The sequence below is a fragment of the Bacillus sp. YBsi01 genome (assembly GCF_038406745.1).
Lineage (GTDB): Bacteria > Bacillota > Bacilli > Bacillales > Bacillaceae > Bacillus > Bacillus siamensis.
The window spans coordinates 3145001-3202671 of the sequence record NZ_CP151679.1; the positions used below are offsets into that span (position 1 = coordinate 3145001).

Sequence of the window (57671 nt, forward strand, 5' to 3'; positions counted from 1 at the left end):
CGGAGCAACGCCGCGTGAGTGATGAAGGTTTTCGGATCGTAAAGCTCTGTTGTTAGGGAAGAACAAGTGCCGTTCAAATAGGGCGGCACCTTGACGGTACCTAACCAGAAAGCCACGGCTAACTACGTGCCAGCAGCCGCGGTAATACGTAGGTGGCAAGCGTTGTCCGGAATTATTGGGCGTAAAGGGCTCGCAGGCGGTTTCTTAAGTCTGATGTGAAAGCCCCCGGCTCAACCGGGGAGGGTCATTGGAAACTGGGGAACTTGAGTGCAGAAGAGGAGAGTGGAATTCCACGTGTAGCGGTGAAATGCGTAGAGATGTGGAGGAACACCAGTGGCGAAGGCGACTCTCTGGTCTGTAACTGACGCTGAGGAGCGAAAGCGTGGGGAGCGAACAGGATTAGATACCCTGGTAGTCCACGCCGTAAACGATGAGTGCTAAGTGTTAGGGGGTTTCCGCCCCTTAGTGCTGCAGCTAACGCATTAAGCACTCCGCCTGGGGAGTACGGTCGCAAGACTGAAACTCAAAGGAATTGACGGGGGCCCGCACAAGCGGTGGAGCATGTGGTTTAATTCGAAGCAACGCGAAGAACCTTACCAGGTCTTGACATCCTCTGACAATCCTAGAGATAGGACGTCCCCTTCGGGGGCAGAGTGACAGGTGGTGCATGGTTGTCGTCAGCTCGTGTCGTGAGATGTTGGGTTAAGTCCCGCAACGAGCGCAACCCTTGATCTTAGTTGCCAGCATTCAGTTGGGCACTCTAAGGTGACTGCCGGTGACAAACCGGAGGAAGGTGGGGATGACGTCAAATCATCATGCCCCTTATGACCTGGGCTACACACGTGCTACAATGGGCAGAACAAAGGGCAGCGAAACCGCGAGGTTAAGCCAATCCCACAAATCTGTTCTCAGTTCGGATCGCAGTCTGCAACTCGACTGCGTGAAGCTGGAATCGCTAGTAATCGCGGATCAGCATGCCGCGGTGAATACGTTCCCGGGCCTTGTACACACCGCCCGTCACACCACGAGAGTTTGTAACACCCGAAGTCGGTGAGGTAACCTTTATGGAGCCAGCCGCCGAAGGTGGGACAGATGATTGGGGTGAAGTCGTAACAAGGTAGCCGTATCGGAAGGTGCGGCTGGATCACCTCCTTTCTAAGGATTTTAACGGAATATAAGACCTTGGGTCTTATAAACAGAACGTTCCCTGTCTTGTTTAGTTTTGAAGGATCATTCGATTCTTCGAGATAATGTTCTTTGAAAACTAGATAACAGAAGTAATTCACATTCAATTGTAATGCAAGAAATCACGTAGTGATTCTTTTTAACGGTTAAGTTAGAAAGGGCGCACGGTGGATGCCTTGGCACTAGGAGCCGATGAAGGACGGGACGAACACCGATATGCTTCGGGGAGCTGTAAGCAAGCTTTGATCCGGAGATTTCCGAATGGGGAAACCCACCACTCGTAATGGAGTGGTATCCATATCTGAATACATAGGATATGAGAAGGCAGACCCGGGGAACTGAAACATCTAAGTACCCGGAGGAAGAGAAAGCAAATGCGATTCCCTGAGTAGCGGCGAGCGAAACGGGATCAGCCCAAACCAAGAGGCTTGCCTCTTGGGGTTGTAGGACACTCTGTACGGAGTTACAAAGGAACGAGGTAGATGAAGAGGTCTGGAAAGGCCCGCCATAGGAGGTAACAGCCCTGTAGTCAAAACTTCGTTCTCTCCAGAGTGGATCCTGAGTACGGCGGAACACGTGAAATTCCGTCGGAATCCGGGAGGACCATCTCCCAAGGCTAAATACTCCCTAGTGACCGATAGTGAACCAGTACCGTGAGGGAAAGGTGAAAAGCACCCCGGAAGGGGAGTGAAAGAGATCCTGAAACCGTGTGCCTACAAGTAGTCAGAGCCCGTTAACGGGTGATGGCGTGCCTTTTGTAGAATGAACCGGCGAGTTACGATCCCGTGCAAGGTTAAGCAGAAGATGCGGAGCCGCAGCGAAAGCGAGTCTGAATAGGGCGCATGAGTACGTGGTCGTAGACCCGAAACCAGGTGATCTACCCATGTCCAGGGTGAAGTTCAGGTAACACTGAATGGAGGCCCGAACCCACGCACGTTGAAAAGTGCGGGGATGAGGTGTGGGTAGGGGTGAAATGCCAATCGAACCTGGAGATAGCTGGTTCTCTCCGAAATAGCTTTAGGGCTAGCCTCAAGGTAAGAGTCTCGGAGGTAGAGCACTGATTGGACTAGGGGCCCCTACCGGGTTACCGAATTCAGTCAAACTCCGAATGCCGATGACTTATCCTTGGGAGTCAGACTGCGAGTGATAAGATCCGTAGTCGAAAGGGAAACAGCCCAGACCGCCAGCTAAGGTCCCAAAGTATACGTTAAGTGGAAAAGGATGTGGAGTTGCTTAGACAACCAGGATGTTGGCTTAGAAGCAGCCACCATTTAAAGAGTGCGTAATAGCTCACTGGTCGAGTGACTCTGCGCCGAAAATGTACCGGGGCTAAACGTATCACCGAAGCTGCGGACTGTTCTTCGAACAGTGGTAGGAGAGCGTTCTAAGGGCTGTGAAGCAAGACCGGAAGGACTTGTGGAGCGCTTAGAAGTGAGAATGCCGGTATGAGTAGCGAAAGAGGGGTGAGAATCCCCTCCACCGAATGCCTAAGGTTTCCTGAGGAAGGCTCGTCCGCTCAGGGTTAGTCGGGACCTAAGCCGAGGCCGAAAGGCGTAGGCGATGGATAACAGGTTGATATTCCTGTACCACCTCCTCACCATTTGAGCAATGGGGGGACGCAGGAGGATAGGGTAAGCGCGGTATTGGATATCCGCGTCCAAGCAGTTAGGCTGGGAAATAGGCAAATCCGTTTCCCGTGAAGGCTGAGCTGTGATGGCGAGCGAATTATAGTAGCGAAGTTCCTGATTCCACACTGCCAAGAAAAGCCTCTAGCGAGGTGAGAGGTGCCCGTACCGCAAACCGACACAGGTAGGCGAGGAGAGAATCCTAAGGTGATCGAGAGAACTCTCGTTAAGGAACTCGGCAAAATGACCCCGTAACTTCGGGAGAAGGGGTGCTCTGTTAGGGTGCAAGCCCGAGAGAGCCGCAGTGAATAGGCCCAGGCGACTGTTTAGCAAAAACACAGGTCTCTGCGAAGCCGTAAGGCGAAGTATAGGGGCTGACGCCTGCCCGGTGCTGGAAGGTTAAGAGGAGCGCTTAGCGTAAGCGAAGGTGCGAATTGAAGCCCCAGTAAACGGCGGCCGTAACTATAACGGTCCTAAGGTAGCGAAATTCCTTGTCGGGTAAGTTCCGACCCGCACGAAAGGCGCAACGATCTGGGCACTGTCTCAACGAGAGACTCGGTGAAATTATAGTACCTGTGAAGATGCAGGTTACCCGCGACAGGACGGAAAGACCCCGTGGAGCTTTACTGCAGCCTGATATTGAATGTTGGTACAGCTTGTACAGGATAGGTAGGAGCCTTGGAAACCGGAGCGCCAGCTTCGGTGGAGGCATCGGTGGGATACTACCCTGGCTGTATTGACCTTCTAACCCGCCGCCCTTATCGGGCGGGGAGACAGTGTCAGGTGGGCAGTTTGACTGGGGCGGTCGCCTCCTAAAAGGTAACGGAGGCGCCCAAAGGTTCCCTCAGAATGGTTGGAAATCATTCGTAGAGTGTAAAGGCACAAGGGAGCTTGACTGCGAGACCTACAAGTCGAGCAGGGACGAAAGTCGGGCTTAGTGATCCGGTGGTTCCGCATGGAAGGGCCATCGCTCAACGGATAAAAGCTACCCCGGGGATAACAGGCTTATCTCCCCCAAGAGTCCACATCGACGGGGAGGTTTGGCACCTCGATGTCGGCTCATCGCATCCTGGGGCTGTAGTCGGTCCCAAGGGTTGGGCTGTTCGCCCATTAAAGCGGTACGCGAGCTGGGTTCAGAACGTCGTGAGACAGTTCGGTCCCTATCCGTCGCGGGCGCAGGAAATTTGAGAGGAGCTGTCCTTAGTACGAGAGGACCGGGATGGACGCACCGCTGGTGTACCAGTTGTTCTGCCAAGGGCATCGCTGGGTAGCTATGTGCGGACGGGATAAGTGCTGAAAGCATCTAAGCATGAAGCCCCCCTCAAGATGAGATTTCCCATTCCGCAAGGAAGTAAGATCCCTGAAAGATGATCAGGTTGATAGGTCTGAGGTGGAAGTGTGGCGACACATGGAGCTGACAGATACTAATCGATCGAGGGCTTAACCATTTTTGAATGTATGCTTACTGTTATCTAGTTTTGAGAGAACACTCTCAATGGTTTGGTGGCGATAGCGAAGAGGTCACACCCGTTCCCATGCCGAACACGGAAGTTAAGCTCTTCAGCGCCGATGGTAGTCGGGGGTTTCCCCCTGTGAGAGTAGGACGCCGCCAAGCGATCTTGACCCAGTTCATCATGAACTGGGTTTTTTATATGAAAGATGTATATATATAAAGCTAATGCCTTTCCAAGGCATTAGCTTTTTTGTTTATATTGATTTTGTTTTACTGGTGTGATTTTGAAGACTGTTTGATTTTATTGTCTCGAGTATTCTTAAACTGAACACAATCAGCAGCATAAGAAGCATCAGTGCAGTAAACAGCCAGAACGCGGTTTGGGCGGGATATTCATCTAAGCTCCAGCCGACGGCGATCGGAAGGAGTGAACCTCCTAATCCATTTGAAGCGAGCAGAATACTGGTGGTCGTTTCTGTCTTTCCGGGATAAAAATGATTGGTGATGATCAGGGCAATTGCAAACATGCCGGCCATGAACAATCCTAAGAAGAAACAAAGGGCAAAACCAAACCATACGTCTTTACTTAAAGCTAGTACAGCAAGTGCAGCCAGACCGCCAATACTTATGATCCGGAGATAACGGTGATAGGTCAGCTTTTCAGATACCGGGCCTGTTAATAACCTGCCGATAATCATCCCGGTCCAATACACTGTTACTGTTATCGTTGCTAAAGAGCTGGGGATATCCCATTTTTCAGCGAAAATGGAGGGGATAAAATGCACGATTGAAACTTCACTGCCGCCGTAAAAGAAGAAATAAGCAGCCGCCAGCGCGATAAACAGCACTCCGTGTGACCGATACCCGGAGCTTTTCTTTTTAGTATCATCAGAAGAGACCTCTTTGCGTATGAGAAGCTCATCAATACTGCCGAAACTCATTTGCTTCCATGCGATTAAAAGTGCAAAACTGGATAACCCTAATACTAAGAAAGCAATTGTCCACATGTGGCTGTTGATAAGAAAGCCTGAGAGCAGAGGCATGAACAGCGCCCCTAATCCGTAAGCCACTTCCATCTTGCTCATGGCCACGGCTTGTCTTTCTTTTATAGCTGTGAGGATGATTGTGCCTACACAGGATTCAACCAATCCCGCGCCAAGTCCTGCGAGGCTGACGAGAAGAAAGAGCAGCGGCCAGGGCGGCAGGAAGGTGATGAAAATTTCACAGCTGATGAGCGCCAGGCCAAGGATAACGGCGTTTTTGCGTCCGAGTTTTTTCACCATGTAAGGCATTCCGATGACACCTATGAGGAAGCCCATGAACTGAGAAAATACTAATACTCCGCCATTACTGTAGCTTTGTGAATAATGTGTGAGTAACTCAGGCAGTACGGCTCCAAGAATGACAAGTGTAAAAGCAATCGATCCATAAGAGAAACAGCTTATCCACAGCAGACGAGTTTTCATCATTTTATCTCCTTATTGGTAAAATAATTTTTCTCTCTACTTGCACGACATGTTGATTTTACAAAAAATCCAAGTATTGTTACTATATCACATAACCTTTTCACGTACATCCCTTATGGTAACGTTAACAAATTGTTAACATTTTTTACAAGAAAGATCGTTGACATTATTTTCAATAATTAATACGATAAAAAGCGAATTTCTAATAATTTCATAGGGGTGGTATTTGTGGGAACGAAGGAAATCACGAATCCAGACAGCTTGTATTACAGTGTTGACGATGTAGTCATGGAGCGCGGAGAAGGGATTTACCTGTACGACCAAGAGGGAAATGAGTATATTGATTGCGCCTCTGCCACATTTAACTTGAATTTAGGATACGGTAACAAAGAGGTCATTGATACGGTTAAAGATCAAGCCGACAAGCTGATCCATGTGACATCGTCCTTTCAAACAGATGCCGTAAATAAACTAGCAGAAAAACTAGTAGAAATCGCCCCCGATAATCTCACAAAAGTACACCCTAAAGTCAGCAGCGGTTCCGGTGCAAATGAAGGAGCTATTAAAATGGCTCAGTATTACTCCGGAAAAACCGATGTCATCTCCTTATTTCGAAGCCACCTCGGACAAACGTATATGACTTCCGCTTTGTCCGGCAACTCATTCAGAAAAGAACCTTTCCCGCCGCAAATTTCTTTTGGCTTACAAGTTCCAGATCCCTATTGCAGCCGCTGTTTTTATAATCAGAAACCGGATTCGTGCGGTATGCTGTGCGTAGAAAGAATTAACGATTTTATTGAGTATGCAAGCAATGGAAAAATTGCCGCCATGATTATTGAGCCGATATCCGGAAATGGCGGAAACGTCGTCCCGCCTAAAGAGTATTTTAAACAGCTGAGAAAGCTTTGTGATGAACATGAAATCGCCCTGATCTTTGATGAAATTCAGACCGGGTTCGGACGGACGGGCAAAATGTTTGCCGCAGACCATTTCGATGTGAAACCTAATATGATGACGGTAGCAAAAGGGCTGGGAGGCACAGGCTTCCAAGTCGCCGCCACTCTGACGGAGGACAAGTACACCGGGCTTCCGGGGTATACGCATTCCTTCACGTACGGGTCAAATGTGATGGCCGCCGCTGCCGCTTGTAAAACCATAGATATCATGCAACGTCCGGGATTTTTGGAGAACGTAACGACTGTCGGTCATTATATTATGGATTGCTTAGAAACGATGAAAGAGGATTTTGCTTTTATTTCTGAAGTAAGAGGCGTCGGTCTGATGATCGGTGTGGAAATTGTCAAAGAGAACAATGAACCGGATGTGGAATTGACCAATTATATTGCCAAACGGGCGATGGATTACGGGCTGATTCTCCGGACATCCCGTTACGGATTCGGAAATGTATTTAAAATCCGTCCGCCTTTAACCATTACACTTAGTGAAGCTGAGGTGCTCTGCTACAGACTTCGCAAGCTATTGGAGGAAATCAAGTGAGAAACTATATCATTGAGCTTGGACAATTTGTTTATCAAAAGGTGAAAAATCAAAAAGGCACACTGAAAAACCGGCTTGTTAACGGATATTCACCTGGAGGCGACGCGCAATTTAATATAGACGCCGCTGCTGAGGAGGCGGTGCTGGATTATATTCAAGAAAAGGGCCATCCGGTTGCCTTTTACACGGAGGATGGCGGGCTGAAGCTGATTGGAGAAGATCCGCAATATATTTTAATTGTAGATCCGATAGACGGAACGCGTCCGGCCGCCGCGGGGCTTGAAATGTCATGTATTTCGATTGCGCTTGCTTCATATAAGCCAAACGCAAAGATTAAGGATATCGAATTTGCTTTTTTGCTTGAATTGAAATCGGGTGCTTATATGTACGGTGATATTTACAGTGATGCCATTCAGTTTGAGGGGTATCAGGGAGAATTGCCGAATTTGAGCGGAGTGCAGGATATTAAGAATATGTTTTGGAGCCTTGAGTTTAACGGGCATCCGGCGCAGCTGATGACGGACGCATACGGTCATCTGATTGACCGGTCGGCCAATAACGGAGGAGTCTTTGTTTTCAACAGCGCTTCTTATTCGATTTCACGAATTATTACGGGGCAGATGGATGCTTATGTGGATATCGGTAATCGTCTGCTGAAAGATGATCCGAAACTGCTTTCAGATTTTCAGCAGGTCGGGAACGGACTGGTGCTGCACTTATTTCCTTATGACATTGCCGCAAGCGTCTTTTTGGCGAAGAAAGCGGGAGTCGTCATTACAGATGCGTACGGCCGGTCTTTGGACGAAACGCTTCTGACAGATTTAAGTTATCAGAATCAGCAATCGTGTATTGCAGCATCAACGAAGGAGCTTCATCAAACATTATTAGACCAAATCCGCTGGGGCAGAAAGGAAGAGAGATATGAAAGCGTTGGTCTGGACTCCTAATGATAAGCTTGAATATCAAGAGGTGGACGAGCCTCAAATTCGAAAATCCAATGATGTGAAGGTGAAAATTTTCGGCACCGGAATCTGCGGCACGGACTTAAATGTGCTGAAGGGAAAAATGAATGCGACCCATCATATGATTATGGGGCATGAATCCGTGGGAGCGGTCACGGAAGTCGGGCCGGACGTGACAAATGTAAAAGTCGGAGACCGCGTCGTGATAGATCCTACGCAGTTTTGCGGGAAATGCCATTATTGCCGGAGAGGGCTGACGTGTTATTGCGAAACCTTCGAGGAGTGGCAGCTCGGAATCGGGGCGCACGGGACGTTTGCGGAATATTACGTGGGGGAAGACAGGTTCATGTACAAAATTCCGGATTCAATGGAATGGGAGCGGGCCACATTGGTTGAACCTCTCTCCTGTGTGCTGAATGTTGTGGATAAGGCTTCGATTCAGCCGGAGGACTCGGTTTTGGTATTGGGATCCGGACCGATCGGACTGCTTGTGCAAATGATGGTAAAAAAACTGGCGCGATTGACGGTTGCGACTGAAATAGGCAGTTTCCGGAGCGAGGCGGCAAGCCGGATATCGGACTATGTCTACCATCCTGAAGCATTAACTGTAGATGAAGTGAAACGGATTAATCAAGGAAGAAAATTTGATGTGATATTTGACGCGATCGGCAACCAGCTTGATTGGGCTTATCCTTTTATTGAAAAGGGAGGCAGAATTGTGCCGATGGGCTTTGATGATACGTATGAGATGACGGTCAGGCCGTACCAGCTGCTGTCAAACGGCGTGACGATTGTGGGCACAGGTGAAGCCCGGCAGATTATGGAGGCCGCGTTAGCATGCGCATCCGATCTCCCCCAGCTCTATGATTTCATTACTGAGAAGACAGAACTGAAGAATTATGAAGAAGCCATTGATCATCTTATGGGCATCGACCCGGTGACAAAAGAAAGAAAGGATATCAGTGCAATCAAAACCATTCTTGTGTCTGATCCGGAACTTTTATAAAAGCGGAAGCGGCTCCAGTGAGAGCCGTTTTCTTTTCTTATTTATACGGTCTTGCACATTTCTTTAAAGTTTAATATGATACTCTTTGTTAACCATTCCTTTCCTCAACGACATTATACTCTGAGCGTGTCCCCTTTTTCCCCGTAAGCTTGCCTCATATTCCCCAGATGAAAATCAATGTTTCCAACTGATAGGGTGCGGATTTTTATAGTAAAAAGGAGTCGTTATCATTTGAAAGATTATACGTTACAGCAGCAGTGGTTCGGGAATGTCCGGAAAGACATTCTGGCGGGTATCCTTGTTGCTCTTGCTCTGATCCCTGAGGCGATCGGGTTTTCAATTATTGCAGGTGTCGATCCGATGGTCGGCCTTTATGCATCATTTTGTATCGCGATTATTATTTCTATATTCGGCGGCAGACCGGGAATGATTTCAGCCGCTACTGGTTCAATGGCGGTTGTCATGGTGACATTGGTGGCCGATTACGGACTGCAGTATTTGTTTGCGGCAACCATTTTGACAGGTATTATTCAATTTATTCTTGGTGTCATTAAGATAGCGAGATTGATGAAATTTATTCCGCGTTCGGTCATGATCGGATTTGTGAACGCCTTGGCGATCTTGATTTTTTCTGCGCAGCTCCCGCAGTTCAAAGGGGCTTCATGGGTCATGTATGCCATGCTTGCCGGATCACTGGCTATCATATATCTTTTGCCGAAGGTTACGACTGCCGTGCCGTCTCCGCTGGTGGCGATTATTGTCATGACGATCATTGCGGTGGTCTTCCATGCGGATGTCCGCACGGTCGGTGATATGGGCGGGATTACAAGTTCACTTCCGCATTTTTTGATACCGGATGTTCCGTGGACGTTTGAGACATTGCGGATTATTTTCCCGTATTCACTGGCGCTTGCATTCGTCGGATTGCTTGAGTCATTGCTGACGGCCCAGATCATTGATGAAATGACGGATACGGATAGTGATAAGAACAAAGAAAGCCGCGGACAAGGCATCGCCAATATTGTGAACGGCTTTTTCGGAGGCATGGCCGGATGCGCCATGATCGGCCAGTCTGTCATTAATACGAAAGCCGGAGGTCGCGGCCGGTTATCGGCTTTTACGGCCGGAGCGTTTTTAATGTTTTTAATTGCCGTATTAAGCGGCATCGTCGTGAAAATTCCGATGGCTGCGCTGGTGGCGGTGATGGTTATGGTGTCCATCGGCACGTTTGACTGGTCGTCGATTAAAGGTTTGCGGAAAGCGCCCCTTACTGATTCGATCGTTATGGTTATTACCGTCGTGACGGTCGTTTTGACAAATGATTTATCAAAGGGTGTTTTCGCGGGTGTGCTGCTAAGCGCGATCTTTTTCACGGCTAAAATTTCTAAGTTGAAGATTGTGTCACATTCCGAACAGAATGATGTCAGAACATATAAGGTAACGGGACAGATCTTTTTTGCTTCCGTGTCTGAGCTGATGAATGCGATCGTTTATGATGAAGGTGTGAAGCGGATTGTCATTGATTTGACCGATGCCCATGTCTGGGATGATTCTGGAGCGGCGGCTCTTGAGAAAATTGTCGGCAAATGTAAAGAATACGGGATTGAAGCTGAATTAAAGGGATTAAATCAGAAAAGCCGAGATTTAATGAAACAAATGGCATAGAATTTGTGAAGTCCGGATGAATATATCCGGGCTTTTTTTCGGTTAAATTCGCCGGTGTGCATTGTTATAATGAATGAGACTTGAAAACCGTATATAGGGGACTTGCATATGATGTGGCTTCAGAAGTTGAACCAAGTGTTGGGGAGAATCATGCCGCTGTTGACTCCGTCAAGTGTAGCGGCGGGTGTGCTGTTATCTCAGCATATCAGCTGGATGGCCGGCGCTGTGCCGTGGGTTTTTGCATTTATTACATTTACGGGCAGTCTGAGTGCCAATTTTCAATCGCTGAAGCGCAGTATTGAGCAGCCGCTCCCGATGATTATGGCATTGTTTGTTCTGCATATTTTCATGCCTGTTTTTGCATGGGGAAGCGGCCATCTGATATTCAGCGGTGACCCTTTAACCGTGACGGGGCTGATTATGGGTGTGGTAATCCCGACCGGAATTACGAGTTTGATTTGGGCTGCGATGTATAAGGGAAATGTCGGATTGACGCTGTCTATTATCCTTGTTGATACCGTGCTGTCTCCTTTTATCGTACCGTTAAGCCTTTCTGTCCTGGCCGGGGCGAATGTTCAGATGGATGTATGGGGAATGATGAAAGGGCTGGCGGAAATGGTGGTGATCCCGTCTATCGCAGGGATGATGGTCAACCAGTTCTCTCCGCCGGTAAGGACTCAGGCGATAAGCCGGTCACTGTCTCCATTTTCAAAAATCTGTCTGATGATTGTCATCGCCATTAACAGTTCGGAAATCGCGCCGTATGTCACGCACGTGGATATCAAGTTTGCGGGCATCGCGGCTATGGTATTTTTTATTGCCATGACGGGTTATGCCGTGGCTTGGCTGATCGGAAGGCTGATGAAGCGGAGCCGGGATGAAATTGTGTCTCTGATTTATACGGGAGGCATGCGTAATATCAGTGCGGGAGCTGTTCTTGCCGTTTCTTTTTTTCCGTCCCAAGTGGCGGTTCCGGTCGTCATCGGGATGCTTTTTCAGCAAATCCTTGCCGCTTTGTTCGGCTATTTGCTGAGACGTTTTGAACTTAAACCGGTCGTGATGAAGTATGAAAAAAACCGCTCAGCCACGTGAGCGGTTTTTTCCGTATAGCCAGCTTAGAGCTGAATTGAATTGTCTTTTGAACGCTTCTTGATGGTGCACGGCGCCCTCTTCGATCGTGAATGAGAGCTGAGCTTGAGAAAAGCCTTTTTGCCTCAGGCTTTTGTACACGTCTTTATTTTGTCGGATCATGGTGTTTTGGATGTTACATTTTTGCTCTGCTTCACGGCTTCCGACAGACATGTAGATACGCTGCCGTGCCGGCTGCAAAGACGCGGAGCGGACAAAGTCAGCCGATTTTTCATACCAAAAGGACCCGGAAATACAGCCGATTCTGCCGAATGTTTCAGGCTTCAGTAACATCGCATATATCGAGAACAGTCCTCCTAATGATGCGCCGATCAGTCCTCTTGTATCCGGATGGGCAGACATGGGATTCATACTTTCAATCGTTGGGATGATGACATTTGTCAGCTCCTCAAGAAAGAGGCTCCCTTTGCCGCCGAAATCAGGAAACGCAGGACTCAGAGAAGGCACAGGCCATGGCGTGTACTCATCGAGCCTGGTATCCGGTTTGATGCCGGCGAGAATCAATTCAGGGAGTTTTCCGTTTGCGAATTGGAGTTCAAGCTTATCCATCTGCTCTAAAAACAAATCGCCCCCATCAAGCACGTAGACACAGGGTAAAGCCCTCGTTTGAACCGGAGCGGATGGAGGAAGGTATACCGTGCATTCCTTTCCGTTTATCCGGTGTTTTGTAAGTGTGCCTCTCAAGCATCCAACCCCTTTTTTTGCTTAAACAGAAGAAAAAAGAAATAAGGAACGCCGAGAATCGCAAGAATAATGCCCGCCGGCACCTCTGAAGGCTGAAAGAATAATTTGCCCGCAAAATCGGCGGAGATGACGAGCAGCATGCCGACCAGTCCGCTGACAGGTAATGAATATCTGTGTTCAATGCTGGCAAGCCTGCGGGAAATATGAGGCGCGATCAGTCCGACAAATGCCATGCTGCCCGCTGCGGTTACACATGCGCTGATCAAAGCGATGCAGGCAACGAGTAAAATGGTTTTTTCTTTATTGGTTGAGACTCCGAGGCTTTTCACCGTGTCCTCATCGAAACGAATGGTATCCAGCAATGACGTTTTCGCCATCAGCAGAGGAATGAACACGATCAGCCACGGCAGTATTGCGGTAATGGTCATCCAGTTTGCCGACCAGATGCTGCCGTTCTTCCAGACCATCGCCATCTCATAATCCTGCGGGTCCATTTTTAATGAAAGAAATAAAGACAGCGCGCTGAATCCGGAATTCATGGCGATTCCCACAAGAATAATTCTTCCGGATTCTAAATGCCCCCGGTGCCAGGCGAAAATATAAATCAGCACGGCAGCCATTAATCCGCCGATGAGCCCAAAGACAGGCATGCCCATTGCGGAGGCAAGCGCCGTCGCTTCAGATTGACCCTGAAACAGAAGCATAAACGTGACGATTCCCGCACCGGCTCCGGCATTGATGCCCAGAATGCCGGGATCGGCAAGCCCGTTCTTGGTAACGGCCTGAATAACGGCTCCGGCTATCCCCAATCCGAGTCCGACGGCAGCCGCCATGACAATACGCGGCAGCCTTAGCTGAAACAGCAAAATGTCATATTGAGGATTCGGATGGATGCGGAAAAGCGCACTGAGCAGTTCACCCGGTTTTGCTGAAAAAGGCCCGCTGGTCATGCTGAAATAACTTACGAGCAGGATGAGAGCAATCAGAATGATATAGATTCCGGCCATTTTACGCACCACGCTGATCCCCTCCTTTTCTTTTAATCAAATAAAGAAAGAAAGGAACACCGATGATAGAAGTGACAACTTCAATAGGCGTCTCAAACGGATAATTAATCAATCGGCTGGCAAGGTCGCAAAGGGTCAGGAAGACGCCGCCGATGATGCACGCGCAGGGAATCAGCCGGCTGTAGTCCGATCCGACGAGAAAACGGGTGATGTGCGGAACGACCAAACCGACAAAGGCAATTTTTCCGGCGAGCGCCACCGAGCTTCCGGTCAATATGACAACGGCCGCCATTGCCATGAGTTTGATGGTTCTTTTCTGCTGTCCCAGACTTTTTGAAATGTCGTCTCCTAATGATACGGCTGTGACCTTTTTGCTGAGAATCATGGCTGTGATGATTCCGAGTGCAAAAAACGGGACGGCCAGTTTCAAAAAATCAGGGTTCATTTGATGCAGTCTCGCACTGTACCAAAAACTGAGATCCTGCGAGATTTGAAAATAAATCGAAAGCGCAGCCGACAGACTGCTGAGAAGCATACTGGTCACCGTTCCGATAATGGCAAGCTGCACCGGGGTAAATCCGCCGGGAAGAATGGAGGCCAGCCCGAAAACAAGGGCAGCGCCGAATGCGGAACCGATAAACGAGTATATGATCATTTCAATGGATGTTGATTGAGGGAGCAATACCATGCAAAGAGTAATGATAAAAGCGGAGCCGTCCGACACACCCATGATCGAAGGCGAGGCCAGATAGTTCCGTGTGATTCCCTGCATGAGCGCCCCGGAAACAGCAAGGGCGGCGCCGATAAACATCGCGCCAACCGCCCTCGGGATTCTTGAATGCCATATGATCTGATGGTCGGTATTCTCCGGATTAAAGTGCAGCAATGCGGAGAACACGGTATGGAAGTCAAGCTGCTTTGCACCGTATAAAACGGAAAGCAGCAGTGACAGAACAATGGCAATCGGTGAAGCGATGATAATAATGTGTGTCCGCCGTTTTGCATACATGTGAAAAACCTACTCTTTATTAGTCTTGAGTCAATTTGTCAGCCGCAACCTGTAAGAAGCGGATTTTACTCCAAGCGGTACCGCCTTGGGCTAATGGATCGATCGTATTGACGTATACATGGTCTTTTTTGACTGCCGTCAGGCTCTTCCAAATCGGATTTTTCTCTAAGTCCTTCAAAGCGTCCGGCTTATCTGCGTTTTCATCATCAGAAAATTGTACGAATATATGGTCGGGGTTCATTTCGCTTAATTTTTCAAGAGAAATCAGCTCCTGCGCTTTCGCCGCTTTCACTTCGTCCGGCGCCTTCAGGCCTAAATCACCGTAAAGCGTAGAGTTGAAATAAACTTGTTCAGGGTAAATGTAAATATTGCCTTGTCTGATTCTGATGACCAGTGCGTTTGCCTGTTTTGCTTTGCTGTTCATCTTTGTTTTCGTCTTTTTCAGGTCCTGATCGTAATCAGCAATGATTTTTTTTGCTTTTTCCTCTTTGCCTGTAAGCTGGGCAAGCAGCATCATGTTCTCTTTCCAGTTTGATGAGATATGAGAGACAGGAATGGTCTCAGCCGTGCCGCTCAATTTTTTTATCGTTTTTTCAGGGAACTTGGTTGATGCCAGAATGACGTCCGGCTGCAGTTCAAGAATTTTCTCCATATTCGGCTGCATTTTTTCACCTGTTGATACGGATTTATCTGTAATATCTTTAAACAGTTCCGGGAATTTGCCGGAGAATGATATCGCTCCTGCCGGATGGACGTCGAGCAATTTGGCGTCTTCCATTGATTCTACGCTGCCCGTAATGGCGATTTTGTCAGTCGGCGCTTTGACTTCATATGTTTTTCCGAGATATTCGATTTTCTTTTTATTTGAAGAAGCGTCCTTACCTTTACTTGCTGTATCAGATGTTTCTGAGCTTCCGCAAGCCGCGGCCGTGAAAGCCAAAAGCAAAATCATGAAAGCGAATGCCAATTTCTTCATCTATTGTTCCTCCTGTTCAATTGATAACTATTATCAATTGGAATTATAGAGAATGAACAAAGATAAGACCATGGACAATTTCCGGTATTACCATGGACGATCTTCGGAAAAAAAGGAAATGCTTTGTTCAATCATCCGCTGATGCCCGCTTGGAGAATATTCAATCCACGGGTCAGATGAAACGGGAAACACTCGTTTATTGCTGACGGCTCTAAGGTTCTGCCATATTTCAGACTGCTGGATGCGCTGAAAATAGCGAAGCGTTTCTGGTTCTTTGCAAGTGAAAAGCATGATGCAGTCAGCCTGGCAATCCGCCAGCATTTCCAATGAAATCTTTTCGTCGGGAGCAAAAGATTCCGGTTTTGCGGAGGCAAAGCCCAGATCACCGAAGAAAACATCCTCAATGCTGTTGTTATGGGCGATATACATATTTTCTTTATATACACGGACAAATAAGAAACGCTGATGCCGCACGTGTTCAAGAGCGTCTTTTGCTGAGTGTGCGAGATTTTGATAGGCTTCAAGCCAGTGCCGGGCTTCCTGTTCTTCATTCAAGTATGCAGCTGCGTAAAGAAACTGGTCTTTCCAATTGTCTTGAGTCGGAATGTAGAAAACTTCGGTGATGTCATTCAGACGCTGTTTTTCTTCTTCACTGACAGAATCCAGACTGAAAATGATGTCCGGCGCAGCTTGAGACAGCGTATGCAGGTTCTCTTCCCAATTTGCGTTATAGCGGTAAGCGCTGAGGTGCACGGGAATGTCTGAAGAGAATTGTTTATAGTAATAGGCCGTCCATTTCGGATGAAGCGTTGCAGCGTAAGGCACGTGATGCAGAGGAATCAAATGTCCCATCATTTCTTTCCCGTACGCGGCCATTTTTGTGCGCCTTTTTTTCATATAGCTTGTAGGTGAGCTGCCCGTACGTTTTTTAAAGATGCGGCTGAAATAAAATTCGTCTTGGTAGCCGATTTGATGAGCGATTTCCCGCAGTTTGCAGCTGGCCTTGGCCATCAGTTTTTTCGCATTGGTTATGCGGATGTCTGTGATATATTCTGTTACGCTTTGTCCATATAGTTTTTTAAAGGTTTCACTGTAATGCTTAGGACTGATTCCCGCCATTTGAGCAAGCTGGGTGAGTGTGATTTTTGTGTCGGATTGGGCATGTATGAATTGTTTTGTCTGTTCGATCGCCGCTTTCGTATTGTTTTGATGGCACACTTTTGCGGCATAAAGGTCGTACATCAGCTGCTGAAAGTCGGCTGTTGACTTCATTTTCTGCAATTCATCCGCCGATCGCGCGTTTTCGGAAAGTGACTGAAGCCGGCTTGTCAGGTGTTCAACCGTTTGCAAATTCATTTGCTGAAGTCCGCGGAAGATGTCTCCTCCGTTATCCGGAAGCATCGCTTTATCATCTGATGAATATGAGAAAATACGGAGTCTGACGATATACAAATGGATGCCGTCTGACGGTGCAGGGTCAATATTGAATGTCTCATCACAAGGACAGATGTAGAGCGTTTCCTTCTGCAGCGGGAAGCTGTCTGTTCCGATATCAATTTGTCCCTCGCCTGTCACATGAAAGATCAGTACCGGGGAATCAGTGAGCTGATGCTCTGACAAAAGGTCTGCTGTTTTTTTTACGGAGATGATATCAATTGGGTGAAAGAATAATGTGTTTTTCATGAGAAACCACCTTTTAGGAAACATTCATTTAAATGATAACTGTTATCATTTGAATTGTACCAAATAAATGAATGTTTTCCTATAAAAAGCGGAAATGTGAAATGCGTCAAAATGTTACACGTGTAACACGAACGTTGTCAGTATATGAGGTATTGCTTTCTTACAAGTTTGAATTGGTCAAGCCGGCGTTGATAAGTGCTGGTGATGTCTTGAATGGAAGCGCCTTGTTCTATTTTTTTGCGTACCCAGCCGTTGCCGATCAGCTTGTCAAAAGCTCCTGTCGGCAGAAATGAGAAGTCATTCGGATATAAGTCATGCATGGTTTTCAGAATGGAGAGCCCTGTTTTTGCCGCTTCAAAGGTGTTTCTGTTCGTTACGTAGACTTGTACGCCGTGGCATAGCTTGCCCTGGTGCTTGGAGAAGCTGGGGATAAATGAAGCGGCTCTGAAGGTGACGCCCGGAAGCTTGAGACTGTTAAGGCGTTCTTCGAGCTCGGTGCTTTTCATATAAGGTGCGCCGATAAGTTCAAACGGCTTTGTCGTGCCCCTTCCTTCAGATACGTTCGTGCCTTCGATTAGTCCTGTCGCCGAATAAGCGAATATGCTGTCCGGGGTCGGGATGTTAGGCGAAGGGAGGACGAACGGCAGACCGGTATCTTCAATGGTCATCGTCCGCTTCCAACGCTTCATCTTTACGACGGTGAGATCGGCGCCAATATGAAACTCTTTATTGAATAGGAGAGCAAGCTCGCCGATGGTCATGCCGTGTTTCAGCGGGATTGGATACAGTCCGACAAATGAAGCGTAGTCAGGCTCAAGAACCGGGCCGTCCGGATGTCGTCCGCCTTGCGGATTCGGCCGGTCCAAGACATAAAAAGGAATGCCTTTTTCTTTGGCCGCCTCCATGGCATAGGCCATTGTATAAATGTAGGTGTAGTATCGCATTCCGACATCCTGGATATCGAAAATCAGCACATCGGTATCTTTCAGCATGTCAGGCGTCGGTTTTCTCGTTTCTCCGTACAGGCTGTAGACGGGAAGCCCTGTTTTTTCATCTATATAGGATGTGACTTTGTCTCCGGCCTGAGCGTCGCCGCGAACACCGTGCTCGGGTCCGAATAATGCCGTCAAATGCATGTCTTGTGCCTCATAAAGCACGTCAACGCTGCTTTTTAATGTTGAGTTCACACCGGTCGGATTAGTGATCAGTCCGATTCTTTTTCCCTTCAGTTCTTGTTTATAATCTTTCAGCAGGCGGTCAATGCCTGTCTGGATGGTTGGTTTTTTGGCAGTGTGTGTGTTACTGTCAGAAGCCGCCGAGACTGCCGTCATAGCACTGATGACGACAAGTCCGGCGAGAAGTGCAGCCGTATGTGTTTTCATGATCAGCCCTCCTGTTTAAAGCGGTTTTCCGGTCTTCAGATTGATCCCGAAACCATATGGATACAGTGTCGTCCCCGGATGGGTGACGGAAGGAATAGCAGCGGGCAGCCTGCCTTTCGGTTTTGTCTGCCCGAATATCGCTTCAATGCCTGCCGGAATGTTTGGCTGGAGAAATTGTCCGTCTGCATATCCTTTAAACCCGTAGACTGCGATAAGGGCATCAGCTTCTTCAAAATTCGCGGCGTCGTAAGGATTCCGAAGACTCATCAGCACAAAGGGTTTTTGGTTCGACTGCGCAGCCTTCATGACGGCCCGCGGAAACGCGGTCGTCCATTTGCCGGGATCTGTGACGGAATCGTCAATGACACCGTCGTTTACGACAGGATCATTTTTTACGACATATGAGCCTGTAATGACGTAATCAGCGTCTGATACCAGCTTTTTGTGCTCATCATGAAAAGTGCGCTCGGCGAAGTTCATTTTACTGATGGTTACCGGCCGGATTTTTTTCTTCTTGATGAGCTGCCGAATGGTTTGTTCCATTGACGCTGTTTGATCTTCATAAGGAGCGGCAAGGAGAACGCGGCTGTTCTTTTTCGGTTTGAATGGGAGCGTGCTGTTTTTGTTTTGTAAGACGGTGACGGATCTTTCCGCGATTTGTTTTTCAGCCTTCAGATGGTTTTTGCTGCCGACGGTTTTATGCGCTTTTGCAATCTTCTTTTTCAGACTTGTTTCTTTCGGAGCGGGATATATCCCTCGTTTTATTTTCAAGGAAATGATGCGCTCCACCGATTTGTTGATTTGCTGAAGAGGAATATCCCCTTTTTGAACCGCCTTTTTTAAAGCGGAATGAACTTGGGCAAAGCGGTTTTCTGTTTGCAGCGATGTCACTTGGGCCGGCATCAGGGCGATGTCGACTCCTGCTTTTATTGCCATGACGACCGCCTCTTCCTGGCCGAAATGATCGGCAATGGCTTTCATGTTTAATGCATCCGTCACAATGACGCCGTTAAACCCCATTTCCTCACGGAGAAGATGAGTCATCACTTTTTTCGAGAGTGTGGCAGGTACAAGAATGTCTGAACCGTCCAGCTTGCTTTTATAGGTTGTATCATCAAAAGCGGGAAATTGCACATGGGCTGTCATGATCATATCGGCCCCGGCCTGAATGGCCTGACGGAACGGATACAGTTCGATCTGCCTCAGCCTTTCTTGACCGTGGGTGACAAGCGGAAGGCCGTAGTGGCTGTCGACATCCGTGTCGCCGTGTCCCGGGAAATGTTTGACGGCGGAAGCGACATCCTGTTTTTGCTGAGCCTTCATTGAGGCAAGGCCGAGTGCTGCTGTCAGATTCCGGTCTGAACTGAATGACCTGACGCCGATGACCGGATTTCCGGGATTATTATTGATATCGAGAACTGGAGCGAAATTCGTATTAATGCCGAGTGCTTTCAATTCTTTCCCGATAATAGCGCCGGTTTGGGACGCGTAGGCTGTTTTTCTTGCGGCCCCGAGTGCCATATTGCCTGGGAAATGAGTGCCCTCACCAAGTCTTGTGACGATGCCGCCCTCTTGATCAATGCTTAATAATAGCGGAATGTCAGGGCTTGCTTTTTGAAAGGCATCTGTCAGGCGCACCGTTTGTTCAGTGCTTTTTACATTTTCTGCAAATAAGATAACGCCGCCGAACCGGTACTTTTGAATAAGCCCTGCGACTTCGTCATTCATTTGAGTAAGAGCCTCAGGTGATGACTGCCCCTTTTTTTGCCAATTGCGGAAGTCTGGCATGAGCATCTGCCCTAATTTCTCATCTAATGTCATGCGGGATACCGTTTGTTCCGCCTGTGACGGAATATCCGGTTTTGTCGATGCATGATGCGTGCCGAAAACAATAAACAACAGTAATACAGCTGAGATGACAAGTTTCATAATGGCGCCCTCCTGCCGTCATAGTTTGGACAAAAGACATAGGTTGTCATTCAATGGCTTCGTAAATCGCTTTTACGACGCTGCCGTAGCTTCCGGTCGGGAAAAGATCCCCTTCAAAAACATTCGGATTTTCACCGGGGCTGACGACGGGGGAATGCTTTTTGTTGGTCAAAAGCGCGATCCCGAGATGATAAGCGGGGTCAATGATCGTGACGGTACCGGTCCATCCGGTATGGCCGTAAGCCTGCCTGCTTGCATAAGGGCCGAACATCCACTCCATATCAGGGCTGCCGTTTTTCCGCCAGCCGAGAGCGAAAGTCGGGTCAGAGGATGACGCCGTTGTGAACAGATCGGCCGTTTGCTGAGTGAAGAGAGAAACATGTTTGTAACTGCCGCCGTTCAGCATGACTTGAAGAAGAACGGCCATGTCATCAGCTCTTGAAAACAGTCCTGCATGGCCGGACACCCCTCCCATTGAGTAAAATGCTTTTTCGTCATGAACCTCCCCTTGCAGCGTATACGTCCTGATATGAGGAAAATGGATAACCCCGTCACGCGTGTTTCCTAAACGTTCAGTAGCTGCGAATGCTTTTTCTTTGAAGCCTTTTTGCAGCGGGTTAAACAGTGTGTGCGTCAGTTTCAGCGGTTTATACAGTTCTTGTTCCGCATAGGCATCAAGGGTTTTTCCAGTTATGTTTTCAATAATGCAGCCGAGCAGCATGTAACCGATATCGCTGTATACGTGTTTTGTGCCCGGTTTGTATTCAAGCGGGATCTGGGTGAGAAAACGGATCGTTTTGTCCCGTTCTTGTGAATAAAAAGGGCCTGCGGTGTCCGGCTTATAAAAATAAAAGCTTGCCGGCAGACCGGATTGATGCTGCAGCACATCAATGACGCGTATGCGGTCTTTTCCTTGGATCGGATCGCTTTTCCTGTCTTTGAAATCGGGAAGGTAAGCCGAGACTTTTTGATACACATCCAGCTTTCCCTGGCTGACGAGGCGCTGTAATGCAAAATTCGCCGCATACATTTTTGTGTTGGAAGCTAAATCAAACATAGTTGACGTTTTCATTTTTTTCGGACGGGATAAAAGACTGTTTCCATCATATTTTTTGCTGTAGCCGTATGCTTTCTTTTTGATCACCCGTCCGTCCTTTACGACAACGAGGACGGCTCCCGGGAATCCTGCTGCGATGTCTTTTTCAATCATTTGATCAACCTTTCTGAGCTTTGCTGTGTCGTATAATTTGGATTGGGCTCCGGCTTTGTGCTGCGGCAGAAAAGAGAGGCTGATGACCATGGTGAGTACGGCGGCTGCCAGTGTTTTCATATTCTGTTCCCTCCCGGCTTATTCAAATTCAGCAGCCATGTCATCCTTAAACCCGAAAGCATAGGTGAAGACAAAGCCCGCCGCGTAAGAGATGAAGAGACCGATGATATATAAAACGATTTGAGCCGGCTGTACGAGAAATGAGAGCGGAAGGCCGGAGACACCGATTGAAAAAGTCGCAACTTGAAAATGGGCTTGAAAGGCGCCGCCGATACCCGCCCCTAAACACGCTGTTAAAAACGGCCGGCCGAGCGGGAGTGTGACGCCAAAGATGAGCGGCTCCCCGATTCCGAGCAGACCGGATGGAAGTCCGCCGCCAATCGCTCTTTTCAATGAGGCTTTTTTTGTTTTCATAAAGATGGCGAAGGCCGCGCCTACTTGACCTGCGCCTCCCATTGCGAGAATCGGCAGAAGCGGGTCATCCCCGATGGATCGGATGAGTTCCAAATGCACGGGAGTCAAGCCTTGATGCAGGCCGGTGATGACAAGCGGCAGGAAGGCGGCTCCTAATACAAATCCCGACAGCACTCCCCCGATATTCAGCAGCGACAATAAACCTGATGTAATCAAATCAGAAATAAAACCGCCTGCAGGGATAAAGATGACATATGTCACCAGTCCTGTGATGAGCAAAGACAAAGTAGGCGTGACGATAATGTCGATGGATTGATGGACGTACTTTCTGATAAACCGTTCGGTATAAGCGATAAAAATCGCAGCGAAAAGAACGCCGATTAAACCTCCCCTGCCCGGGAGCAGATTCTCTCCGAACAAACTGATATTGGCGATCTCCGGGTTTAAGATCAATATGCCTGCAAGGCCGCCCATCGCGGGTGTTCCGCCGAATTCCTTCGCCGCATTGATGCCGACAAGGACGCCGAGGTAAGCGAATAAGCCTGAACCGATAACCGTTAAAATAAGTGCGATTTGAGATTCTTTCGGGAGCCAGCCGGCCTGAATGACGGCTTTCGTCATGCCGGTGATTAAACCTGATGCAATGAGTGCGGGAATAAGAGGAATGAAGATGCTTGATATTTTTCTCAAAAGCAGTGTGATGGGTGTTGTATTTTTTCTGTTAAGATCGGCTTTTTTCCGTGAGGCGGCTTCTTTTAAATCAATGTTTTTTCCGGGTGACACCAGTTTTGCGAAAGCGTCGGCGACATGATTGACGACACCCGTGCCGAGGATGATCTGCAGTGTTTCGGCTTCGACGACGCCTATTACCCCGTCAAGACGTTTCAGCGCTTCAATATCCGTTTTGTTCTGATCTAAAGGCGTAATTCTCAGGCGTGTCATACAGTGGGTAAAGCCCGAAATATTCGATGAACCGCCGCAGTTGTCCAGAATATCTTTGGCCAGCGACTGATAAAATGCCTCTTTGCTCATGAAGACCCTCCTCTTTCCGTACCATTTTTCCCGCGGAGCTGTGCCTGAAACGCATCCTGAAAGCGCCTGCGCCGATCATGAAAACGGCGCGGGCTGGTAAAAGGCACATTATGCGGAGCCAAAAGAATGATCAGCGATTTTTTTCGCTTGAAACATGCTGTTCTATGGCTTTGTCAATGAAGCCTTCCGATTCTTCGAGCAGTGCTTTCGCGTGTGTTTTGTCCGAATTCGTCTTCAGCATAACAATTGCCGTTTTGACATGGCTGTCTGCGGCCTCAAGGGTTTCTTTTGCTTTATCGTACGGAACGCCCGTAATGCTTTGGATAATGCCGATTGCCCGTTCTTTCAATTTTTCGTTGCTGACATGAACGTCCACCATTAAATTTTCGTACACTTTGCCGCTTTTGATCATCACGGCCGTGGAAATCATGTTCAGAATCATTTTATGTGCTGTCGCGGCTTTCATTCGTGTTGACCCTGTAATCACTTCGGGGCCGACGACGACTTCAATGCTGTGATCGGCAAAGGTGCTGATCAATGAGTGCTTATTGCATGTGAGCGCGACTGTTTTGGCGCCGATTGTTTTTGCGTATTTCAGCGCACCGGCCGCATACGGTGTGCGCCCGCTTGCGGCGATGGCGATCACGGTGTCTTCAGCGGTAAGGCCGATCGTTTTGAGATCGAGAGCGCCGGTTTCCTCGCTGTCTTCTATACCTTCAGCCGCTTGCAAAAAGGCGTCTGCCCCTCCGGCCATCAGACCGATGACGGTGCCGGGACTTACGCTGTATGTAGGCGGGCATTCAACCGCATCAAGTACACCAAGCCTGCCGCTTGTGCCCGCTCCCGCATAAATCAGCCTGCCGTTTCGCCGCAAAGACTGATGGGCAAATTGAACGGCAATTTCAATATCAGGCAGCACCTGCTGAACGGCGTCCGCCACTTTGAAGTCCTCTTGGTTAATGATGCGGAGGATTTCCAACGTGTCTGCTTGATGGATTGAAGCGGTCTGCGGGTTTCTTGTTTCTGTGGTCAATCTGTGAATGTTAAGCCGGTCTGTCATGAATGTACCCTCCCAAGTCGTTATTACTTGAAGTATATGGGCTTCTGAATATATGTTTCAAGAAAAAAATCAAACGCTTTCACAAAAAAAGATGCAGAATGTGCTGTTCGCCTATGGGGCCGATCCTACGACGCCCTTTATCAATAAAACCGGAAGACAGGTACAGGTTCTTTGCGCGATGATTGCGATGGTTCACTGCAAGCACGATCTCGTCACACCAAGGAAAATAACTTGCGGCAAAAGCGGGGAGCTGCAGCATCGCTTGTTTGGCATAACCTTTTCCTTGCTGCCGCGCATCTATGGACAGTGCGCTCAGTAAAATGGCAGACACGCTGTTCGAATATGGAGCTATGGTTTCCTTTGAGGTATGTAAAATGAAAAAACCGACGGGGGTGTCTTCTTTTAAAACGACTGTAGGATAGCGCTCCCGGATGACAAGAGCCTGCGGCAGTACATCCTTCGGGAGCGCTGTGAACATTTTATCTTCTTCACTGAGTACAAACCCGTTCAGGCCGTCTGCATGCTCCGGTTTATAAAAGGATAGGGCTGCAACCATGATATCTACTCTCCTTTTTATAGTTGATACAGTTCATTTTCTGATAACACGCGGCAGCCTGCCCGTTTTAATAGAGCGGAAGTGATGCCGTCCCCGATTATCTTTTTCCCGGAGAAAGTGCCGTCATAGATGAAGCTGCTGCCGCAGGACGGACTGTTTTCTTTAAGGATGACCATTGCGGCGCCTATTTCTTTTGCGTATGCTAACGTTTTTTCCGCGCCGTCTATATATAAAGATGTAACGTCTTCACCTGATGCTGTTACGATTCTTGCTGTTCCGTTCAGCACGTCTTCGCCCGTGCCGCCGAGGATTTCCGCCGGTTCGCGGGGAGTGGTGAAGCCGCCCAAAAGTTCGGGGCAGACCATAACAGCTTTCTTTTCCTCTACGAGTCTGCGGATTTTTTCCGAAGCGGCGTGAGAGCCGTTATACCTGCATTCGATACCGCCGAGACAAGAGCTGACTAAGATCATCTGTGTCCATTCCCTTCAATATTTTGATACTTTCATCTTAAATGAAATAAGAGAGAAGGGATGAGTTTTTCAGTTAAAAAACGGGTAAAAAAGTTTGAAAATAAAAAAAATAAATTTTCTCTTTACAAAAGGGGTATAACCTGTATATAATAACTTTTGTCAGCTCGACGCGGACACAACGGCCCGTTGGTCAAGCGGTTAAGACACCGCCCTTTCACGGCGGTAACACGGGTTCGAATCCCGTACGGGTCATATGGAGGATTAGCTCAGCTGGGAGAGCATCTGCCTTACAAGCAGAGGGTCGGCGGTTCGAGCCCGTCATCCTCCACCATATTTGCCGGCCTAGCTCAATTGGTAGAGCAACTGACTTGTAATCAGTAGGTTGGGGGTTCAAGTCCTCTGGCCGGCACTGTTTTTCAACAAAATACGGAGGGGTAGCGAAGTGGCTAAACGCGGCGGACTGTAAATCCGCTCCCTCAGGGTTCGGCAGTTCGAATCTGCCCCCCTCCACCATTTTTGGGCTATAGCCAAGCGGTAAGGCAACGGACTTTGACTCCGTCATGCGTTGGTTCGAATCCAGCTAGCCCAGTCTCAGACACCTTTTGCATAAGGTGTCTTTTTTTATTTGTATTTCGTCTCGAATTTCGATTGTTCATCAGATATACTATTTTTAAGCTGCTGTTAAGGCATTATATTCTGTATTTTCCATCTACACCCTGCCTGAAATTTGGTAAAATAAATGTAATAAAAAAATGAAACCTTTTAAAACAATCAACGTATAGATACAGACCGGTGAAGGGCAGAGGTAAGATAAAACATGGAAAACCTGATTAAAAAAAGAATCAAGCAAGTCAAAAAAGGCGATCAAAATGCGTTTGCGGAAATCGTTGACCTTTATAAAGATAAGATTTACCAGCTTTGCTACCGCATGCTCGGCAATGTCCACGAAGCGGAAGATATTGCGCAGGAAGCTTTCATCAGAGCGTATGTCAATATCGATAGCTTCGACATCAACAGAAAGTTTTCAACGTGGCTATACAGAATTGCGACCAACCTGACCATTGACCGAATCCGCAAGAAAAAGCCTGATTATTATCTGGACGCAGAAGTGGCGGGCGCAGAGGGGCTGACGATGTATTCGCAGATCGCCGCGGACGGGGTTCTCCCTGAAGACGCCGTGTTGTCATTGGAGCTGTCGGACACAATTCAGAAAAAGATTTTAAAGCTGCCTGACAAGTACAGAACAGTTATTGTATTAAAGTATATTGATGAACTCTCTTTAATTGAAATCGGGGAGATTCTGAATATCCCTGTCGGCACCGTAAAGACAAGGATACACAGAGGCAGAGAGGCTCTTAGAAAACAATTAAGGGATCTTTAAGTGGGGTGATGAAATGAGCTGTCCTGAACAGATCGTGCAGCTTATGCATAAGCATCTTGATGGAGATATCCTTCCTGAAGATGAAGACGTATTAAAACAACATTTGCGGTCATGCGGGAATTGCAAACGGCATTTTCATGAAATGGAGAAATCCGTAGCGCTCGTCCGGAGCACATCGCATGTCACAGCCCCTGCTGATTTTACTGCCAAAGTTATGGCGAATCTTCCAAAAGAGAAAAAACGCGCTTCTGTAAAACGATGGATCAAAACTCATCCGATAATTGCAGCCGCGGCGGTTTTTGTGATTTTAATGGGCGGCGGTTTTTTCAACAGCTGGCATAACGACCACAATTTCAGTGTGTCAAAGCAGCCGAACCTTGTCGTGCAGAATCACACGGTCACCGTCCCTGAAGGCGAGACCGTAAAGGGCGATGTCACAGTAAAAAACGGCAAGCTGGTCATTAAAGGGAAAGTCGACGGCAACGTGACCGTGGTTAACGGAGAAAAATACATGGCCTCAGCCGGACAAGTCACCGGGCAGATTGAAGAAATTAACGAATTGTTTGACTGGGTCTGGTACGAACTGAAAACAGCGGGTCAGGGCGTCGTGAGTGCTTTAGACTCCGATTAAAGATGAGTAAAGCGTATAATCGCTTTACTCTTTTTTTACGCGGCGCCGCGCTGGCTGATTTCACTTGATAAATCAAAATGTGGTATAATGAGCACGCTATATGATGTACATATTGCTCATGCAGCACAATTCATAACAAAAAACGAAATGACTGAATTCTTGGAGGACGAGGAAATGGCTTTTGAGGACATCCCATTTTTGCAATACCTCGGCAATGCCGTTGATATTCTCCTTGTTTGGTATGTGATATATAAATTAATCATGGTCATACGCGGAACGAAGGCGGTTCAGCTTTTGAAAGGAATCGTCGTCATCGTGTTGGTCCGGATGGCCAGTTCATATTTGGGACTCAGTACGCTTCAGTGGCTGATGGACCAAGCGATAACATGGGGATTTTTAGCGATCATTATTATATTCCAGCCTGAGCTGAGACGGGCGCTTGAACAGCTCGGACGGGGCCGGTTCTTTTCAAGGAGCGGCACCCCCGTGGAGGAAGCGCAGCATAAGACAATTGAAGCGATTACAAAATCAATCAGCTACATGGCGAAACGCCGCATCGGCGCCCTTATCGCCATTGAGCGCGACACGGGGATGGGCGATTATATTGAGACGGGCATCCCGCTTAATGCGCAGGTCAGCTCGGAGCTTTTGATTAATATTTTCATTCCGAATACGCCGCTGCACGATGGAGCGGTCATTATGAAAAATAACGAGATCGCGGCGGCTGCCTGTTATCTGCCGCTTTCTGAAAGCCCGTTTATTTCAAAGGAGCTGGGGACGCGGCACAGAGCTGCTGTCGGCATCAGTGAAGTGACGGACAGCTTAACCATTATCGTATCTGAAGAGACGGGCGCCATCAGCGTGGCCAAAAACGGAGACCTTCACAGAGAATTGACGGAAGAAGCACTGAAAGAAATGCTTGAAGCCGAGTTTAAGAAAAACGCCAGAGATACTTCTTCTAACCGCTGGTACTGGAGGGGCAAGAAAAATGGATAAATTCTTAAACAACCGCTGGGCTGTAAAGATCATTGCATTGCTCTTTGCGCTCCTGCTTTATGTTGCGGTTAACAACAACCAGGCGCCGACTCCGAAAAAGCCGGGGGAATCCTTTTTTCCGACATCAACGACTGACGAGGCTACGCTTACTGATATTCCTGTAAAAGCATACTATGATGAAGCGAATTACGTGGTCACCGGCGTGCCTCAGACCGTAAATGTCACGATTAAAGGATCGACAAGCGCGGTGAAAAAGGCGAGACAGACGAAAAATTTTGAGATATACGCCGATATGAACAAGCTGAAGACCGGGACTCATAAGGTCGAATTGAAGGCGAAAAATGTATCGGACGGACTGACGATATCCATTAACCCGTCAGTCACGACGGTTACGATTCAGGAAAAAACGGCTGAGAGTTTTCCGGTTGAGGTTGAATACTACAATAAAAGCAAAATGAAAAAGGGGTATACGCCCCAGCAGCCGATTATCAGCCCGAAAAACGTACAGATTACGGGTTCGAAAAATGTGATTGACAACATTTCGCTTGTCAAAGCATCCGTGAACCTTGAAAATGCAAATGAAACCATTGATAAGGAAGTGAAGGTGACCGTCTATGACAAAGACGGCAACGCACTTCCTGTTGATGTTGAACCGTCAGTCATTAAAGTGACGGTTCCCGTGGCCAGTCCGAGCAAAAAGCTCCCTTTCAAAATCGTAAGGAAGGGAAGTCTTCCTGACGGGGTGAGCATTGCAAGCATTGACTCGAACCCGAGTGAGGTGACGGTTTACGGCCCGCAGGACGTGCTGGATTCACTTGAGTTTATCGACGGCGTATCTCTTGATTTAGGCAAAATTGATAAAGATACGGATATAGATGCCGACATTCCGCTTCCTAAGGGTGTGACAAAGGTGTCGCCGGGGAAAATTACGCTTCATGTTAAGGTGGACAGTGAAGACAAAAAGGATTTTGACAATGTCGCAATTAAGACGGTCGGATTGGGAGGCTCGCAGCAGATTGAGTTTCTCGACCCTGAATCGCGGGCGATAAATATTACGGCCAAAGGCTCTCCGGCCAACATTAAGGCGCTGAAAAAGTCGGACATTGAACTGTACGCCAATGTCTCAGACTTAGATGACGGAGAGCATTCTGTAAAGCTTGCAGTAAACGGACCGCAAAACATCACATGGTCCCTGTCAAAAGACACGGTTAAAATCAAGCTGACTTCTAAGAAAAACACAAGTTCAAATAAAAATAACGGCAGCTCCGCCGATTCCGGCAATAAGGACGGCACAAGCGGAGACGCAGACAAAGACAAGAACAAGAACCGGGAAGACGACACTGACAGCGATCAGAATAAAAGTCAAAACCAGGATCAAAATCAAGACCAGGATGAAGGCGGATCAAGCGCTGATTCATCTTCAACAGAATGAAAAAGGAGCGATACAAAATGGGCAAGTATTTTGGAACAGATGGTGTAAGAGGTGTTGCCAACAGCGAGCTTACGCCAGAGCTGGCCTTTAAAGTGGGGCGTTTTGGCGGTTATGTCCTGACCAAAGATAAACAGCGCCCGAAAGTGCTGATCGGCCGTGATACACGCATCTCCGGACATATGCTGGAGGGAGCCCTTGTCGCCGGACTTTTATCGATCGGAGCTGAAGTGATGCGCCTCGGCGTCATTTCTACACCGGGGGTATCCTATTTAACGAAAGCCATGGATGCTGAGGCGGGCGTCATGATTTCCGCTTCTCACAATCCCGTACAGGATAACGGAATTAAATTTTTCGGAGGAGACGGCTTTAAGCTTTCTGATGAGCAGGAGGACGAGATTGAACGTCTTATGGATGAACCGGAAGATAAGCTGCCGAGACCGACAGGCGCGGACCTCGGGCTTGTGAACGATTATTTCGAAGGCGTTCAAAAATATCTGCAGTTTTTAAAGCAGACGGCAGACGAAGATTTCACGGGCATTCATGTAGCGCTTGACTGCGCCCATGGTGCGACATCTTCCATTGCGACGCACCTTTTTGCCGATCTTGATGCTGACGTGTCTACAATGGGGACGTCTCCGAACGGATTAAATATTAATGACGGCGTCGGTTCTACACATCCGGAAGCGCTGAGTGCTTTCGTCAAAGAAAAAAACGCCGACATCGGCCTTGCATTTGACGGCGACGGCGACCGCCTCATTGCCGTTGATGAAAAAGGAAACATTGTCGATGGCGATCAGATCATGTACATATGCGCGAAGTATTTGAAATCAGAGGGCCGTCTCAAAGATGATACCGTCGTATCAACCGTGATGAGCAATCTCGGTTTCTACAAAGCGCTTGAAAAAGAAGAAATCAAAAGCGTTCAAACGGCAGTCGGAGACCGCTATGTCGTAGAAGCGATGAAAAAAGACGGCTATAATGTGGGCGGCGAGCAGTCAGGGCACCTTATTTTCCTTGATTACAACACTACCGGTGACGGGCTCTTGTCCGCGATCATGCTTGTGAATACGCTGAAAGCGTCCGGCAAAACCCTTTCAGAGCTTGCGGCTGAAATGAAAAAATTCCCGCAGCTTTTAGTAAATGTGAAAGTGACGGATAAATATAAGGTGGAAGAAAACGCTAAGGTGAAGGCCGTTATTTCTGAAGTGGAAAAAGAAATGAACGGAGACGGCCGGATATTAGTGCGTCCGTCAGGCACTGAGCCGCTCGTCCGCGTGATGGCGGAAGCGAGAACCAAAGAGCTTTGTGACGAATATGTCACAAAAATCGTGGATGTCGTGCGGACAGAAATGGGAGCGGAGTAGCGAAGTTTATAAACAGAGAGCGAACAAGACAAGTGCGATCAGCATAATATGATAGTAAACATGATGCCGGGGCGGCAAAAAATAATTGACCGTCCTTGGCACATGCTGTAAAATCAAGCTTGTTCGGCCTTTGTTTTTCACTTGCAGGGAAGGCGGAATTGTTTGCATCTTTTATAATTACAGCGCCCGAACTAAGCGCCCGAAAAACGGCTTAGTTGACGAGGATGGAGGTTATCGAATTTTCGGCGGATGCCTCCCGGCTGATTCATTTAGATCACAGCCGTAAGGATTTCTTCAAACCGGAGGGGCGACTCTCCGAACAAAGGGAAATCACATGATCTTCCAAAAAAACATGTGGGAGGGGACGATTGAAAGTCCCCTTGTAATTCGGCTTTCTTCGTCTCCTTTTACACCTTTAGGAGGAAGAAAAAATGTGTGGAATTGTAGGTTATATCGGTCAGCTTGATGCGAAAGAGATTTTGTTAAAAGGATTAGAGAAGCTTGAGTACCGCGGCTATGACTCTGCCGGTATCGCGGTGGCGAACGAGCAGGGCGTGCATGTGTACAAAGAGAAAGGCCGCATCGCCGACCTTCGTGAAGTGGTGGATCCCGCGGTTGAATCTCAAGCGGGAATCGGACATACACGCTGGGCGACTCACGGCGAACCAAGCTTCCTGAACGCTCACCCGCATCAAAGCGCACTCGGCCGCTTTACACTTGTTCACAACGGTGTGATCGAGAACTATGTTCAGCTGAAGCGCGAATATCTTGAAAACGTTGAACTGAAAAGCGACACGGACACTGAAGTAATCGTTCAAATGATCGAGCAATTTGTGGCGGGAGGTCTTAATACAGAAGAAGCGTTCCGAAAAACACTCACTCTGTTAAAAGGCTCTTACGCGATTGCACTATTTGACGGCGAAAACACAGACACCATTTTCGTTGCAAAAAACAAAAGCCCTCTGTTAATCGGTCTTGGAGATACGTTTAACGTCGTGGCATCTGACGCGATGGCTATGCTTCAAGTAACGAATGAATACGTTGAGCTTTTGGATAAAGAAATGGTGATCGTGACAAAAGACGAAACCGTGATTAAAAACCTTGACGGTGAAGTCATGACACGTGCGTCTTATATCGCTGAGCTTGACGCCAGTGATATTGAAAAAGGCACATACCCTCACTACATGTTAAAAGAAACGGATGAGCAGCCGCTTGTTATGCGCAAAATCATCCAAACGTATCAAGACGAAAATGGCAGACTGGCTGTGGCCGGCGATGTCGCTGACGCCGTGGCGGAAGCGGACCGCATTTATATCGTGGCTTGCGGAACGAGCTACCATGCCGGTCTTGTCGGAAAACAATATATTGAAATGTGGGCAAACGTCCCGGTTGAAGTGCATGTAGCGAGTGAATTCTCTTACAACATGCCGCTTCTGTCTAAGAAACCGCTCTTTATCTTCCTTTCTCAAAGCGGAGAAACAGCGGACAGCCGCGCCGTGCTTGTTCAAGTCAAAGCGCTTGGCCACAAAGCGCTGACAATTACAAATGTTCCGGGATCCACGCTTTCCCGTGAAGCGGATTACACATTGCTTCTGCATGCAGGTCCTGAGATCGCGGTTGCATCAACAAAAGCGTATACGGCTCAGATTGCCGTGCTTGCGATCCTTGCATCAGTTGCGGCAGAACGCAACGGCGTTGATATCGGCTTTGATTTAGTCAAAGAATTAGGTATCGCGGCAAATGCCATGGAAGCACTCTGCGACCAGAAGGACGAAATGGAAATGATCGCGCGTGAGTACCTGACTGTTTCAAGAAACGCTTTCTTCATCGGCCGCGGCCTTGACTACTTCGTATGTGTCGAAGGCGCCCTGAAGCTGAAAGAGATTTCTTACATCCAGGCGGAAGGCTTTGCCGGCGGCGAGCTGAAGCACGGAACAATCGCTCTGATCGAAGAAGGAACACCGGTCTTTGCACTGGCAACACAAGAGCACGTCAACCTGAGCATCCGCGGAAACGTGAAGGAAGTCGCAGCCCGCGGCGCCAACACTTGCATCATCTCGCTGAAAGGCTTAGATGACGCAGACGACAGATTCATCCTGCCGGAAGTCAACCCTGCGCTTGCTCCGCTGGTTTCTGTTGTGCCATTGCAACTGATCGCTTACTACGCTGCACTGCACCGCGGCTGTGACGTTGATAAACCGCGCAACCTTGCGAAGAGTGTGACTGTGGAGTAGACATATTTAACCCCTTTGGTTATTAGCCAGAGGGGTTTTTTAATGCGGAAATGAGAAAACCCTACTCTTTGCGATTGTAAAGAAATCCCCGTTTATATATTGAAAAGGAATAACACCTGCTTTATAATACGAGTTGCATTCCGGTTAACATCCATAAATGTAATCATTAGTAAATCATTTTTGTGTATGTCTCATCGGAAAGTAATCACCTCCAGCAATTTTTCATCATGAATATCCATTCTATAAACGTAATCAATCGATTGCACATCCAAATTATGATTAAAAAAGACTTTAAAATCTCTTTTGTATTTGCCGACTCCTGCTCGTTATGAATTCCTCGACTAGATATAAAAATCACAATATTTTTGCAATAATTCGATTCAATTCTTAAAAAAGTCCTGACAACAGTGATAGGAGTGGTATGATGTCAAACCTTTTAGAAGTCAGAAACCTCAGCAAATCTTTTGGTCATAAAGCTGTTTTAAAGGATGTTACATTCAATGTGCCTGCCGGGTCCATTGTCGGTTTTATCGGTGATAACGGCGCAGGCAAATCAACAACATTTAAAACGATATTAGGGTTAATCTCTCAAGATAGAGGAAAAGTGAAAATCTTTGGTGAGGAGAATCTGGATAAACATATAAAGTTCAAAGAAGATATAGGGGTCGCATTTGATGCGATGAATCTGCCCGCACATCTTACAATAAAGCAGCTGAATCATGTATTTAAAAAGCTATTCGGTGCTTGGGACCAAGACAATTTTTATCGGTTGGTTCAATCTTTCTCTTTACCTATGGACAAAAAAGTAAATACATTCTCGCGCGGCATGTCGATGAAGTTATCCGTAGCTGTTGCTTTGTCGCATAACGCAAAATTATTAATCTTGGATGAAGCAACGGGAGGGCTTGATCCCTCTTCAAGAGATGATCTGTTAAATGAATTAAAAAGCTTTGTGAGTAAATGCAACGGCGGTATTTTACTTTCATCACATATTATGTCTGATGTTGAGAAGATAGCAAGCCATATCATTATTATGAAAGATGGCGAAATTTTATTAAATGAAGAGAAAGACAAGGTTCTTGCAAGCTATACTGTTATAGATGTTGATGAAGGTCAATTGGCTGAGCTCAACGAAGATATCGTTCTTGCAAAAAGGAACCATGGATCTTATTGGAGTGTGCTTGTATCGGATCGACAGAAATTGCCGAATGGCGTAACGGCCAAAACCATTTCAATAGAAGAAATCAGTGTCTTTTTAACGAGGAGTGAAAAACATGAGAGGTCTGTTATTGACTAACTATTACTTAGTTTATCGAAGTTTCTTTGCATACACGGGGTTGGCCATATTGATATCAGCAGTCATCTTTTATTTTGGAGACGCTTTAATGCATCGTTTTGTTGCTATGCTGATTATTTTGTTTGTCGCCATGCCCGCACTTGAGGTTATAAAGTATGAGAGTAAGTCTGGCTATGACAAGTATGTGCTGACTTTACCGGTCAGCAGAACAAATATTGTTCAAAGCCACTATGTCTTCTATCTTTTGGTTGTTGTGATCGGAGCTGTAATATCTTATGGCGTTTTCTTTGTATACAGCCTGGGTTCTGATGAACAAATTGTCGGCATATTGAATATTGTCTCTTTTGGAACGTTCATCGTTCTCTTTGCCGGTGCAATCGTTTATCCTCTTCTCTACATGATAGGCCCGGAAAAGTCTGATGCTATTGTAATTGGAGGTGCAATGGGGGGACTTTTTGCTACCTTTGGATTGCAAAGTGTCGTTGGTTATGTAGCAAAACAATTATCGCCGTCGTTTTTGCACATAAATCCTTCTTTATATGTCTCGATTATATATCTCATGATCGGCGTTATCTTATATATCATTTCATTTTTCATAGCCGCAGCTATCTATCATAAAAAAGAATTTACAACAGGATAAGGCATGGAACGGGCTCATAAATTCACTTAAACTCCAAGCAGAAAGCCGCCCGCATAATGGGCGGCTGTTCTTCTCATTAATACTGTGATGTCACATCGTACTCATAATCAATCTTCAATTTCACATTTTTCATAGACGATTTTGCTGTTGCAAGTGTGTTGTATTTAAAATTCCAGATGCTTGAGACTGAGAGGTTATCATCCAGTGTGATACCGTAATTTCCTTGAGTGGAGCTGTTTGTGAGTGCGCGGTGCCACACTTTATTTTCTTCAGACATTATGCTGTGTTTTGTGTTTCCTTGACTTGGTATTTGAGTCGCGGTGGTGCTGATTCTTTTCACTATGGCGTCTTTTGGAATGCTTGTCTGTTTGGTTAAGTCGAGCCTGAGAACGGTTGAATCTGATCCGTTCGGACTGAGGCTTGTATTTCCTTTATTTTCAGCTGTGCCGCTGAATGCGAAGGTCTCGCTTCCGGCTTTGATTCGATCGTAAATGGAGAGTGTAAAGTATATATCGTCAGTGTATGAGCCGCGGGACACTTTCACGTAGAACGTCTCGTTATTTTCTTTCGCATCTGTAATGGCATAGATAAAAGGAAGCAGCGTATCAGGGTTTATCACTTCTGTGCCTTTAGCACTTTATTTTTATTATAAATTTCAATGCTCATTCCCTTGTATTCACTTCTTGTTGAGCTCCTGACATAGAGTCTTTCTCCCTTATTGGCAGTGAAAGTGAAGTACGATTCTTTTTCCCCTTTCGGCAATACGGCTGTATTAATATTTTTGTATTTCCAGTAGCCGACTGGATTGGCAGTTTCAAATGAGTGATTTCCTGTAATAGTACTTACTTGAAACGCAGAGGCTAAAGCTGAAGGTGCGAACAATACGCCTGATAATACGATTGCAGTGACAAATAGAATAGGTATATACTTCTTTATGGAAAAATACCCCTTTTTACTTCATCATATATAAAAACACCCCTTATGTAAACATTTGTTATTTAAGGTTAAAATCAACTGGGAAACAGCCGATAAAAACACTAAACATCATCTCAAGCGGAGGTTAAAAACATGCGCCTAAACGCTCGTTATATAAAAAATCAAACAATGGCTCAGCAAGTGCTTCAGCAGTATTCTTCCAAAACAAATGCGAAAGATGCGGCAAAAAGGCCGGACCGGTTATTGATTCAATCAGGCGGGACCCGTGATCTGAGCCAGGTGAATTATTCAAGGAGCGGTGTCACTGAGAAAGGGAGCAGCCTGTCCCGTTTATATCAATCCGCAAATCAGAAAACGATTACGGATAATGGGAATGAGACGGTAATAGCCGCTGATAATCCGTATGAGTCTGAGAGTGATATTGCAAGCAGGATTCTTGATGAGAAATACAGCCGTATCAATGAAATCAATAAACGAAAATCAGATCCTTTACGTTTTATTAAGGACAAATACCAGCGTCCCGATTCACCTTATTTCAGGAGTGATTTAACAGAATCAGAGCGTCAGGCCGCTTATCATAATGAAACGGAATGGCTGTTTAAGGGGAAAGCCCAAAGCTATGATTTCCGTGATGCTGCGTTTCGGGGTGAAACACTCAATGGAGAAATTCAAGGAGAAAATGAAAAGGTGTTTCAGAGAGGGCAGGTCAATCAGCAAATCGGAGTGCTTTTTCATCGGAATCATATTCAGATTCCGGAGGGCGCGAATCTTACATTTACGATATCACCGATTGATTATCTGTTAAAAGTGAGCGGGACCGACGATAAAGAGCTCACTCAGCAGATCGAAGCCGTCTTAAACTCCGGGGAAAACAGCAAAGAGCTGTTTGCGCACATCATTCGCAGCCGGAGTGATGACTCCTCGCAGTTTACGCCGGAAGCGTATGAGAAATATCAAGTCGTTCGGGAAATGTATGAGGTGACCGGCTATCATCTGAAAGACTTGCAGACTGTGGGCGGGAAGTTCGTCACAGAAGACGGCCGCGACCTTTTAGACGTTTATAAGGAAGCGCTGCAGAACGATCCTTTACTGAAACATACGGCGGCAGAAGCGGCTGCCCATTACGGACAGGCGCTTACGAAGCTGGCGAGAACGGGTTATGATGCCATTCCTGATTTGGTGCTGTCCATTGATTACAAAGACGGATCTCTGCGTGATGCCGGCCAAAGCAGGCAATATGGATTTGGGGATACGGATTGGCTTTCTGAATGGAAACGGGAGCTGGGTGTGCGTATATAAAATGAGAAAAAAGCTGACGAATGATGTCGTCAGCTTTCTTTATATGCTTGCTTAAAACTCCTCATACTCCGCCGGGTCTTGGCCGTTTATGCGTCCGTCGGGGCGGGTAAGCGAATCGATAAGTTTCATGTCGTTTTCATCAAGGGAGAAATCAAAAACAGAGATGTTTTCGAGCTGGCGTTCTGGGGATGCTGATTTTGGAATCGGGATGGCGCCCAGCTGAATATGCCAGCGTAAAATGACTTGAGAAATGGTTTTATCGTATTTGTCCGCAATCTGTCCGAGTTTTTGATCGTTCAATACTTCACCGGCGCGGGCTAACGGACTCCATGATTCTGTCACGATGCCCTGTTCTTCATGCCATTGCCGCTGCTGTTGCTGATTAAAAGCGGGATGCAGTTCAATTTGATTTATGCCTGGCTTTACGCCGGTTTCACGTTCGAGCCGTTCGATATGCTCAGGCAGGAAATTGCAGACACCGATGGAGCGGATCAGGCCCCATTTTTTCGCATCAATCAGTGCCTGCCACGCTTCTGTATAGCGGTCTTGTTTCGGATTCGGCCAATGGACGAGATACAGGTCATAGTAATCCAGACCGGCGCGGTATAAAGATTCTTGAATGGTTTGTACAGCTTTGTCATATTCATGGTAGCGTCCCGGAAGCTTGGACGTCACGTATAGCTGCTCTCTCGGAACAGAGCTTCTCTTGATGGCTTCTCCGACCGCCCCTTCATTTTCATAGTTATAAGCGGTGTCAATCAGACGATAGCCGATATCAATGGCGCTGGTAACGGCATGAACGCCGTTGTTTCCATGAAGAGCGTATGTACCGAAGCCGATCGCGGGAATGCTTGTCCCATCCAGCAGTTTCTTTTGCGGAATTGCTGCAGTCATCTTAAATCCCTCCTTGTTTTCTACTTTACCATTCTTCTTACAAATGAAACATCAATATTGGAAGAAAATGAGATAATCTGCATATAAAAAAGCTGACGGAGACCCGCCAGCTTTAAATTTGAAACATCCATGCTACGACAGGTCCGAAGACCGATCCTAACACGGCGCAGAGCGTCATGGAGACAGAACTCATGGAGACTGTTAATTCTCCGTATTCCATTGCTTTTGAGGTGCCGAGCGCATGGGAGGCGCTCCCGAATGCAATTCCTTTCCCGAGTGAGCTGCGGATGCGGATCCACTTGAGAAGCAGCGGCCCTAAGATGACGCCGGAAAACCCTGCGATCATGACGAACACGACTGCCATGGAAGGGACACCGCCGATACCGGACGCGATCTGAATGGCGACGGGAGTCGTGATTGATTTTGGAATGATGGACAAAATCAAACTCCGGCTGATGCCGAACAGCTCTGCAAATAACAGGCCGCTGACCATTCCGGAGAATAAACCGGCCAATACGCCGCCGATAATCGGAAACATATACTTGATCAACATCCGGCGCTGCTTATAAAGCGGATATGCCAAAGCCACCACGGCGGGGCCGAGCAGTGAATTGATCCATTGTCCGCCGACCATATACTCTTTATACGGAATATGAAAAACAAGCAGGACGGCAATAATGAAAATCGTAGTCGTCAACACGGGTATGAGAAATGGGTATGGAAAGCGTACATATAATTTCACCATGGCCAGATAGGCGGCGGCCGTGAACAAAATTATAAGGATTGCGATACATGCTTGCTGCACTTCTTTTTCTCCTTTCTCTGATTGGCTTTATGCTCTAACAGCTGGCTCGCGTACCCTGCGGCGATCATTGTGACGATGGTGCTCAGCACGACGATTAAAAACAGGGCCGCCCCGCTGGCGGAAAACAGTGACGGATAATTGATGACGCCCGTCATGGCCGGAATGAATAGCAGCGGAAGAAAAGACAGCAAAAATCCGGCTCCGTCTTCAATCATTTTGGCGGGAATGATCTTAACCGATAAACATATGATGAGCAGGATTAAACCGATGATACTGCCGGGAATGGGCAGGTGAAAGAGCTGCTGAGCGGCTCCCCCGATAAAGGAAAATGCGAATAAAATAATGATTTGCAGTATGATGCGTATGACTTTCACAACGATGCTGTTCTTTGGAGAAGAGCAGCTTCCCCCTTTCTTGTTGCTTCGATAAGTTTCTTTACTTTTGGCACATATATTTGTACTATACAAATATATGTATGCAAAATCTTTCTATATGTTTTCTGAGTAAATGTACATATGTTTGTATTATACAACTAATGTTGCTGTTGTCAATGTAAGGAGTGAGGCGTTTGTCAAAACAAGATCCGATTGAATTAATTGAATATGAGCTCACCACTTTTATCAGGAGGGCTGTTTATCTCGATAACTCCGACCGCAAAATCGGACATCTGGAAAGAGCTGCGTATTTGTTATTACGGCAGCTTGATGAATTCGGGCCGGCGCGTGTGAAGGAATTGGCCGAATGTTTTAAACTGGATATTTCTACGTTGTCTCGACAGGCCGCGGCCTTGGAAACGAAGGAGCTGATCCAGCGCTTCTCCGACCCTTCTGACGGGCGGGTCAGTCTGTTTGCGATTACGAAGCTTGGCAAACAGAGGCTAAAAGCTGATAAAAAGATGCGTCTTGAGCGATATCATCGCATGCTTGATGATTGGTCCGGCGAGGAGAAAGAAATGTTCGGCAGGCTTTTGCTGCGGCTGAATGAGGCATTTATCGATTAGTGAATGATTTTTGCAGGGGTAAGCAGGATGATGGCGTAGGAGAGGGAGAATGATAGAGAGTAAGGCTTTACGCCATTCTGCTTAGTGACATTTATAGAATAGGGGGTGGAACCTTTTCTACCGGGAAATACTGTTTCTCGGAAGTTGCGGTAATTATTATCTCAATATTCTTAATTCAATAAAAATGAAAGCGCTTTATTTTAAGTCTCTTGGTCTAAGGTGCATGGTGTTTACCTGAAAAAAACAATTGTGTTTTCCACGAAAATTTATTATGATGGAATAAGGAAATTGAAGACTATATAACAATAGGAAGATAGAATATTTCTAATATTGCGGGAAATGAAGATTGAGTTAGGTTCAACAGATGCGCCTTCTGCTTCATTATTTCACATATATCAGAGCTGTTAAGAGGAGGAAGCGAAGTGGCAAACAAGGAATTAAAAAGAGGCTTAGGCGCGCGTCATATCCAGATGATTGCGCTGGGCGGCACGATCGGTGTCGGTTTATTCATGGGGTCATCCAGCACGATTGGATGGACAGGGCCGTCTGTTCTGCTGGCTTATGCGATCTCGGGTATCTTTATCTTTTTTATCATGCGTGCGATGGGCGAAATGCTTTATGTAGAGCCGAGTACAGGCTCGTTTGCGACATTCGGCCATAAGTATATACATCCGTTAGCCGGCTATATGACGGCGTGGAGCAACTGGTTTCAATGGGTGATCGTCGGGATGTCTGAAATTATCGCCGTCGGTTCGTATATGAAATATTGGTTTCCTGATCTGCCGGCATGGATTCCCGGCCTTATCGCCATGGCCATTCTCGGTGCGGCAAATTTGATTTCGGTAAAATCTTTCGGTGAGTTTGAATTTTGGTTTGCCATGATCAAAATCGTCACCATTATTCTGATGATTGTTGCGGGTATCGGCATTATTTTCTTCGGTTTCGGCAACGGGGGTCATGCGATCGGATTATCTAATTTATGGTCGCACGGCGGTTTCTTTACAAATGGTTTTACCGGGTTTTTCTTTGCTTTGTCTTTAGTTGTTGCGGCCTATCAAGGGGTTGAGCTGATCGGGATTACGGCAGGGGAAGCGAAAGATCCGCAAAAAACGCTGCGAAGCGCGATTCAGAGCATTATCTGGCGGATTTTGATTTTCTACATCGGTGCGATTTTCGTGATCGTGACTGTGTATCCGTGGAATGAGCTTCACTCACTCGGCAGTCCGTTTGTTTCGACATTTGCGAAAGTCGGGATTACGGCGGCAGCCGGTTTGATAAACTTTGTTGTGATTACCGCTGCGATGTCCGGCTGTAACAGCGGGATTTTCAGTGCGGGACGCATGCTTTATACGTTGGGCGTGAACGGACAGGCGCCGAAATTCTTTAAGAAAGTTTCATCGAGCGGTGTGCCGATATTCGGTACGCTCGCAGTATTAATCGGACTTGTGATCGGTGTCGTGCTGAACTACATCGCGCCTCCGAAAATATTTGTCTATGTCTACAGCGCGAGTGTGCTCCCTGGAATGATTCCGTGGTTTGTTATCTTAATCAGCCATCTCGGTTTCAGACGGGCGAAGGGCGCTGAGCTTGATCAGCACCCGTTTAAAATGCCTTTTGCGCCGTTTACAAACTATTTGACGATTGCTTTCTTAATCATGGTATTGGCCGGCATGTGGTTTAACAAAGAGACGCGGATATCTTTGGTCGTCGGGGTGATTTTTATGGCGATTGTGACGATCAGCTATTACGCGTTCGGCATCGGCAAGCGCATGTCTGATGAAGACTCGAAAATAGAAGACGCTGTATAATTCAAAAAGACACCTCTCTTAAAGGGGTGTCTTTTTCGGCTTGTCCGCGAGTGGTATACTGGTTAAAAAAAGCAGAACCGGGGGAAACATCGATGAGTCACTACCGTACGTTATTATTTGATATAGACAATACGCTGCTGGATTTTACCGCTTCAGAAACCGATGCTCTTCAAAAATTGTTTCAAGGTTCAAAGCTGGAACTGACGGCAGAGGTGGAAGCCCGTTATAAATCGATAAATCAAGGGCTGTGGAAGGCGTTTGAAGAGGGGGATATGACCCGCGATGAAGTGGTGAACACCCGGTTTGCCCTTTTGTTTAAAGAATACGGCCTCGAGGCGGACGGCGTGCTGATGAATGAGGCGTACCGCCGATACTTAGAAGAAGGGCACCAGATGATAGACGGAGCTTATGAGCTGATTGAAAGGCTGAGTCCTTTATTTGATTTATACATCGTGACAAACGGTGTATCAAGATCCCAATATAAGCGGCTGGGTGATTCCGGTTTGTATCCGTTTTTTAAAGATGTGTTTGTATCTGAGGATACGGGTTTTCAAAAGCCGATGAAGGAATACTTTGATTATGTATTTGCGAGAATTCCCGGTTTTTCTGCCGAGCGCGGGCTTATTATCGGCGATTCACTGAGCGCGGACATAAAAGGCGGTCAGATGGCGGGAATTGATACGTGCTGGTTTAATCCCGGAAAGAAAATAAATGAGTCGGGGATCATTCCGACGTATGAAATTCATTCGCTTGATGAGCTGTATGATCTGCTGAACGTGGAGCGAAAAGCCGCCGCTCATCTGTAAGGAGAATACGATGAAGATTGCACATACGAAGTTACTGATCAGGGGCTTTGCGTTACTATCAATTCTTCATACGATTCTTCAGCTTCCTTTCGGCCGGGGGGAGCTGAAGGTTTTTTTGTCTGTACTCGTGATGCTGCTGACGGCGAATGACTGCCTGCGGCCGATATATATGAAGAGACAGTCCGCCATCTATCACGGATCTTTTCTCCTGAGCAGCGTCATGGCGGGAGTTCTGCTGTACAATGTCTATTGCATTGGTGCACAGGCCATAATGGTGCTTTTATTGGTGGAGGTGCTTATTACTGATAAGCAGATTTCGGCTGTTTTGTTAACGATGCACGCCGCCGCATTTGCCGCCGCTTTATACGCCTCCGGAGCGGGTGTCAGTGATATCGTGCTCCCTTACTTCATCATGTTTGCGGTGATTTATTTATATCGGAAGAATCTGCAGGAGAAGTCAAAGGTTGAATCGCTGAATCGAGAGCTGAAGACGGCCAACGCCACACTGAAGGAATACTCAGAACGCATTGAAGAACTGGCGGTTACGAAAGAAAGAACAAGAATTGCGCAGGAGCTGCATGATTCTTTAGGTCATTATCTCGCTGCTCTGAAAATGAATTTGGAGTTTGCCGGGAAGACAGCCGGGCATCAGCCGGAAAAAGTAAAGCAGATCATTCATAAGGCGCATGATCTTACGAAAGAATCGATTTTAAAGCTTCGCCAGGCCGTGATGCTGCTGCAGGGCTCTTTGCCGGGGCGGGGATTTGAACAAGCGCTCCGTGACATTTTCAGCCATTTTCAAGAGGCGGGAGGGATACACTTCGAGCTGGAGATGGACGAGGCCATAGAAGCGGCGCAGCCTGATGTGAAGCACTGTCTTTATCAAACCGTCCAGGAAACGATTACGAACGCGGTGAAGCACGGACATGCGTCATATGTTTCTGTCCGGATTCAAAAGGACCTGAACATGATATTGGCGCATATTCATAATAACGGCTCAGCGTGCGGGACGATTATAAAATCAAATGGTCTGAAAGGAATTGAAAAAAGAGCGGCCGCGCTTGGCGGAGAAGCTGTTTTCACTTCCGGAAATGAAACGGGTTTTGACGTGAAAATAAAGATACCGTGCAAGGGGGAATGATCTAGTGAATGTCATGATCGCAGACGACCAGTCCATTGTCAGGGAGGGGCTGAAAATGATTCTGAGCCTACACGAAGAAATTCAAGTATCGGGAGAAGCTTCTTGCGGCGAAGAAGTTCTGCAGCTGCTTCCGCAAACCGATACCGATGTGATTTTAATGGATATCAGAATGCCCGGCATGGACGGAATCGAAGCGACAAAAGCAGTAAAAGCCAGCTATCCGTCCGTAAAAGTCATCATTCTGACAACGTTTGAGGATGATCACTATATTTTTGCCGGGCTGAAAAGCGGGGCTGACGGCTATATCTTGAAGGATGCTGATTCAGAAGAAATTATTGCCTCTCTTCAGGCCGTTTATGAAGGAAATATGATGCTGAATCCCAAGGTTACGGTTCAAGTCGTAAAAGCGCTGAATCATATCGGCATCCCGGCCGTTCAGGAGGAGCCGCAGCCAAAGCTGACAGAGATTCTCACGCCGAGAGAGCTTGATGTCGCAAAACACATTATGGAAGGCAAAAGCAATAAACGCATTGCCGCAGACTTATTCCTGACTGAAGGCACTGTGAAAAACTATGTTTCCAGAATCCTTGATAAACTCGAAGTGACAAACAGGACTGAGCTTACATTATATTTGCAAAAAATGATATAACCCCGCTTCACCCCCTCCCTCTTTTCATCATCGAACATATGACGAAAGTAATACCCATATCGAGTACGAAAGTGAATAGAAAACAAGGATCGGCAAGAGTAGAATAAGTGCAGACATGATACAAGGAGTGCTGCACGAATGCTTGAATTAACCGATTTGACAAAGAAGTACGGCGGTTTTACCGCTGTCAATCATATATCACTGCGCGTCGAAAAAGGAGAGATATTCGGCCTGCTGGGACCAAACGGCGCCGGTAAATCAACAACGGTGTCAATGATCAGCACCGTGCTCTCACCGACTGATGGAACCATTTGCATTAATGGAATGTCATTACAAAAACAGCCAGCGGCCATAAAAAAAGTGATGGGTATCGTCCCGCAGGAAATAGCCTTGTATCAAGCGCTAAGCGCAAAGGATAATTTGGCTTTTTTCGGGAGCCTGTATGGACTTTCCGGTAAGGAGCTCGATAAGCGGGTCGATGAAGTGCTGGACATCATCGAATTAAAGGAACAGCGAAATCAAAGGGTGTCTGAATTTTCAGGCGGTATGAAGAGACGGGTGAATATCGGGGCTGCTCTGATGAACGAACCGAAACTATTCATTTTAGATGAACCGACCGTCGGAATTGATCCGCAATCCAGACACCATATTCTTGAAACCGTTAAGACGTTAAATCAAGAAAAAGGAATGACCGTCATCTACACGAGCCATTACATGGAAGAGGTCGAATATCTATGTGAAAGAGCGGCGATCATGGACCGCGGCTCAATCATTGCCTGCGGAACGAAAGACGAATTGAAACAGTCAGCGGGAGCCTCCGATACCCTGATCGTGAATGCAGAGGGTCTGAATGATGATGCCGTACAAAAAATCCGCCGCATTCCCGGTGTTTCCGAAGCCGCCGTCAGCCATCAGACCATTTCGATGCTCGTTTCCGCGGCAGAGCGGAATATCCTTGATATCGCGGATGATATCAGAAGAACCGGTATCACTATTAAGGGCATTCATTTCGAGGAAGCCAATCTTGAAAGCATTTTCCTCCGGCTTACCGGCAAAACGCTGCGGGATTCACAGGGGGCGTCATGAAAACATTGCTCAGGCTGACTTTATTAGATTTTCGGTTAATGGCCGGAGAAAAGTCTTTCTATATAAAACTGATTCTATTCCCGGCGCTGATGATTTTTATTTTAGGAACGGTTTTTCACGGCGATTCGAAAGCGAAGTCATTTAAAATCGCGTTTTATAATGCGGATCACGCGGAAAGTGCTTTGGGAGACATATTAAAGAAAGACGTTCTGAAACAAAACGATCTCATCCATGTAAAAGACATAAGCGGTTATCAAGCAGGGAAAAAACTTGTCGAAAGCGGCAAAGTCTCGGTTTTTGTATACGTGCCGAAAGGCTTTGCAAAAGCGGCGGAACACAATGAAAAAACAAATATCAAAGTCATTTCAGACCAACAAGGCTCTGTAAACGGAGACATTGTTGAGATAATGGCCGATTCGTTTGTCACCAGAGTAAAGATGAAAAACAGCGAAGAAAAAACGGTGCTGAAACAGTCGGGACATCTGTCAAAGGAGGAAGTCGGCAGCATAATGAGCGGACTGTCCGCTGAGCGCGGACAGGCTGTGGCCATTCCGAAACAGTCGGCCGGCCATCACGCGGCTCCGATTGATGCGATGCAGTATTATTCAATCGCGATGGTCGTCATGTTTTCTATTATGACCGCTTTTGCGCTCATTCACGGCATAGTGGAAGAAAGGCAGCAGCACACATTGTTCAGAATCAAATCAATGCCTGTATTACATATCCAGTACGTGGCTGGAAAGCTTTTGGGGATCATGTTTGCCATCCTTATACAAATGGCTGCCGTCATCATCGCAAGCAGCATCTTGTACCATGTGAAATGGGGCAATTTATTTGAAATATTGCTGGTGACGATCGTTTATTCATTTGCGATCGGCAGTATCGTGCTTCTTTGGGGGTTTACTGCAAAAAACCACGAGACCGTCTCAAGCATGGCGGCTCCTATTCTGTATGGCTTCAGTTTTTTAGGCGGAAGTTTTATTGCAAAAGACAGCCTGCCTGCCGGTTTGAAAATCGTGCAGGAGCTGATACCGAATGGCAAAGCGATCAACAGCTACGTAAGTGTCACGCAGCATGCCGGTCTGAGCGGTATTTCGGCGGATTTGGCAGAGCTTTTCGCTATCGGCGCCGTGTTTTTATGTTTGACCATATGGGTGTTTAAGCGGAAGGAGGCTGTTTCATGACGCAGCTGTTATTCATGATCAGACATCAGCTGAAACTGATGTTACAGAATCGGGTTGCGATCTTTGCGACCATTTCCGTCCCGCTCCTTCTGACTTATCTCTTTTCCTTTTCTGCCGATGACAGTCAGCAGAAGGAAGTCTATGTGGCTGATAAGGATCAGAGCGTCTTTTCAGCACAATTGATGAACATGATTCAGACAGTCGGCCATGTAAAAGTCACGAAGGTTACAGAGGCTGTTTTAAAGACAAAGGTTAATCATCAGGATATTTCTTTCGGGTTGCTGATCGGATCTCATTTTGAAGAGACATTATTTTCCGGTGATGAATTGAACGTTTCAATCATTCAGAATGAAGAAAAGGGTGATGCTGTTTTGACAGAGCAGCTGATTGCGCAGCAGGCGGGCACGCTGAAAAAGATCGTCCGCGATGCGGCAGTGATGTCCCGCACGCTGCACACTGACGCTAAGCAGGCGGCGGCTGACCTGTTGAAGGATATCCAAAGCCATTCTGCCGTAACCGTTGACCGCCAGCACATTTATGCAGGCGGACAAGCGGCAGACAGGCTTATCGGATTTTTAGTGATGTTTATCTGGTTCGTTGCGGTTCAAAGCTTGCGATCATTTATAGACGAAAAAGAAAATCATACATATGCCAGATTGCTGAGCACGCCCGTGTCCTATACAGCATATGCAATCTCTAAGTTTGCGGCGGCGTATCTTTTCGGACTTCTCCATATTATAGTGATTCTCGGTGCCGGAACATTCATGCTGCATATCCGTTTTGCCGATCACGTTCTTGCTGCGGGAGCAATGCTTGCGGCCTGTGTATTTGCGCTGACTGCTGTAACGATGGCGGTGATCCCGTTTATGAAGAGCCAAAAGCAATTCACATCGCTTGCTTCTGTTTTCATCGCTGTTACGGGTTTATTGGGAGGGGCTTTCTTCACTTTAGATGCGGCTCCGGAGTATATGCGGACGCTGTCGTTGTTTACCCCTGAAAAATGGGTGATCGGCGCATTTCAAAACAATGGCGGAGACAGCGCGCAGATTGCGCCCTTGAGCCTGTTTCTTGCCGCCGGCGCAGCGGCACTGGCCTTATCACTCTATTTGATAAACCGCAATATGAAAAAACACAGTTAGGAGGATGGCTGCTTTGTATATGGCAGAAATCATCGGAATCATAGAATTGTTCGCTGGAGCCGCAATGAACGTATGGATCGGCTGGCTCGGAAAAACCTTTTTCGGTAAAGATGACAGAAGTTCAAGAGTCGTGTTAAGAATCTGCGGCATCTTTCTGATCATCAATGGTGTTTCCAGAGCGTTTCATATCTAGTTCACAAAGTTTTCCAGACTCTTTTTTGGAATGTAATCTTTTTCCTTTGTAATCATGTAAAATAGAATAGAGTTCTATGAAAATATGACAAGAGGAGGAAGAAACATGAAAAAGAGAATCGTGATGTTATTCGCCGCGGCTGCCGCTGTATTGATGCTTGTAAGCGGGTTGTGGATGCCGTCAGCGTCTGCGGCGCCCGCTCCTGCTTTAACACAAATCCGTATTATCGGTGTGACGTCTGACGGACAGAATTATCAATGGGAAAATATCGGACCGAACCAAATCAGCGCATCAAAACCGATGAAGGGCACAACGGGGTATTTAGCTGTATATTTCCAAGGGTATCCGAACAATAACACAATTCAGGCGTTTAACAACGGAACGAATATTACAAATCTCACGGCAAAAGCGCTGGAAGATGAATATACGAAAAACGGCAATATCGTTACAGGCTACATTAAATATTACAGCGTTCCTCTTTCTTACGTCAGTTCAGGAACGTTCTCTTTCTCCGCAACGGGGCTGAATGGGCCGTACACACCGTTAAGCAGCGGATTTTTCTCCATTCAGGTACAGAGTTAAAACAGCCGCGCTTTCATGTATAGTTTTTCTCTCTTTCCGGGAAGCTATTCCTAAAGAAAAGGGAGGGCTTACATGATGGACACGACACTCGGGTATTTGCGCGAGTCGCTTTCGAACCACTTGGAGCATGATATTTGCCGCGGGATTTATAAAAAGCTGCAGGTGAAGCATTATGCAAATGAGGGCGAGTTCGTGAAGGATCTTAATGATCTGGAAATGGATGCGCTGAATCAGGTGCTTGAGAAGGAGATCAAATATGCTGAGAACGAGCAGGATGAGAAGCGCACGATGGAATTGAATGAAGTATATGAACTGCTGTTTTAAAAAGCCTCCCGCTGACGGAGGCTTTTTTTGTGCCGGAAATAGTTTACAGAATCATCCAACCCTTTGTATAATGGATAGTTGTGAAAAACACAGACGGAGGAGAAACATGAACGAAATAAAAAAACAGACGGTTCTTGAGTTGTCATCGGCTGAGAAAGCTTTGGTTTTCCTTGTGCCGCCATTATTGGGTCTGGTCATCGGCTGGTTTCTGCCGGTCATTGCGAAATGGGCCGTTACATTGGATTGGCTGCCTTTTCACGGGCCGCTGAAAATCATCGCATCTTTTCACGGATGGAAGGCTGCGGCAGCAACCGCCGTTATCGGCTTAATTGGGGGAGTGTGGCTGACGCGGGCGGCTTTTAAAGAAAGTCTTGTGGCAGTCGTGGCGGACAGTGAGGTGTCCTTAACCATACATAATAAAGAAAGCGTGTTTTCGAAAGACAGCATTTCCGGCGTGTTTACGGATCGAAAGTATCTGGTCTTATTGGGGACTGAAGGGCAGGAGCTTTTTCGGGAAAAGCTTGAGCCGGCGGTTGAAAAAGCGGCTGATGCGTTTCGCGGGCATGGGTATGTCTGGCTGGGAACGGAAGATCCTTTTAAAGAAGAATACAAACGGTGGGTGCCGGACATGCCGGATTTGGAGCCTGGGGCAAACGCTCTCTTAAAAGCGAGGGAAAAGGCGCTGAAAGAGGAGGAAAAGGCTGATGCGAAAGAGCTGAAAGCGGAAATATCCAAACTGGGCATTACCGTGCGGGATCAAGGGTCGCGCCAATATTGGCGGATCTATAAAAAGCCGTCTGCATAAAAAAGCTGCCGCCGTTTATACGGCTGGGCAGCATGGGAACAGATTATTTCTTCTTGTCATCGTAGTATTGAACCGGATACATGGAGCCTTCGGATACCATTTTGTTATCTTCAATATCTTCGGGATGCGGGTTGCCTGCTTTGTGGACGGGAAATGATTCAATATCGTGTTTCCCTGAAAGCGATGTTTTCATATTGCGGATAAAGTCCTTCACCTTTTGGCGGTTTGATTTATCTTTGAGCAGGTAGGAAGTTACTCCGACAGTCGACACGGCAAGTCCTGAAATGAGCAGTTTTTGTTTCATGATAAAAACTCCTTTCTATTTCTGGCTTGCAGTAGTTATTCCCGCTTGACGGCTGTTTAAACATCAAAGGGTAATTTTTGGATTCCTGCTTTAATGCGATAAAGATTGACAAAACTATTTTCAGAATAATATTATAAATATATGATAGCGCTGGAGTCATATTTTAATTGAAAGGTGTTAACTTTATGAATCAATTACATCGCAGAATGGGAACGTTTGCACTCATGATGGTCGGACTTGGGTCAATGATTGGCTCTGGCTGGTTATTCGGGGCATGGCGGGCGGCTCAGATTGCGGGACCTGCCGCAATTATTTCCTGGATTATCGGTATGATCGTTATTTTGTTTATCGCACTTTCTTACAGTGAATTAGGTTCAATGTTCCCGGAAGCCGGGGGAATGGTAAAATATACTCAATATTCTCACGGATCATTTATTGGATTTATCGCAGGATGGGCAAACTGGATTGCGATTGTTTCCGTTATTCCGGTGGAAGCGGTCGCGTCCGTTCAATATATGAGTTCATGGCCGTGGGAGTGGGCGAAATGGACAGGCAATCTCGTTCACAACGGCACACTTACGGGAGAGGGTCTCGGCTTTGCGTCCGTATTGCTGATCATTTACTTTTTACTGAATTATTGGACAGTTAACTTATTTTCAAAAGCGAATTCATTGATTACCATCTTTAAAATCATTATTCCGGGGCTGACAATCGGAGCGCTGCTGTTTACCGGTTTTCACGGCGGAAATTTCACATCCGGGTCAAGCATTGCGCCGAACGGCTGGGCGAGCGTGCTGACGGCAGTGGCCACATCAGGTATCGTCTTTGCGTTTAACGGGTTTCAAAGCCCGATTAACATGGCCGGAGAAGCAAAAAATCCCGGTAAATCGATTCCGATTGCGGTTGTCGGTTCGCTGTTGGTCGCAACCGTCATTTACGTCCTGCTGCAAATCGCGTTTATCGGTGCGGTTGAACCTTCTATGATCGTTCACGGCTGGAGTCACCTGAACTTTAACTCTCCATTTGCTGATTTGGCGATCGCCTTGAATATCAACTGGCTCGTGATTATTCTTTATGCGGATGCGTTCGTATCTCCGTCAGGAACTGGTATCACTTATACCGCTACGACGTCCCGCATGATTTACGGCATGGAAAAAAATAAATATATGCCGAGCATTTTCGGAAAGCTTCATCCGCTGTACGGAGTGCCGCGCCAAGCGATGATTTTTAATCTGATCGTATCGTTTATCTTTCTGTTTTTATTCAGAGGATGGGGCGTGCTTGCTGAAATCATTTCCGTTGCGACACTGATTTCTTATATCACGGGTCCTGTGACGGTGATGACGCTGCGGCGGACGGCGGCGGATTTGTACAGGCCTCTCCGTCTGAAAGGCCTCAGCGTGGTTGCTCCGCTCGGCTTCGTGTTCGCGTCTCTCGTGCTGTATTGGGCGCGCTGGCCGCTAACGGGGCAGGTGCTGTTTATCATTTTGATCGGCCTGCCGATTTACTTCTACTACCAAGCGAAAGCGAAGTGGAAAGGATTCCGCAGAAACTTTAAAGGCGGCGTCTGGATGGTTGTCTATCTGCTCAGCATGATGACCATTTCATGGCTCGGAAGTGAAAAATTCGGCGGTCTGAACATCATTCCGTACGGCTGGGATATGGGACTGATCGCAATCGTTGCCCTTGTCTTCTATGCGTGGGCGCTGAAGAGCGGATTCAAGACTGAGTATTTGAAAGACGCCAAAGCAATCAACGATCAATTAAAAGGCGGACAGGCCGAAGCCGCTGCCGGAAAAGAATAATGATTGATACAACCCTTGCGGTACATTTCCCGCAAGGTTTTTTGATCGCGCAAAAAACATGGGTTCGGCATCATCTCCGAACCCACGCTGGCTTTATGATTTGTATTCTTTTTTGACCTTTTGAAATATATCCGCATAGTTGGTGAACACACCGGTTACGCCCCAATCCAGCAGGCGGCGCATGTCCGCTTCGCTGTTTACGGTATAAGGGTGGAGCAAAAGGCCGTGGCTGCGTATGTTCCGGACGTTTTGAGCGTTCAGCGCTTTGTAATCCGGCCCGATTCCGACGGCATAGGTTTTGATGTCCGCTAAATCAGCGTCAGTCATTGACTTCATCTGATCCGCTTCAAGCAATTGGACGGCGGGAAGTTTCGGATCGAGCTGTTTGATTTTCAAAAGGCTGTCCCTGCTGAAAGACTGAATGATCACTTGTCCAAGTTTCGCATGCTTACCTGCCAATTTGTATTTTTTCAGTGAAGCGATCAGTTTTTCTTCCATACCCGGATATGTTTCAGGCGCCTTCGTTTCAATATAATAGTTTGCATGTCTGCCGAACCGTTTTAACACGTCATCAAGTGTGGGAACGTGAAGTCCGGCGTATTGCGGTTTAGCTTTTTCCGGATAGGCTTTATTGAACCAAGAGCCGGCGTCGAGCTTTTGAATCTCGGCTGATGTATGATCTTTCACCCAGCCGTGTCCGTTTGTGGTGCGGTCCAGCTTTTCATCATGCATGACGATCAGCTTGCCGTCTTTTGTCATTTGTAAATCCAATTCAATATAGTCAGCCTTCATTTTTTGCGCAGTTTCATAAGAAAGGATCGTGTGCTCCGGGACATACCCCGAAGCACCGCGATGGGCAATGGTTAACATTCTGTCAGGAGACAAGAGGTTTCCTTTTCCCGCCGCCGATACAGGCGTGACGGTGAATGACAATAGACCGAATGAAAGCAATACCAAAGCAAACAACATATGTTTCCGCATGTTTTCTTCCCCTTAATAAATCAATATCTGTCTCTAGCGTAGAAAATCGTTGTAAATGCTGTACTGCAAAAATATTAATCTTTTATGTTGTTTTCTTATACATGCTCCGCCCGCTTGCCGGTATTCCACGTCATAGCCAAGAAGACGATGGACAGCGCGCATGAGGTGACAAGCATGATAAAGCCTCCGTTCCAGTCAAAGCGGTCTACAACATAACCCATGATGGCGTTGGCAAAAGCCGAGCCTCCGATGTAGCCGAAAAACCCGGTTAAGCCGGCTGCCGTTCCCGCCGCTTTTTTAGGCGCAAGGTCAATGGCCTGAAGCCCGATAAGCATGACAGGTCCATAGATTAAGAACCCGATGCTGATCAGCGCGATATTGTCGATGAGCGGATGACCGGCAGGGTTAAGCCAGTAGACCAATACAGCGATAAATACACCGGCCATGAACAGTACGCCAGCTGGCGCGCGGCGGCTTTTGAAAAACCGGTCGCTGATCCAGCCGCACAAAATCGTGCCCGGAATTCCCGCATATTCGTAAAGGAAATAAGACCATCTGGAGTCTTCAGGAGAGAATCCTTTCGCTTCCGTCAAATAAGTCGGCGCCCAGTCAACGACTCCGTACCGCACGAAATAAACAAACACATTGGCAAATGCGATGTACCACAGAAATTTATTATTCAGCACGTATTTAAAAAGAATTTCTTTGGTCGTCATTTCTTTTTCCTGGTCTTTAAACGCATGTTTCGGATAGTCATTCCGGTATTCTTCAATCGGCGGCAGCCCGCAGGATTGCGGCGTGTCACGAACGAGAAGAACGATGACAAATGAAATGACAATGGCGATAATAGCCGGAAAGAAAAACACGCTTTTCCAAGTAACAAACATGGCGATGCCGAGAGTCACGAGCGGGGCGAGAATACCTCCGCCGATGTTATGGGCGACATTCCATATCGACATTTTCGTGCCGCGTTCACTGATGGAAAACCAATGAGCCATTGTCCGTCCGCAAGGCGGCCAGCCCATCCCTTGAAACCACCCGTTAATAAACATAAAAATAAACATAATCGTCACGCTTGATGTGACCCATGGCATGGAAACAAATAAAATGTTTACGACACCTGACAAAAACAGACCCGTTGCAAGGAAATATCTCGGGTTGCAGCGGTCAGACACCATCCCCATAATAAATTTGCTAAAGCCGTAAGCGATTGATACGGCCGCAAGCACCAAGCCAAGTTCCCCTTTTGAAAACCCTTGCTCCTGAAAGTAAGGAATAGCGAAGGCAAAGTTTTTGCGGAGCAAATAATACCCGGCATACCCGATGAAAATCCCCAAAAATACTTGCAGCCTGAGCCGTTTATAGGCCGCATCCGTCTTTGAATCATCCAATCTCTCAATATGCGGAGCCGGCTTGAACAACTGAAACATCATATCCTCCCCTTTGCTGAACGTCTATCATGATGTATGTATGACTCCTTTCCTTAAAAATAACAAAAAGAACCAGAAATCACCCTTGTGTAAGGGCGGGTTTTTCTGGCTCTCCTCATCTCCATCCAAAAATCATTAACTTGTGTATGATAGCGCTTTCTTAAATTATCACAGTCTGCCATAAATGTAAACGCTTTAAGAAAAGTTTTCATTTTTTTGAATAAATCACCGAAGGGAATATCAGCGTGAGCGCGAAAGGATTTGAAGTACTTGTTTTTGTACTCAGGCATAAGATGTGGTAGGCCGATTTAAGAAAAGGGAAAGGAGTGCCTCTGTTGATTGATGAATTGGATTTTGCGTTCGGTGTTCTGCCGCTTTGTATCATCATCTTGTCAGTCGCCGGAACATATCTGTTTAAAAACGCGTTTATTATGCCGGCTGCCGCTTTGGCCGTTTGCCTTATATGCACTTTTACTGTATTGAATTTCTCGTTTATCGGATGGGCCGCTGTGTACACGCTTGTCTCTTTCGCGTTATCGCATATTACGATGGTGGTGATCAGTCAAAATAAAAAATAGGATCGGCGGCAGCCGATCCAGCTATGATAAGCAGAGATGAGGCTCTGCTTTGTTTTATTTATGAATGTTCAGGAAGTCCTTGATGACAGCGGTCTGTTCTTCTTTCGGATAGCTATTGTACAGATGGCTGGCCAAGCGGACGGGGTCACCGAAGAAGTACCGCTCATATTGTGTCTGTCTTGTTCCGAAAGGGCTCATGGTCAAATCCCATGCCAGACGGAACACTTTCACCCGATCCTCAGCATTCAATTCGGTTGCCTGTAAATATTGGTCAAGGTCTCCTCTGATGTCTGAATGAAACGCTTTTTCAGTCGGCAAAGTCACCATTCCGCTTGCCCCGATCAGCTGAATGATCTCTGTGAAGCGCGGGTAGATGTCAGGGAAAATCGCGCTGACCACACGAAGCGGAGTGACACTCGGCCGCATATATCCCCATTCATCTGTTTCGGCATCATTCTCCGACTTTTCCAATAGAGCTTTCATCGTTTCCAGACCGGTGATGATTTCAGCCATCTTAGCCTGAATATGCTGAAACTCGCTGACATCTATCGCATCGACAAGCGTTTGGGCGAGACCCAGGAGAAACTCCGTCTTTACAATTTGTCTCGTGATGACTTGGTGAAATGCGAAGGCGTTAAAAGAGCTTTTCATATTGAAATCATAAGCCGCCTCGTAATTATCATAAAAAAATACGCGTTCCCAAGGGACTAAAACGTTATCGAATACAACGATGGAATCCATTTCTTCATATCTTGAGCTGAGCGGATAATCAAATGATGATTTTCCCAGTACGAAAGATTCCCTGCAGATGAATTTTACGCCCTTTGTATTGGAAGGAATGGAAAAAGCGAACGCTTCATCTGATTCAAAATACATCTTAGGCAGGGAAACCACGAGCACTTCATCCGTCAGGCCGCCTTGTGTGGCCAAAATCCGGGCGCCGTGAATGACGAGGCCTTTTTCATTTTTTTCGACGACTTTTGCGGAGATCGGTGTTGGTGATACGTTTACATCCATTTGTGAACGATTCACCTGAGGGGTGATAAACGTGTGCGTAAAAGAAAGATCCTGTGTGACAGCCCGTTCGTACAGCGCCTGAACATGTTCCGGAAAACAATGCTCCCGGTCTTTCAAAAGCGCGGCAGAGGAGGCGAAGCTCATCAGGACAGTATTCATGTAATCCGGGCTTCGTCCCATCATTCCGTGCGTATGCCTGGCCCAATGCTCGAACATCTTTCTTCTTCTTTTAACGTCTTCTTTCGTTTTCGGCTGCAGGTATGAAAGCCCGGCCCGCTCTTTTTTACCGGGGAGACTGTATGTCATCTCGTCTTTCATGCCCGGTTTCGTTTGCAAATCATAAAGAGAGCGCTTCGTTTCCAGAAGGCCCTTAAATGCGGGATGTTCAGAAATGAGTCCCTCGATCTTTTCACCGTCAAGCCAAATCTCATTTTTAAGCTGGTTTAATCGGTCAATATACATTTTGCCATTAATGATACCCATCATGTAGCCCTTCTTTCTTTACAGATCCACTACCACATTATATTGAGAATGAAATTGGGTGTTCCGGTTATTTCCAGTGGGGAAGAGCCTTTTTTGGCAAGGGGGATGAAAGGATTGCATAATAAAAAACCCCTTAAGCGGAGGGGTTTTTTAACTGATCATGTCTTTGTATCTTTGTTCGAGGACGAAGTCTATCATTCCGGTAATACGGGTGTTTTCAGATTTTTGTCTGAAACGGTCAGACACTTGGATTTTCCTTGAAAACGGAAATACGGCAAAAATCCAAACAAGGCCGGCCAGACCAAAAACCATTTGCAGCGCCATTTCAATCAAATCATTAAAATGAGTGCTGAAAAAAAAGATATATAACGTGATGAAAGTGACTGTGCATACAATCTTGACTGTATGGTTGAAGGTGAGCTGCGGTTCAGTGAAACATATTTTCATTTGATTGAGTGTGAGCGAATCTTGTGTCGTTAAATATGTAAGCAGTTCTTTGTCATTTTGACTTCGCGGAAGCAAATCGCTTTCTATTTTTTGAACGGTTTCCTTGTATGTCTGCATGTCAATCTTCATACGAATCCTCCTTAAAAAATAACTCCAAGAATACTCATTGAGCATTCCCGGAGCAAGGAGCTGCCTGTTCAATTATAGAAATAGTGATAAAACCGTGCTGAACAAGGCTGCAGCTCCCCCTAATTCAGGCGCTAAAACGACTAAAGCACCGATACCTACAATAACAATAATTCCTGCGCCTGCAATGGCCATGGTATTCACGACAGAATCCCAATCCGGAGAGTAAACCTCTTCGGAATCCGGCAGTCTGAAGCTCTTTTGTTTTATTTTAAATGTAATGGTCGTTGTTAGTCCAGTTGTAGCACTGTCACCGACCGGAATATCAGGTGTATAGATTTTAAATTGGATATTCAGCGATCCCGCAGCCGGATTGACGTATACTTCTAAATAA

General features: G+C 46.9%; 50 protein-coding genes, 5 tRNA genes, 3 rRNA genes and 1 pseudogene (2 of these 59 running past the window's edge). 36 read left to right on the forward strand and 23 right to left on the reverse strand.

The window, feature by feature from the left end; all coding sequences use genetic code 11:
- The 3 genes from AADZ70_RS15940 to rrf form a co-directional block, all read left to right on the forward strand.
- Nucleotides 1-1155 (forward strand): 16S ribosomal RNA (locus AADZ70_RS15940) (it extends 395 nt beyond the left edge of the window).
- Nucleotides 1156-1329: 174 nt separating this feature from the next.
- A 23S ribosomal RNA gene (locus AADZ70_RS15945) occupies nucleotides 1330-4258 on the forward strand.
- A gap of 51 nt (nucleotides 4259-4309) precedes the next feature.
- Nucleotides 4310-4425, forward strand: a 5S ribosomal RNA gene (gene rrf, locus AADZ70_RS15950).
- Together the 16S, 23S and 5S rRNA genes form the textbook arrangement of a ribosomal RNA operon.
- Nucleotides 4426-4517: 92 nt before the next feature.
- Here the strand turns inward: rrf and AADZ70_RS15955 are convergent.
- Nucleotides 4518-5729 carry an MFS transporter gene (locus tag AADZ70_RS15955; protein WP_342007304.1) on the reverse strand — a complete coding sequence of 404 codons (1212 nt, stop codon included), beginning with the start codon at nucleotides 5727-5729 and terminating at the stop codon, nucleotides 4518-4520.
- Between the two features lie 228 nt (nucleotides 5730-5957).
- Between AADZ70_RS15955 and AADZ70_RS15960 the strand changes: the two genes are divergently transcribed.
- The 5 genes from AADZ70_RS15960 to AADZ70_RS15980 all read left to right on the forward strand — a co-directional run bounded on the left by AADZ70_RS15960 (nucleotide 5958) and on the right by AADZ70_RS15980 (nucleotide 11951).
- Entirely contained in the window at nucleotides 5958-7226 is a 1269-nt protein-coding gene (locus AADZ70_RS15960; RefSeq protein ID WP_016936939.1) for an aspartate aminotransferase family protein, read from the forward strand.
- Nucleotides 7223-8173, forward strand: a complete 951-nt coding sequence (locus tag AADZ70_RS15965; protein WP_342007305.1) for an inositol monophosphatase family protein — start codon at nucleotides 7223-7225, stop codon at nucleotides 8171-8173. Before AADZ70_RS15960 ends, AADZ70_RS15965 begins: the two co-directional genes overlap by 4 nt.
- Nucleotides 8148-9194, forward strand: a complete 1047-nt coding sequence (locus tag AADZ70_RS15970; RefSeq protein WP_016936937.1) for an alcohol dehydrogenase catalytic domain-containing protein — start codon at nucleotides 8148-8150, stop codon at nucleotides 9192-9194. Before AADZ70_RS15965 ends, AADZ70_RS15970 begins: the two co-directional genes overlap by 26 nt.
- Nucleotides 9195-9425: 231 nt before the next feature.
- The gene (locus AADZ70_RS15975; protein WP_342007306.1) at nucleotides 9426-10859 is read left to right on the forward strand and encodes a SulP family inorganic anion transporter; all 1434 of its coding nucleotides are present in this window, start codon (nucleotides 9426-9428) and stop codon (nucleotides 10857-10859) included.
- A gap of 150 nt (nucleotides 10860-11009) precedes the next feature.
- The gene (locus tag AADZ70_RS15980) at nucleotides 11010-11951 is read left to right on the forward strand and encodes a bile acid:sodium symporter family protein (RefSeq protein WP_342008067.1); all 942 of its coding nucleotides are present in this window, start codon (nucleotides 11010-11012) and stop codon (nucleotides 11949-11951) included.
- Here AADZ70_RS15980 and AADZ70_RS15985 read toward each other — a convergent pair.
- The 12 genes from AADZ70_RS15985 to AADZ70_RS16040 form a co-directional block, all read right to left on the reverse strand.
- Complete coding sequence (locus AADZ70_RS15985; RefSeq protein ID WP_188154684.1) at nucleotides 11940-12692, reverse strand: alpha/beta hydrolase-fold protein; 753 nt, start codon at nucleotides 12690-12692, stop codon at nucleotides 11940-11942. The two genes, AADZ70_RS15980 and AADZ70_RS15985, sit on opposite strands and share 12 nt — an antisense overlap.
- Nucleotides 12689-13699, reverse strand: a complete 1011-nt coding sequence (gene feuC, locus AADZ70_RS15990) for an iron ABC transporter permease FeuC (protein WP_342008068.1) — start codon at nucleotides 13697-13699, stop codon at nucleotides 12689-12691. Before feuC ends, AADZ70_RS15985 begins: the two co-directional genes overlap by 4 nt.
- Before the next feature lies 1 nt (nucleotide 13700).
- Nucleotides 13701-14708, reverse strand: coding sequence for an iron ABC transporter permease (locus AADZ70_RS15995; protein WP_016936932.1), 1008 nt, complete (start codon nucleotides 14706-14708; stop codon nucleotides 13701-13703).
- A gap of 19 nt (nucleotides 14709-14727) precedes the next feature.
- Complete coding sequence (locus AADZ70_RS16000) at nucleotides 14728-15684, reverse strand: iron-hydroxamate ABC transporter substrate-binding protein (RefSeq protein ID WP_045926353.1); 957 nt, start codon at nucleotides 15682-15684, stop codon at nucleotides 14728-14730.
- Nucleotides 15685-15771: 87 nt separating this feature from the next.
- Nucleotides 15772-17367, reverse strand: coding sequence for a helix-turn-helix domain-containing protein (locus tag AADZ70_RS16005; protein ID WP_342007307.1), 1596 nt, complete (start codon nucleotides 17365-17367; stop codon nucleotides 15772-15774).
- Nucleotides 17368-17504: 137 nt separating this feature from the next.
- Nucleotides 17505-18749, reverse strand: a complete 1245-nt coding sequence (locus AADZ70_RS16010; protein WP_016936929.1) for a DUF1343 domain-containing protein — start codon at nucleotides 18747-18749, stop codon at nucleotides 17505-17507.
- A gap of 15 nt (nucleotides 18750-18764) precedes the next feature.
- Nucleotides 18765-20678: a glycoside hydrolase family 3 protein gene (locus AADZ70_RS16015; protein ID WP_342007308.1), complete on the reverse strand. Its 1914-nt coding sequence runs from the start codon at nucleotides 20676-20678 to the stop codon at nucleotides 18765-18767.
- Nucleotides 20679-20724: 46 nt separating this feature from the next.
- Entirely contained in the window at nucleotides 20725-22008 is a 1284-nt protein-coding gene (gene pbp4b, locus AADZ70_RS16020; RefSeq protein ID WP_095241891.1) for a penicillin binding protein PBP4B, read from the reverse strand.
- 18 nt (nucleotides 22009-22026) lie between these two features.
- Nucleotides 22027-23394, reverse strand: a complete 1368-nt coding sequence (locus AADZ70_RS16025) for a PTS transporter subunit EIIC (protein ID WP_342007309.1) — start codon at nucleotides 23392-23394, stop codon at nucleotides 22027-22029.
- 130 nt (nucleotides 23395-23524) lie between these two features.
- Nucleotides 23525-24454 carry an N-acetylmuramic acid 6-phosphate etherase gene (gene murQ / locus AADZ70_RS16030; protein ID WP_342007310.1) on the reverse strand — a complete coding sequence of 310 codons (930 nt, stop codon included), beginning with the start codon at nucleotides 24452-24454 and terminating at the stop codon, nucleotides 23525-23527.
- A 79-nt stretch (nucleotides 24455-24533) separates the two neighbouring features.
- On the reverse strand, nucleotides 24534-25010 hold the full coding sequence (locus tag AADZ70_RS16035; protein WP_045926347.1) for a GNAT family N-acetyltransferase: 477 nt from the start codon (nucleotides 25008-25010) through the stop codon (nucleotides 24534-24536).
- A gap of 17 nt (nucleotides 25011-25027) precedes the next feature.
- Complete coding sequence (locus tag AADZ70_RS16040; RefSeq protein WP_342007311.1) at nucleotides 25028-25480, reverse strand: DUF523 domain-containing protein; 453 nt, start codon at nucleotides 25478-25480, stop codon at nucleotides 25028-25030.
- Nucleotides 25481-25660: 180 nt separating this feature from the next.
- Between AADZ70_RS16040 and AADZ70_RS16045 the strand changes: the two genes are divergently transcribed.
- The 13 genes from AADZ70_RS16045 to AADZ70_RS16105 all read left to right on the forward strand — a co-directional run bounded on the left by AADZ70_RS16045 (nucleotide 25661) and on the right by AADZ70_RS16105 (nucleotide 35455).
- A tRNA-Glu gene (locus AADZ70_RS16045) sits at nucleotides 25661-25732 on the forward strand.
- 3 nt (nucleotides 25733-25735) lie between these two features.
- Nucleotides 25736-25811: transfer RNA gene (locus AADZ70_RS16050), tRNA-Val, on the forward strand.
- Nucleotides 25812-25816: 5 nt separating this feature from the next.
- Nucleotides 25817-25889, forward strand: a tRNA-Thr gene (locus AADZ70_RS16055).
- A 19-nt stretch (nucleotides 25890-25908) separates the two neighbouring features.
- Nucleotides 25909-25993, forward strand: a tRNA-Tyr gene (locus tag AADZ70_RS16060).
- A 4-nt stretch (nucleotides 25994-25997) separates the two neighbouring features.
- A tRNA-Gln gene (locus AADZ70_RS16065) sits at nucleotides 25998-26069 on the forward strand.
- A gap of 228 nt (nucleotides 26070-26297) precedes the next feature.
- Entirely contained in the window at nucleotides 26298-26861 is a 564-nt protein-coding gene (sigW, locus tag AADZ70_RS16070; protein ID WP_003156766.1) for an RNA polymerase sigma factor SigW, read from the forward strand.
- Between the two features lie 13 nt (nucleotides 26862-26874).
- On the forward strand, nucleotides 26875-27492 hold the full coding sequence (gene rsiW, locus AADZ70_RS16075) for an anti-sigma-W factor RsiW (protein ID WP_016936922.1): 618 nt from the start codon (nucleotides 26875-26877) through the stop codon (nucleotides 27490-27492).
- A gap of 174 nt (nucleotides 27493-27666) precedes the next feature.
- Nucleotides 27667-28488, forward strand: coding sequence for a diadenylate cyclase CdaA (cdaA, locus tag AADZ70_RS16080; RefSeq protein ID WP_003156763.1), 822 nt, complete (start codon nucleotides 27667-27669; stop codon nucleotides 28486-28488).
- Nucleotides 28481-29920, forward strand: a complete 1440-nt coding sequence (locus tag AADZ70_RS16085; RefSeq protein ID WP_342007312.1) for a YbbR-like domain-containing protein — start codon at nucleotides 28481-28483, stop codon at nucleotides 29918-29920. Before cdaA ends, AADZ70_RS16085 begins: the two co-directional genes overlap by 8 nt.
- 17 nt (nucleotides 29921-29937) lie before the next feature.
- Entirely contained in the window at nucleotides 29938-31284 is a 1347-nt protein-coding gene (gene glmM / locus AADZ70_RS16090) for a phosphoglucosamine mutase (protein ID WP_045926343.1), read from the forward strand.
- 431 nt (nucleotides 31285-31715) lie between these two features.
- A complete protein-coding gene (gene glmS / locus AADZ70_RS16095) occupies nucleotides 31716-33518 on the forward strand; it encodes a glutamine--fructose-6-phosphate transaminase (isomerizing) (RefSeq protein WP_316100973.1) in 1803 nt (600 codons plus the stop codon).
- A gap of 424 nt (nucleotides 33519-33942) precedes the next feature.
- On the forward strand, nucleotides 33943-34815 hold the full coding sequence (locus AADZ70_RS16100) for an ABC transporter ATP-binding protein (RefSeq protein WP_342007313.1): 873 nt from the start codon (nucleotides 33943-33945) through the stop codon (nucleotides 34813-34815).
- Nucleotides 34793-35455 (forward strand): ABC-2 transporter permease, encoded by a 663-nt coding sequence (locus AADZ70_RS16105; protein WP_342007314.1) that lies wholly within the window; start codon nucleotides 34793-34795, stop codon nucleotides 35453-35455. The genes AADZ70_RS16100 and AADZ70_RS16105 overlap by 23 nt, the downstream gene beginning before the upstream one ends.
- A 76-nt stretch (nucleotides 35456-35531) precedes the next feature.
- Here the strand turns inward: AADZ70_RS16105 and AADZ70_RS16110 are convergent.
- Nucleotides 35532-36391, reverse strand: a pseudogene (locus AADZ70_RS16110) (hypothetical protein).
- A gap of 132 nt (nucleotides 36392-36523) precedes the next feature.
- Here AADZ70_RS16110 and AADZ70_RS16115 point away from each other — a divergent pair.
- Nucleotides 36524-37690, forward strand: coding sequence for a DUF4885 family protein (locus AADZ70_RS16115; protein ID WP_342007315.1), 1167 nt, complete (start codon nucleotides 36524-36526; stop codon nucleotides 37688-37690).
- 51 nt (nucleotides 37691-37741) lie between these two features.
- Here the strand turns inward: AADZ70_RS16115 and AADZ70_RS16120 are convergent, their stop codons facing one another.
- From AADZ70_RS16120 to AADZ70_RS16130, 3 genes are all read right to left on the reverse strand, one after another.
- Nucleotides 37742-38584: an aldo/keto reductase gene (locus AADZ70_RS16120; RefSeq protein WP_016936910.1), complete on the reverse strand. Its 843-nt coding sequence runs from the start codon at nucleotides 38582-38584 to the stop codon at nucleotides 37742-37744.
- A gap of 112 nt (nucleotides 38585-38696) precedes the next feature.
- Entirely contained in the window at nucleotides 38697-39389 is a 693-nt protein-coding gene (locus AADZ70_RS16125) for an LrgB family protein (protein ID WP_342007316.1), read from the reverse strand.
- On the reverse strand, nucleotides 39359-39763 hold the full coding sequence (locus tag AADZ70_RS16130; RefSeq protein WP_327816054.1) for a CidA/LrgA family holin-like protein: 405 nt from the start codon (nucleotides 39761-39763) through the stop codon (nucleotides 39359-39361). The genes AADZ70_RS16125 and AADZ70_RS16130 overlap by 31 nt, the downstream gene beginning before the upstream one ends.
- 194 nt (nucleotides 39764-39957) lie before the next feature.
- On the opposite strand from AADZ70_RS16130, the gene AADZ70_RS16135 reads away from it, so the two are divergent.
- From AADZ70_RS16135 to AADZ70_RS16190, 12 genes are all read left to right on the forward strand, one after another.
- Nucleotides 39958-40389, forward strand: a complete 432-nt coding sequence (locus AADZ70_RS16135) for a MarR family transcriptional regulator (RefSeq protein WP_045926334.1) — start codon at nucleotides 39958-39960, stop codon at nucleotides 40387-40389.
- Nucleotides 40390-40811: 422 nt separating this feature from the next.
- Nucleotides 40812-42197: an amino acid permease gene (locus tag AADZ70_RS16140; RefSeq protein WP_047476089.1), complete on the forward strand. Its 1386-nt coding sequence runs from the start codon at nucleotides 40812-40814 to the stop codon at nucleotides 42195-42197.
- Between the two features lie 92 nt (nucleotides 42198-42289).
- Nucleotides 42290-43003: a YjjG family noncanonical pyrimidine nucleotidase gene (locus tag AADZ70_RS16145; protein WP_342007317.1), complete on the forward strand. Its 714-nt coding sequence runs from the start codon at nucleotides 42290-42292 to the stop codon at nucleotides 43001-43003.
- A 10-nt stretch (nucleotides 43004-43013) separates the two neighbouring features.
- Entirely contained in the window at nucleotides 43014-44144 is a 1131-nt protein-coding gene (locus AADZ70_RS16150; protein ID WP_342007318.1) for a sensor histidine kinase, read from the forward strand.
- A 4-nt stretch (nucleotides 44145-44148) separates the two neighbouring features.
- Nucleotides 44149-44793 carry a response regulator transcription factor gene (locus AADZ70_RS16155; protein ID WP_047476092.1) on the forward strand — a complete coding sequence of 215 codons (645 nt, stop codon included), beginning with the start codon at nucleotides 44149-44151 and terminating at the stop codon, nucleotides 44791-44793.
- Nucleotides 44794-44931: 138 nt separating this feature from the next.
- Nucleotides 44932-45879, forward strand: a complete 948-nt coding sequence (locus AADZ70_RS16160; protein WP_342007319.1) for an ABC transporter ATP-binding protein — start codon at nucleotides 44932-44934, stop codon at nucleotides 45877-45879.
- Complete coding sequence (locus AADZ70_RS16165; protein ID WP_342007320.1) at nucleotides 45876-47063, forward strand: ABC transporter permease; 1188 nt, start codon at nucleotides 45876-45878, stop codon at nucleotides 47061-47063. Before AADZ70_RS16160 ends, AADZ70_RS16165 begins: the two co-directional genes overlap by 4 nt.
- Nucleotides 47060-48202 carry an ABC transporter permease gene (locus tag AADZ70_RS16170; RefSeq protein WP_342007321.1) on the forward strand — a complete coding sequence of 381 codons (1143 nt, stop codon included), beginning with the start codon at nucleotides 47060-47062 and terminating at the stop codon, nucleotides 48200-48202. Before AADZ70_RS16165 ends, AADZ70_RS16170 begins: the two co-directional genes overlap by 4 nt.
- 13 nt (nucleotides 48203-48215) lie before the next feature.
- Nucleotides 48216-48395, forward strand: a complete 180-nt coding sequence (locus tag AADZ70_RS16175) for a hypothetical protein (RefSeq protein WP_047476096.1) — start codon at nucleotides 48216-48218, stop codon at nucleotides 48393-48395.
- 105 nt (nucleotides 48396-48500) lie between these two features.
- On the forward strand, nucleotides 48501-48977 hold the full coding sequence (locus AADZ70_RS16180) for a DUF4879 domain-containing protein (RefSeq protein ID WP_269775394.1): 477 nt from the start codon (nucleotides 48501-48503) through the stop codon (nucleotides 48975-48977).
- Nucleotides 48978-49052: 75 nt separating this feature from the next.
- Nucleotides 49053-49301 carry a sigma-G-dependent sporulation-specific acid-soluble spore protein CsgA gene (locus AADZ70_RS16185; RefSeq protein ID WP_342008069.1) on the forward strand — a complete coding sequence of 83 codons (249 nt, stop codon included), beginning with the start codon at nucleotides 49053-49055 and terminating at the stop codon, nucleotides 49299-49301.
- Nucleotides 49302-49407: 106 nt separating this feature from the next.
- A complete protein-coding gene (locus AADZ70_RS16190; RefSeq protein ID WP_342007322.1) occupies nucleotides 49408-50106 on the forward strand; it encodes a DUF308 domain-containing protein in 699 nt (232 codons plus the stop codon).
- A gap of 43 nt (nucleotides 50107-50149) precedes the next feature.
- Here the strand turns inward: AADZ70_RS16190 and AADZ70_RS16195 are convergent, their stop codons facing one another.
- Nucleotides 50150-50410, reverse strand: coding sequence for a hypothetical protein (locus tag AADZ70_RS16195; protein ID WP_016936895.1), 261 nt, complete (start codon nucleotides 50408-50410; stop codon nucleotides 50150-50152).
- 185 nt (nucleotides 50411-50595) lie between these two features.
- Between AADZ70_RS16195 and AADZ70_RS16200 the strand changes: the two genes are divergently transcribed.
- The gene (locus AADZ70_RS16200) at nucleotides 50596-52215 is read left to right on the forward strand and encodes an APC family permease (RefSeq protein WP_045926328.1); all 1620 of its coding nucleotides are present in this window, start codon (nucleotides 50596-50598) and stop codon (nucleotides 52213-52215) included.
- A 93-nt stretch (nucleotides 52216-52308) separates the two neighbouring features.
- Here the strand turns inward: AADZ70_RS16200 and AADZ70_RS16205 are convergent, their stop codons facing one another.
- Together AADZ70_RS16205 and glpT are read right to left on the reverse strand one after the other, a co-directional pair.
- Nucleotides 52309-53196 carry a glycerophosphodiester phosphodiesterase gene (locus AADZ70_RS16205; RefSeq protein WP_342007323.1) on the reverse strand — a complete coding sequence of 296 codons (888 nt, stop codon included), beginning with the start codon at nucleotides 53194-53196 and terminating at the stop codon, nucleotides 52309-52311.
- Between the two features lie 95 nt (nucleotides 53197-53291).
- On the reverse strand, nucleotides 53292-54626 hold the full coding sequence (glpT, locus tag AADZ70_RS16210; RefSeq protein ID WP_016936892.1) for a glycerol-3-phosphate transporter: 1335 nt from the start codon (nucleotides 54624-54626) through the stop codon (nucleotides 53292-53294).
- A gap of 335 nt (nucleotides 54627-54961) precedes the next feature.
- On the opposite strand from glpT, the gene AADZ70_RS16215 reads away from it, so the two are divergent.
- Complete coding sequence (locus tag AADZ70_RS16215) at nucleotides 54962-55204, forward strand: DUF2651 family protein (protein WP_016936891.1); 243 nt, start codon at nucleotides 54962-54964, stop codon at nucleotides 55202-55204.
- A 54-nt stretch (nucleotides 55205-55258) separates the two neighbouring features.
- Here the strand turns inward: AADZ70_RS16215 and hpaB are convergent, their stop codons facing one another.
- The 3 genes from hpaB to AADZ70_RS16230 all read right to left on the reverse strand — a co-directional run.
- Nucleotides 55259-56704 carry a 4-hydroxyphenylacetate 3-monooxygenase, oxygenase component gene (gene hpaB / locus AADZ70_RS16220; protein ID WP_016936890.1) on the reverse strand — a complete coding sequence of 482 codons (1446 nt, stop codon included), beginning with the start codon at nucleotides 56702-56704 and terminating at the stop codon, nucleotides 55259-55261.
- A gap of 150 nt (nucleotides 56705-56854) precedes the next feature.
- The gene (locus AADZ70_RS16225; protein ID WP_095241844.1) at nucleotides 56855-57280 is read right to left on the reverse strand and encodes a hypothetical protein; all 426 of its coding nucleotides are present in this window, start codon (nucleotides 57278-57280) and stop codon (nucleotides 56855-56857) included.
- A gap of 72 nt (nucleotides 57281-57352) precedes the next feature.
- Nucleotides 57353-57671: the 3' portion of a glycoside hydrolase domain-containing protein gene (locus AADZ70_RS16230; RefSeq protein WP_016936888.1), read on the reverse strand. Its footprint extends 1856 nt past the window's final position; only the last 319 of its 2175 coding nucleotides appear in the window; its start codon lies beyond the right edge, outside the window; its stop codon occupies nucleotides 57353-57355.

What these genes read in the sequence shown, in the direction of transcription:
- AADZ70_RS15955 (WP_342007304.1), bottom strand. Translation starts at nt 5,729, where the DNA reads ATGAAAACTCGTCTGCTGTGGATAAGCTGTTTCTCTTATGGATCGATT.
- AADZ70_RS15970 (WP_016936937.1), top strand. Translation starts at nt 8,148, where the DNA reads ATGAAAGCGTTGGTCTGGACTCCTAATGATAAGCTTGAATATCAAGAG.
- AADZ70_RS15980 (WP_342008067.1), top strand. Translation starts at nt 11,010, where the DNA reads ATGCCGCTGTTGACTCCGTCAAGTGTAGCGGCGGGTGTGCTGTTATCT.
- feuC (WP_342008068.1), bottom strand. Translation starts at nt 13,699, where the DNA reads ATGGCCGGAATCTATATCATTCTGATTGCTCTCATCCTGCTCGTAAGT.
- AADZ70_RS15995 (WP_016936932.1), bottom strand. Translation starts at nt 14,708, where the DNA reads ATGTATGCAAAACGGCGGACACACATTATTATCATCGCTTCACCGATT.
- AADZ70_RS16000 (WP_045926353.1), bottom strand. Translation starts at nt 15,684, where the DNA reads ATGAAGAAATTGGCATTCGCTTTCATGATTTTGCTTTTGGCTTTCACG.
- AADZ70_RS16005 (WP_342007307.1), bottom strand. Translation starts at nt 17,367, where the DNA reads ATGAAAAACACATTATTCTTTCACCCAATTGATATCATCTCCGTAAAA.
- AADZ70_RS16010 (WP_016936929.1), bottom strand. Translation starts at nt 18,749, where the DNA reads ATGAAAACACATACGGCTGCACTTCTCGCCGGACTTGTCGTCATCAGT.
- AADZ70_RS16015 (WP_342007308.1), bottom strand. Translation starts at nt 20,678, where the DNA reads ATGAAACTTGTCATCTCAGCTGTATTACTGTTGTTTATTGTTTTCGGC.
- pbp4b (WP_095241891.1), bottom strand. Translation starts at nt 22,008, where the DNA reads ATGAAAACACTGGCAGCCGCCGTACTCACCATGGTCATCAGCCTCTCT.
- AADZ70_RS16025 (WP_342007309.1), bottom strand. Translation starts at nt 23,394, where the DNA reads ATGAGCAAAGAGGCATTTTATCAGTCGCTGGCCAAAGATATTCTGGAC.
- murQ (WP_342007310.1), bottom strand. Translation starts at nt 24,454, where the DNA reads ATGACAGACCGGCTTAACATTCACAGATTGACCACAGAAACAAGAAAC.
- AADZ70_RS16035 (WP_045926347.1), bottom strand. Translation starts at nt 25,010, where the DNA reads ATGGTTGCAGCCCTATCCTTTTATAAACCGGAGCATGCAGACGGCCTG.
- AADZ70_RS16040 (WP_342007311.1), bottom strand. Translation starts at nt 25,480, where the DNA reads ATGATCTTAGTCAGCTCTTGTCTCGGCGGTATCGAATGCAGGTATAAC.
- sigW (WP_003156766.1), top strand. Translation starts at nt 26,298, where the DNA reads ATGGAAAACCTGATTAAAAAAAGAATCAAGCAAGTCAAAAAAGGCGAT.
- rsiW (WP_016936922.1), top strand. Translation starts at nt 26,875, where the DNA reads ATGAGCTGTCCTGAACAGATCGTGCAGCTTATGCATAAGCATCTTGAT.
- cdaA (WP_003156763.1), top strand. Translation starts at nt 27,667, where the DNA reads ATGGCTTTTGAGGACATCCCATTTTTGCAATACCTCGGCAATGCCGTT.
- AADZ70_RS16085 (WP_342007312.1), top strand. Translation starts at nt 28,481, where the DNA reads ATGGATAAATTCTTAAACAACCGCTGGGCTGTAAAGATCATTGCATTG.
- glmM (WP_045926343.1), top strand. Translation starts at nt 29,938, where the DNA reads ATGGGCAAGTATTTTGGAACAGATGGTGTAAGAGGTGTTGCCAACAGC.
- glmS (WP_316100973.1), top strand. Translation starts at nt 31,716, where the DNA reads ATGTGTGGAATTGTAGGTTATATCGGTCAGCTTGATGCGAAAGAGATT.
- AADZ70_RS16100 (WP_342007313.1), top strand. Translation starts at nt 33,943, where the DNA reads ATGTCAAACCTTTTAGAAGTCAGAAACCTCAGCAAATCTTTTGGTCAT.
- AADZ70_RS16105 (WP_342007314.1), top strand. Translation starts at nt 34,793, where the DNA reads ATGAGAGGTCTGTTATTGACTAACTATTACTTAGTTTATCGAAGTTTC.
- AADZ70_RS16115 (WP_342007315.1), top strand. Translation starts at nt 36,524, where the DNA reads ATGCGCCTAAACGCTCGTTATATAAAAAATCAAACAATGGCTCAGCAA.
- AADZ70_RS16120 (WP_016936910.1), bottom strand. Translation starts at nt 38,584, where the DNA reads ATGACTGCAGCAATTCCGCAAAAGAAACTGCTGGATGGGACAAGCATT.
- AADZ70_RS16145 (WP_342007317.1), top strand. Translation starts at nt 42,290, where the DNA reads ATGAGTCACTACCGTACGTTATTATTTGATATAGACAATACGCTGCTG.
- AADZ70_RS16150 (WP_342007318.1), top strand. Translation starts at nt 43,014, where the DNA reads ATGAAGATTGCACATACGAAGTTACTGATCAGGGGCTTTGCGTTACTA.
- AADZ70_RS16160 (WP_342007319.1), top strand. Translation starts at nt 44,932, where the DNA reads ATGCTTGAATTAACCGATTTGACAAAGAAGTACGGCGGTTTTACCGCT.
- AADZ70_RS16165 (WP_342007320.1), top strand. Translation starts at nt 45,876, where the DNA reads ATGAAAACATTGCTCAGGCTGACTTTATTAGATTTTCGGTTAATGGCC.
- AADZ70_RS16170 (WP_342007321.1), top strand. Translation starts at nt 47,060, where the DNA reads ATGACGCAGCTGTTATTCATGATCAGACATCAGCTGAAACTGATGTTA.
- AADZ70_RS16180 (WP_269775394.1), top strand. Translation starts at nt 48,501, where the DNA reads ATGAAAAAGAGAATCGTGATGTTATTCGCCGCGGCTGCCGCTGTATTG.
- AADZ70_RS16185 (WP_342008069.1), top strand. Translation starts at nt 49,053, where the DNA reads ATGGACACGACACTCGGGTATTTGCGCGAGTCGCTTTCGAACCACTTG.
- AADZ70_RS16190 (WP_342007322.1), top strand. Translation starts at nt 49,408, where the DNA reads ATGAACGAAATAAAAAAACAGACGGTTCTTGAGTTGTCATCGGCTGAG.
- AADZ70_RS16195 (WP_016936895.1), bottom strand. Translation starts at nt 50,410, where the DNA reads ATGAAACAAAAACTGCTCATTTCAGGACTTGCCGTGTCGACTGTCGGA.
- AADZ70_RS16200 (WP_045926328.1), top strand. Translation starts at nt 50,596, where the DNA reads ATGAATCAATTACATCGCAGAATGGGAACGTTTGCACTCATGATGGTC.
- AADZ70_RS16205 (WP_342007323.1), bottom strand. Translation starts at nt 53,196, where the DNA reads ATGCGGAAACATATGTTGTTTGCTTTGGTATTGCTTTCATTCGGTCTA.
- glpT (WP_016936892.1), bottom strand. Translation starts at nt 54,626, where the DNA reads ATGTTTCAGTTGTTCAAGCCGGCTCCGCATATTGAGAGATTGGATGAT.
- hpaB (WP_016936890.1), bottom strand. Translation starts at nt 56,704, where the DNA reads ATGGGTATCATTAATGGCAAAATGTATATTGACCGATTAAACCAGCTT.
- AADZ70_RS16225 (WP_095241844.1), bottom strand. Translation starts at nt 57,280, where the DNA reads ATGAAGATTGACATGCAGACATACAAGGAAACCGTTCAAAAAATAGAA.